Below are 57,671 nucleotides of genomic sequence, written 5' to 3'. Positions count from 1 at the left end.
AGGAAGGCACCACCACAGGTGGCATCTCCGCCGTTGACCTCGGTCTTGGTCCAGTTGTAGGCCAGGCTGAAGTCCGTGACACCGTCGAACAGTTCCGCACCGTAGGTTGCCACTACATCGACACCGGTGGTTTCGGTATCGAAATCATTGGCGAAGTAGTTGATCTGTCCGATCAGCTCCGGGTTGGGCACACCCGCTGCCGCCATGGCCGCGCGCTGGGCGTCGGTAGGTGCGGCGTTGTCGGTCAGTGCAATGCGGTCTTCCACTTCGATGTAATAGGCATCGATGGTCACATCGACATCCCCTGCGGACATGACCAGGCCGGTGGCGAAGTTAACCGACTCTTCCGGCGTCAACTCTGCCTCACCCAGCTTGGGCGCCGGCAGGGTTTGCGCCTGGGTCAACTGGCCACCAACGATGGAAGTCTGGGTATTGACCACAGAAGCCTGCCCCATGGTGGGCGCACGGAAACCGGTGCTGTGGGAGCCGCGCCAGGCGACGTTGTCGGTCAGCTGCCAGTTGAAGGTCAACTTGTAGTTGGCGGTATCACCGAAGGTGTCGAAGTCCTCGTAGCGCAGGGCACCGCCCAGCAACAGGTCGTCGGTCAGCTGGTTCTCTACATCCACATAGAGGGCATAGTTGCTACGCTCTGCAGTGCCTGCAGAATCAATCGAGAATCCGGCAAAACCGTGCGAGCCGATATTGAAGCCCTGGTCGGCCAGCGGCCCCACCTGCCAGGACATGCCTTCGCCAGCGATAATCTGGAAGGACTCGTCACGCCACTCGGTACCCATGGCGAGGCTGAGGGTATCGAACTGCTTTTGCACGTCGAAGTTTAGGGTCTTTTCCAGCTGGATGTAGGCGCCGGTATCGAAATTGCGCTTGCTGTCCGGGCCAAATGACGGGTTGATAGTATTGTTCAGGCCAAATTGCGCCTCATTGCGACCAACAGAGGCGCTGACATCGTAATTCCAGCCCTGCATGAAACCATCGCTAAACTCACCGCGGCGACCTGCAGTAATGGAGTTGTCGGTAATGTCACCGACAAAGCGCGGGGTGTAACCACCGGGAATCATCTTGTTGAAGACGAAGCAGTTATCGTCCGCGGTCAGCCCAGAAGTCACCATGTCGGAACCATCCGCCAGCGGCACGGTGCGGTAGGCATCGCAGCTCGCGGCGTTGCCATCCAAGGCACCAACCAAGCGAACATCCCCAGTCGTGTAAACGCCGTCACGGCCATTCGGGTTGCGGTAATAGAAGCCGCCGTCCACCGTGCGGGTTGAATGATTACCGAACGCATAAATTTCGCTGCCGTCTTGCAGATCGATACCGAAATTCGCAAACAGAGTCAGGTCATCGTCAATCTTGGGTGAACCCCAGATCTGTGCCGGTGCCGCCACGGCGGTGTTGCCGGCATCAATCATTTCCTGGGCGTCAGGCCGCTGAACTGAGCGTGACGTGTCGTCGACATTCTTCATCTGGAAGCTCAGATTCAGGAAGCCGGCATCGGTCATGGGCATACCGTAGTTGCCGGAGATCGTCGTAGCCTGTCCATCGCCCTCAAAAAATTCCCCGCTTTTGACTTCCAGCGAGCCACCCTCGGCATCATCCTTCAGCACGAAGTTCATCACCCCGGCAATGGCATCTGAACCGTACTGGGCCGCGGCGCCGTCACGCAGTACTTCAACCTGCTTGAGCGCAACGCTGGGGATTACGGAAATATCCGGGCCCTGGGCACCGTCGTTCAGGCCGCCGCCCTGGAAGGCAATGACAGAAGCGCGATGGCGGCGCTTGCCATTCACCAGGATCAGGGTTGAATCAGAGGACAGGCCGCGCATGTTCACCGGGCGGATCATTGAGGCCGCGTCACTAATCGGTTGGTCATGCACGTTGAAAGAAGGCACCGAGCCCTTTAGCAAGTCGAGCATATCGCTGCTGCCGGATTTGGCCAGGTCATTCGCATTGAGTACATCCACCGGTACTGGGGATTCCGATACCGACCGGGCTTTAGTTCTGGTACCGACCGTAACCACTTCTTCCAGAATTTCCTGGCTTTCTCCGCTGGTCTGCGCAAATGCTGGCATGCCTAAGCTACCAGCCAATGCAACAAGGGAAAGAGAAGTTACTATTCCTTGCACCGTCATATTGTCTCTCCAGTTAGCACTATGTATTTCTTATATGGCCAAAATTCGCCGTGTGGATTTCTATTGACGAAATTGGCTTGATGAAAGCAAAGGGCTATTTAATTCCTCTACTGACCGGTTGATTGGAAAACATTAACGGGGGGAAGTCCACCACTAAACAGAACATGAATCTCTACGATGCGGAAAGAAAGTCACAAAAAACGCATAATCCACAAATGGCAAAAATTACAGAGAGGGGGCGGGCGCAAATACCCGGTTTTCGGCTCGATCAAGCCGCGGGCGGTGCCGTGGCCACGAACGCAGAATCCTTGCCAGCCATTTCCAGCAAGCGCTGTAAATTGTCGTGCCCGTTAATGGAATAACGCTGGCGAAACTGCCCCCAGGCAGCCGCCACCGCGATGCGATAGTCGGCATCATTAAATTCGCCGAACACGGGCAACGGCGCCGAGTTCAGCTCGCCCAAAATCGATTCAACACGCTTTTGCTGACGGCGCGTGTATACATTTTCGTTCAGGTCCAAACCGGTACGCTCCAGCAGGAATAAATTGATCGCACTGTCCAGCAAGGTATTCGCAAGGCAATAGCGATCGAGATCTTGTATGTCGCCGATGAATTCCTGCCCCGCTTTTTCACGTATGTATTTTACGATACTCGTGGAGTCGGTGAGCCTGAGTGCACCATCTTCCAGGAACGGTACGCGCAGGGTTGGAGTACCGGGATCTTTACTCGCATGAATATCCAGTTCGACCATTTCCCAATCGAGATTAGATTGCATCAGGGCAATACGGCAGTGGCGCACAAAGGGTGAAGTGAAGCTGCCAAAAAGTTTCATAACGCAGATGTTCCTTTTACAAATCCATACCCGGAAGACGTGATCTGCATCATGACGAAAAGAAAGATACGCGGCAAATAAAAAAACGGGCCACCTGGCCCGTTCTTTCGTTGGCACTCAATCACCAATTAGAAATTGAAGCGGGTACCCAGCTCAGCAACAAAGCTGCTCACTTCCATATCGAAGCGGGCATCGAAAAGATCCGCGTTGACGCGAATATCGTCGGTTTCGCGCCAGCGCAGGCCGCCGAATACGGTCAGCTGTTCGGTTGCATCGAAGTTAACGCCGGCCATTACCTGGTAGGCAAATACGCTGTCGTCGTCGTTGACGATCGTTACGCCAGACGGACGATACTCAACATCGATGTCGGCGTTACCAATGCCAGCGCCGATGTAAGGCTTGAAGGGGCTACCCAGATCGAAGTCGTAATACACATTGGCAAATAGATAGCTTGCGTCGAACTCACCGCGGCCGTCGGCGACCAGATCCGCAACGCTCACGCCCAGATTATCTGGCGCGCCAGTCACCAGAACACCGGCGTCTTCACTGCCCAGCGCGATACCCGCGGTGGCAACGTTGCTGTGGGATTCAACGTCGTTCATGGAGCGCGCATACTCCGCTTCAAAACGAACCTGGCCCATGTTGTAACCGAGTGTCAGACTGTACGCGGTACCACTGTCGACATTGGTGTTCCAACCGACATCAGTACCCGCAGGGAGCGCAACGCCCGCCGGCAGGGTAGTGCCAGGACCGGTGACAAATTCACTGCTGAAGCTGCCACTGGTAGCCGTATTGTCCATATTGCTGTAACCGATGTTACCGCCAATATAGAAATCCTCTGCCTGTGCAGAGATAGAAAGTGCGCTCATCGCCAGGGAAAGAATGAGTTTGTTTTTGCTGAACATAAATACACTCCGAAATTTGCGATTCGATTTAGATCGTTTATTTGATCTTTGTCATTGAAGGTTGCGCTTGGAGTACGGGCGCAGCAAATGTGCGGATTGATTGCAGGGGGGGCAAATTTGAAAAATCGTGAAGCAGTTGGAACTTCAGAATATTGGTTCGCGCTGGATTGATCTAAACAAAATTTGCTTGCGTAGATATAGGCTTAATTTATAAAAATTTGGCACCGATTCACACGCTCAGAAATTTCGACACGAACCCAGCGTGCGCCAATTTTTGTTAAACCTAATCCGCCCAATCGTGTCCGTTTTGATTTTCTGGAAAAAAACGCGCATCCACTTTGCGCCAGGTGGCGAGCGCCGCGCGCGAGTGCAGGCTTACGGTCAGCTGCAAAAAGTCGTCCTGGGCGGCGCGCAGGGCGGCTAGCCCCTGGTGGGCAGCAATTTCATGGGGAAAGCGGTTGGTACCGGCGCCGAGCGCTGGAAACAGCAGGCGGCGCAATCCACGCTCTCTGGCGAGCGCCAGCACGCTGTCGTAACACGCGCGCAGTTGCGCCACCACTTGTGCCCCCCACTGGTCACCACTACTCCACTGAGGGGTGACTGTATGGATCAGATGATTCACCAGTAGATTGGGTGCGGCGCTCATCCGGGCCTCGCCCACCGGGCACTCGGGCAGTTGCGAGCATTCACTGACCAACTCGTCACCGGCGCGATCATAGATCTGTGCGGACAGGCCGCGGCCCCGAATCAGGTGCTTGTGGGCGGGACACACCAGTGCATCGGCCTCCAGACTGAGAACATCTTCACAAATCAGTAGCAGCCGCCCCATGACCCTCTCCGCGCCAGTCCCATTCGCCTTTAATATAGCCCGCTGAGCGCCCGGTGTTAGCCGGCGGGAAACACACGGCTAATGGAAGTGGCCGAACAGAGTACTGGCGATACCATGGAAATCACTGCAGCAACCACCAACGAAGTCTTGCACAACGACAGCGCCGATCCGGTCGCACAGGCCCGCGCCCTGGAACTGCGCCGGCGGATTCAGGCCTCGGGCTATATGCTGATCTTCGCCCTCGCGATTACTGGCGCCATGGGCGTGATTGCACTGATGTCCGCGGATGCGGTGCTGTCCACAACGCTGTTTATCGTGGCAGGGATTATTCTGCTGTCCTACGTGGGCGTGAATATCGCCGGTCCCAGCCGCAAGACGCCGATTCTGGTAGGTGCACTGCTGCTGGTATTGTTTTTCTATCTATTGCTGTCCGGTGGCGTGAATAACACCGGCCTGATGTGGGCGGTCATGCTGGTGCCGGGCTTTATCAACCTGTATGGCTACAAGTGGGGCACGGTCACCCTTGGCGGTATCGGTGGCGCCACCGCGCTGATCCTGTTCTACCCGGACTTCCCGGGACTGCTGGCGGAATACGACACCGCCCACCGCGCGCGCTTTATCGCCGTATTCGGCGCCCTCACCGCGCTGACCGCGATCCTCGACAGCAGCCGTCACCAGACCCAACAGATGCTGCACAAGCTCACCGCAGAACTGGAAAGCCACGCCAGCACCGATGCGCTCACCGGGCTGGCCAACCGCCGCGAAGCCTACCGCGCCATCGATGAGATGGAGCGGCGCAACCACGAACTGGCCGGGCGCTACGCGGTGCTGATTGGTGACCTGGACAGCTTCAAGGCGATCAACGACACCTACGGCCACTGCTTCGGTGACCGTATCCTGCAGGACGTCGCGCAGACACTGCAGGACAATACCCGCGCGGACGATGTGGTCGCGCGCTGGGGCGGCGAGGAGTTCTTGATTCTGCTGCCCAATACGGACGTACAGGGCGGCGGCATACTGGCCGAGAAGCTGCGCCACAAGGTCGAGGCGCTGAGCGGCCAGTACGAAGAGGATGTGAAAATTTCTATCAGTTTCGGCGTTGCCGAAGGTGGCAACAACGCAAAGCAGAGCCAGCTACTGGCGGAAGCGGACTCCCGCCTGTACCGGGCCAAGGACAGCGGTCGTAATCAGGTCATCACCACCTGAGAACGATACCCGGCATCTCAGTCACAACGGGCTAAACGAGATGTTCCTGCAGCTCCTGCTTAACGTCTTCCGGAATCGGTGCCTTGGTCTGCTGCGCATAGTCAAAGTGCACCATCACACAGTCCCCCTGCGCCACCAGCTTGCCCTTCTGCCACACTTCCTGATGGATGGTCATTGAGGTATTGCCCACGCTGCTCAGGCTGGTGCGGATTTCCACCGGTGAGTACAGGTAGATCTGCGCGACAAAATCCACATCCATTTTCTTCAGGATCAGATTCCACTTCTGCAGATCGAGCGTCGGATTGAACAGCTCGAAGATCGGTGTGCGCCCCTGCTCAAACCACACCGGCACCACGGTGTTGTTGATATGCCCGAGGGCATCGGATTCGCTGAAGCGGGGTTCGATCTGAAAGCTGAACATGAAAATCCTTGCAAAGTTTTGTGTTGTTTTGCGAGAGCCTACCGCACTTTCTTTTCCAATTGTTCTTTTCAGAAAAATTCCGCTTTTACCTCCCGCTCGGGGTGAGACACAGGCACACAAGCCTGCGTAAAATGCGCCCCAGAATTTCCTGCGCGTCAATGACAAAGGCTGTCGCGCACATGACTGTTTACCACCATTTTGGTCGCCGATTACCTGTTTACTTATTTATGAGCCAGAAAACCAAACGTCCCCTGTATATCCCCCACGCCGGCCCCTCGCTGCTGGAGATGCCGCTGCTGAACAAGGGCAGCGCCTTCACCTTACAGGAGCGTATCGAGTTCAACCTGGTGGGCTTGCTGCCCAACAACGTGGAGTCCATCAGCGAGCAGGCGCGCCGTGCCTACCACCAGTACCAGCAGTGCAGCACGGATCTGGAGCGCCATATCTACCTGCGCGCGATCCAGGATGACAACGAAACCTTGTTCTTCCGCCTGATCGAACAACACATCGAAGAGATGCTGCCGATCATCTATACCCCCACCGTGGGCGCGGCCTGTGAAGAGTTCTCCAATATCTACCGCAACCACCGCGGACTGTTTGTGTCCTACCCGGACCGCAAACACATGGACGATATCCTGCGCAGTGCGACCAAGGAAAACGTAAAAGTCATCGTGGTCACCGACGGCGAGCGCATTCTCGGCCTCGGCGACCAGGGTATTGGCGGTATGGGCATTCCCATCGGCAAGCTGTCCCTGTACACCGCCTGCGGCGGTATCAGCCCGGCCTATACGCTGCCGGTCACCCTGGATGTGGGCACCAACAACCGCACCCTGTTGAACGACCCCATGTATATGGGCTGGCGCAACGAGCGTATTTCCCAGGAGGAGTACGATGAATTCATTGAGGAATTTATTGCCGCGGTAAAACGTCGCTGGCCCAAGGTATTGATTCAGTTCGAAGACTTCGCCCAGAACAACGCCATGCCGCTGCTCAACCGCTATCGCGATGAGGTGTGCTGCTTCAACGACGATATTCAGGGCACCGCTTCGGTGGCACTCGGCACCATGCTCGCCGCGTGCAAGGCCAAGGAAGAGACGCTGTCCAAACAGAAGGTGCTGGTGGTGGGTGCCGGTTCCGCTGGCTGTGGTATTGCCGAGCAGGCGGTCTCCGCCATGGTCGGCGACGGGCTCAGCGAAAAAAAGGCCCGCGAGCGCATCTTTATGTTCGACCGCTACGGCCTGGTCACCAACGAGATGAAGGGCCTGCACGATTTCCAGGAAAAACTGGCGCAGAGCACCGACAAATATCCGCACTCCCCGGAATGGGACCTGCAGACCCTGATCGAACACGTGAAGCCCACCATCCTGATCGGCGTATCGGGCCAGGGCGGATTGTTCACCCAGCCGGTGATTGAAGCGCTGCACAAAGGCTGCAAGCGCCCACTGGTAATGCCGCTGTCCAACCCAACCTCGCGCGCCGAAGCCACGCCGCAGGAAGTGCTGGAGTGGACCCAGGGTGAGGCCATGGTGGCCACCGGCAGTCCGTTTGATCCGGTCGAACTCGATGGTAAGAAATACCCCATCGCCCAGTGCAACAACGTGTACATCTTCCCGGGCGTCGGCCTGGGTGTGATCGCGGCCAATGCCAACCGGGTGACCGAGAACATGCTGATGGCGGCCTCCAACGCGCTGGCAGAAAACGCGCCAGTAGTAAAAGAGGGCAGCGGCGCGCTGTTACCGGCGATGTCGAACATTCGCGAGGTGGGCAAGGCCATTGCCATGGCCGTGGGCCTGCAGGCACAGGAAGACGGCGTAGCCCCGGGTATTACCCAGGAGAAGCTGGAGAGAAATATCGAGAAGAATTTCTGGTCGCCGAACTACCGGCGTTATCGCCGGGTTGCCTTCTAGGGCAGTCCGCCGCCAATTGTGTCTGGCCGCGCCTGCGGCCGGATCATTTATTTCTTACCATTTTTTTTCTTTTTCTCGCCGTTTTTTCCCGAATCCTTATCTTCCTTGTTCACCTCTTTGTTCAACGCGTGGTATTTCTTGCGGATACTGTCGATATCCACGGTGGGCTTGGGGAATTTCATATCCAGTGACTGCAGTGCGCGCAACACGATTTGCGATACAACCAGGTTGCGAAACCACTTCTTATTCGCCGGAATAACGAACCAGGGCGCGTGCTTGGTACTGCACTTTTCCAGCACATCTTCGAATGCCGTCGTATAGTCGTCCCAATACTGTGCCTCGGAGTAATCCGACTCACTGATCTTCCAGTGTCGCGCCGGATCGTCGATACGCTTCTTAAAGCGTTCCAACTGCTCATCGGCATCGATATGCAGGTAAAACTTAAGAACGGTAGTGCCATTGTCGGCGAGTAACTTTTCAAAGTTATTGATGTGTTCATAGCGCCCGGACCAAATTTTTTTTGGCACTATGTTGTGCACTCGCTGAACCAGTACATCCTCATAGTGCGAGCGATTAAAAATCGCCGCATGGCCACGCCGTGGAGTCACCTTGTGACAGCGCCACAGGAAGTCGTGCTCCGATTCTGCCGTTGACGGCTGCTTGAACCCGGTTACTGTACACCCCTGCGGGTTCATAAAACCCAACACATGGTTGATGGTGCCGTCCTTGCCTGCGGCATCGCGCCCCTGCAAGCAGATTAACAGCGAGTGTTTATGTTCGGCGTACATCAGATACTGCAATTCACGCAGCTTGATCTTGTATTCCTGCGTGACCGCAATCGCCGCGTCTTCATCCTTGATATCGCCATGATACGAGGCATCAATTTTGCCCAGATGCACCTTGCTCCCCGGTTTGACACGGAAATCGTCAAAGTAGTCCACTGCTTTTCTCCGGAACTTTTTCTGCACCACCGAGATGCTGGTAGAGCACGCGCTTTACCACGTCGAGCACTAACATCCAGACGAGCATGTAACACCACACCAACCCGATAATCACCCAGGGTATTTTCGGCACCAGCCAGCCAAAGCCGCACATCAATACGGCAAGTACCTGGGTACCGAGAATCGCGATCACCAGCGGGCGCGGTCAGAATGATCGCCGCCGCTGCGCGCGCGGCGTCGGTGGCACCACTCACGGCAATACCGCAATCGGCCTGCTTGAGAGCCGGGGCATCGTTGACCCCATCGCCGGTCATCGCCACCTGGTGATGCTGGCCCTGCAGTGCTTTCACAATCGCGTATTTGTGCTCGGGAAACACCCGTCCGAAACCATCCACTTTCTCTACACATTCGATGCTTTTCTGCGGCAGATGATCGGGATTAAAGTCCTTGGGAAACACATCCGCCGCATTCAGGATATTGGTGCCGATGCCAACCTGTTGTGCGATTTCCTTACCGATGGCCACATCGTCACCGGTAATCATTTTTACCGCGAGCCCATGCTCCCGCGCCCGGGCGATGGTCTCACGAGAATCTTCGCGGGGAGGATCCTCCAGTGACAGGATGCCGAGAAATGACCAGTGATCGCCGTCATTTTCCGACATGGAAACGGCCAGCGCGCGCAAACCATGCGCGGCCAGATCCGCCACACTCTGCTCGACTTTTTTCGCCGCGTCGCCTTCAAGCGCACACAATTTGGCGATGGCCTGGGGCGCACCTTTGGCGAAGCTCAGCGCCTTGCCATCGGCATTGGTCACTTTGGCGAGTGTGTATTTGGTAACCGGGTCAAAGGGGGTAAAGTCACTGCGGATATACTTTTTCAGTGCGGAGGGGTCTTTTATTCCGGCGGCGATTGCGCAATCGATGGGGTCACTGGAACCGGCCTCCGAGGCGAGCGCAGCACCGACGATCAGGGTATCGGCATCCTCTGCATCAAACAGTTTTGGTTCGTGTAAGGTGAGCTGGTTTTTGGTGAGCGTACCGGTTTTGTCGGTACACAGGATATCCACGCCCGCGAGTTCCTCGATCGATTCGAGGCGCGACACAATGGCTTTCTTGCGCGACAGCGCCAGCGCACCGAGTGCATTGGTGACGGTGACCACCGATGGCATGGCGACAGGAATCGACGCAATTAGCAGCACCAGCACCAGACGCAAAATATCGACCGCACTGGACCAGTGCCAGTCTTTCGCCACTACGATATCGTGGTACAGCTCATAGCCCACCAGGACCAGCGCCAGCAACAGGCAGAAAAAAATCAGAAAGTCGCCGATCTGGGTCATGGCGCGCTGTGAATGCGACATGCCTTTGCCGGCACTGGCCACGAGTTTGGCCGTGCGCCCAAAAAAGGTATTGCTACCCGTACCGATGACCACAGCACTCATGGCGCCGCGCTTGGCGATACTGCCGGAGTAACCGATGTCGCCGGCCTTCTTATCCACCGGCAGTGACTCGCCAGTGAGCGCAGCCTGATCGATGCTAATGAAGTCACCATCGATAAAACGCACATCCGCGGGCACTATCTGCCCCAGGCGCACGCGTACGATATCCCCGGGAACTACTTCCGCCGCATCTACTGCCTGATAGTCACCATCGCGCAGCACTTCCGCCTTGGGCGCCATGCCGGCTTTCAGCGCAGCGAGCGCACGGGATGCCTTACGCTCCTGCCAGAAACCGGCTACCGCGTTGTACAGCAGCAGCACGCTGATAATTGCGAAGTCCGCCCAGTGCCCGATGATCGCCGACAGCAAGGCGGCAGCTTCGATCATCCACGGTATCGGGCCCCAGAAATAATGCAGGAAGCGGCGCCATGCACTTTCTTCTTTCTCGGTGATGGCGTTGGAACCATATTCTTGCAGGCGTGACTTGGCATCCGCACCGGTGAGGCCCTTTGCGGACGTACCCAAAGTGGCAAAAACACTCGCCAGATCTACCGTCTCCAGGTTGACCTGATCAGCGGTGGCGGAGTCGCCGGATGCAGCAGTTGTCGGTTTCCCGTCACCGGGAGAAGTCGAAGTAGCCAAGGTTTCCCCAGATCACAATACACGCCAGCGACCGCAAAAACGACGCCATATAGTTAATCTAGCAGCTGGAGATGGTTTTGCCGCCTGAGGGCATAAAGGAAGAAAAAATGCCGCCTTGGGCAAAGGCGGCATAAATGGGGCAACTCGCAGGTGCTCAGGGGGTTGAGCACCTTAGGAGGGAGAGACAAAAGACTGCAAAGGGGGTCTGTGTTTTGTCTCGAAGATTTCTACGGGGCGCGCCGTGGGTCGGATTACTGATTCGGTGATTTTTTTACTGAAGATTTTTTCCTTATAAAAAACCCCGCCAAATGGCAGGGCTTTTCACACAGAGTTTTTCGGCGTGCGCAGACTGTGTTATTCCACGACGGGCTCCAAACGGTAAAGGCCGCCATCGTTGGAATCGTTCAACAGATAGAGATAACCATCCTTCCCCTGACGCACATCACGGATTCTTCCCACCTGCCCTTCGAGCAGGGTTTCAGTGCCCGCCACCTTGTCGCCATCAAGTACAACGCGCACCAATTTTTCACTGCCGAGCCCGCCGGCCAGCAGGTTGCCTTGCCAGGCCGGGAAACGCTCACTCTTTACCAGTGCCAAACCCGATGGCGCAAAGCGCCCATCAAAAATAAACACCGCATCCCGCACGCCCGGTGCCGAGGGTACACCAATGGCGGCCTCGCCACTGTATTCAAAACTTTTGCTCACGGTGGGCCAGCCGTAGTTAACACCGGGCTCTATCAGGTTGAGTTCGTCGCCGGTGCGCGCGCCATGCTCGCTGGCCCAGATACGACCGTCGGCGGTTACCGTCATACCCTGAATATTGCGATTGCCATAACTGTAAATTTCATCATGGCCGCGCTTGTCGCCAGCAAATGGGTTTCCTTTTACCGGCGCACCGGTATCACTCATGCGCAACACGCTGCCGGCATGATCGCTGATATCCTGCGCGCGCTCGCGCACTATACCGCGGTCGCCAATGCTCATCAGCAAGGTACCATCCGGCAACCAAGCCAGTCGTGAGCCGTAGTGCCGACCCGGGGCAGAGTAGCGGTCCTGCTCGAACACCGGCTGCACATCGGCCAGCCCCTGCTCAGTGAGTTTGGCGCGCACCACTGCGGACGCAGATTCCGCGCCATTTGCAGACGGTTTTGAATACGTCAGGTAAATCCAGTTGTTGGTGCCATCACCAAATTTGGGATGCAATACGACATCCAGCAACCCGCCCTGGCCCTTGGCGGAAACTTCTGGCACACCTTCCAGATAAGTGGTCTTGCCATTGTCTATGAGCGCCAGGCGCCCGCGACGCTCGGTCACCAGAAAACGGCCGTCCGGCAACTGCGCGACCGCCCAGGGGTGGTGCAAATTTTCGGCAAGCTGCACGATGCGAAATGCTTGCTGCTCGCTGGCAATGTTCTTCTCGACTACTTTTTCCGCAAGTGCTGGCATTGCCAGACACATTACGATAGCGGCAAGGCCGGTACGCAATAAACTAACCGGATTTAACATAGCGATTTCTCCATAACTCTTGTCCGGGACCGAATAGATTTTTAGTCCCTGAATATACGGCGCGTTTTTAGAGTTTGCTCAGCGCTGGCTTGGCATCGGACCAACACTGGCAAAAAAAAGCCGGGCAAAGCCCGGCTTTTTCGACATACCCTCGCGAGGATTAAGCGTCGGTTTTGGATTGCTGTTGCTCGACAATCCAGTTTTCTACACGTTTTTCCAGCAGCGGCAGAGGCAGGGCACCGCCACCGAGAATGGTATCGTGGAAGCCGCGGATGTCGAACTTGTCACCCAGGATTTCTTCCGCCTTGCTGCGCAGCTCTTCAATTTTGATCATTCCGATCTTGTATGCGGTGGCCTGGCCCGGATAGGTCAGGTAACGGCGTACCTCGGAGCGCACCGCCGTCTCGGGAATGGCAGAGTTCTCCAGGAAGTACTCGACCGCCTGATCCTGGCTCCAGTCCTTGGCATGCATACCGGTATCCACCACCAGGCGGATGGCGCGCCACATTTCGGCGGTCAGACGACCGAAGTCATTGTACGGATCCTGGAACTGACCCATCTCCTTGGACAGCTTCTCCGAGTACAGCGCCCAGCCTTCGATATACGCAGTGGAAAACGCATTGGTGCGGAACTTGGGAATATTCTCCAGCTCCTGCGCGATAGAAATCTGCATATGGTGACCGGGGTTACCTTCGTGGTAGGTCACGGTTTCCATATCCGCGGTAGACAGTGCACTCATGTCCGACATGTGCACGTAATAAGTACCCGGGCGGCTGCCGTCTGGCGTGCCCGGCACATAGTGCTGGGCACCACCGGGGACTTCGCGGAATGGCTCCACGCGCTTCACGATCAACTTGGCTTTGGGCAGGATACCGAAGTACTCCGGCAGCTTTGCTTCGATATCGGCAAGGAAACCTTCCACTTTGTCCAGATACTCCTTGCGACCTTCATCGGTGTCCGGGTAGTAGAACTGGTCGTCGGTACGGATAAAGGTGAAGAACTCTTGCAGGTTGCCGTCGAAGCCGACCTTGTCCTTGATCGCTTCCATTTCCTTGCGGATGCGCGCTACTTCATCCAGACCAATCTGGTGCACCTCTTCCGCAGTCATTGGCTGGGTGGTGTGGTTGGCCAGGCGGTTGTTGTAGTAGCTGTCGCCGTCAGGCAGGTGGGAAACCCCCTTGGGCACCTCATCCGCATTGACCTTGTCTTCGTTCAGCCAGGCAATGTAGGCCTCATAGGAGGGCTTCATTTGGCTGGTGAGCGCGGTTTCTACCTGGGTCAGCAGGTCTTTGGCGGTGGCCTCATCAATGGTGCCGGCGTCTTGCAGTGCGGTAATCTTCTTCTTCGCATCCGCCATCAGCGGCGCATCGTCGCCATCGCTGAACGGCTTACCGGTGGTTACCTTCTGCGCGCGTTCGATGGCGAGGTCATAGGTAAACTGGGGAGGGCGGATTTCCTTGCTTGCGGAAACCTTGGCGCGCTCCAGCAGTTGGCTCAGGGCCGTGCTGATACCACCGATACGAGCGATGTAGTCGCGCATGTCCTGCTCGGTATCCACCTTGTGCTGGTTGATCAGGAAAGTAGGGAACTGCGACTCCGGACCACCCAGCTCACTGGCGAAGTAGCTGTAGTCCCAGAACGGCAGGTTGGCCTTTTCCAGCTCGTACTGCTGGATCCACAGGTCGTAGGACTCTTTGCCTTCGGTGCTCAGCTTGTCGTAGTCAAACTGCTGCTTCATCTCGTCGACGGTGGCTTTTTTCCACGCCAGCTGGCTCTCCGCCGCGGCTTTGGTCATATCGTCGATTTCGCTGTATAGCTCTTTGCGGCCCAGGTAGCTCAGCTGGATAGGGCTGAACTTCAGCTCTTCTTCGTACTTGGCATCGAACCACTCGGTCAGGCGCGCGGTTTCATCTTGCTGACCGTCTTCAGGGGTCAGCGGCAATTGGGTGGCCTGCTCACCGGATTGAGTGGCATTCGCCTGTTCAGCTTGTTTCTTGGGGTCTTCACCCTGCTGGCAGCCGGCGACGGCCGCTGCAATAACCAGACTCAGGAGCGCTTTGCGCATAGTTTCGCCTCTTTGAAAGTACTACTCAGTAAACGGATTGATAGGAAAAGAATAAGAAAAAATTAGCCCGCCAAGATGGCAGTGCATCACAGGTTCGTCGATACCTCTGCGACGAAATTGCCGTCACACGGGATAAACAGCGGCCCTCAGCGCCTTGGCGGATCTCATTTTGGGCCGGCTTTGGGCGCTATCTTTGCGCTGTCCCCCGCGACAACATGCAGCTCCCGCTGTGGGAAAGGGATGGAAAGCCCCTCAGCTTCCAGAGCGGGTTTGAGCTGCTTCATCAGCGCCCAGTACACATCCCAATACTCTGCGGTTTTCACCCACGCGCGCATGTGTAGATTAACCGCACTATCTGCCAGTTCGCGTACCGCATAAGCAGGCTCCGGGTCCGCCAGGATGCGCGACTCGTCAGCCACCAGGTGCCGCAGGACACGCATCCCGGTTTCAATATCATCACGGTAGGCGATACTGGCGATTAATTCGATGCGGCGCTTGGGGTTGCGGCTAAAGTTGGTGAGCGTTTCACCCCACACTTTGTCGTTCGGAGCGGAAATACGTAGGCCATCCGGTGTATCCATTTCCGTAGTGAACAGGCCTATCTTGCGCACGGTACCGATGGTATTACCGAACTGAATGGTTTCACCGACCCGGAACGGGCGCAGGCCCAGCAGTACAAATCCCGCAGCAATACTCTGTAACGTGTCCTTGAGGGCGAGGCCGATTGCCAGACCGGTGGCACCCAACAGAGCTACCAGTGAGGTGGTGTTCGCACCGAAAATATCCAGTACCACCAGGCCACCGACAACATAGGTAGCCCATACCGCAAGCGTCTCAAGTACCGGGACCAAGGTTTCGTCGATACCGCGCTCACTGAGGCGGCCTACCGCGCGCGACACCAGCTTTGCAGCAATCCAGGTCACCACCAATGCCAGCAGGGCCCAGAGAATATTCGCTCCGACGGCCGTGAGAACTGGGCCGAGTTCCTGCAACTGCGCTTGTAAGCTTTCCATGCACTGTTTCCCTTCTACGGTTTAGTCGCTAGCGCGGATCTATTGAGGGGCCGAGAGAAAGAAATGCTGCACCAATTGTAAAACCAACAGTATCGCCACCAGGATAAAGATAATATTTTGACGATTCACCCGTGTTTCCCCTGAAGTTATTTTGTCTATGGAAGCTGCAACAAACCTTCGGCCACCAGCCAGTCGCGGGACTCGGTCAGCATGTCTTCGAGGCTTACGCGGCTCTGGTAGCCCAGTTCTTGTTCCGCGCGGCTGCAATCGGCCAGAGCGCGCCCGGTCAGCATGGTTGCCTTTTGTGGGGTTACCGCAGGCTCGCGCCCACTAAAGCGCGCGGCGATATCGGAAATGCGCGCTAGCGTATGAATTGCCAGCGCGGGCGTCGTGCGCTTGGGCGCAGGTACCCCGACCAGCTTCGCGATGATGCCGAAGAACTCCAGAAAGCTGGCGTCGGTACCGGCGAGAATATAGTTCTCCCCACTGCGCCCGCGATAAAAAGCATTGATGTGCGCGCGCGCCACGGCGCCGGCATGACAGAAAGACCCTGCACCCGGCGGCACGCCCGGCAACTTGTTTTCTGCCAGCATAAAAAATGTCTGCGCCCAGCTGGAGACATCGTATTTGCCGACGATGGCACAGGGGTTGAGGAACACCACATCCAGTCCATTGGCCGCTTCGCGCAACACGGCCTGTTCCGCATGCATTTTTGAGTAGTGGTAATGGAAGCGCGGGTTGGTGGCGAGCTTGGGGCTGGCTTCACTGATCACATCGGAGTGGTAGCCGTAGGCCGAGATTGAACTGGTGACGATCATGCGTCCACGGTGGGCATCCGGCTGTGCCGCGAAATGCTCACGCGCAGCCCTGGTCAGGTTTGCCGAGCCTTCGACATTATCTTGCCACTGCTGTGCGTCGCCACCGCGCCACATACTGGTGTTGCCGGCCAGGTGAAACACCGCATCGAGTTCTTGCGGTAGCGCTGCACGCAGCGATTCGACATCCCCCAGCGACGCCGCCACCGGCGTGGCACCCAACGCGCGCAAGCGCGCCGGGTCCGAGCTTGGCCGGTGCATGGCGGTCACCTGCCAGCCATCGGCCACCAGCTGTTCAATCAGGTTGGCACCGAGAAAGCCGGTACCACCAGTCACAAATGCGCGCATAAATCCCCCCCGGGCCCGGGGCGCAGGACGCGCCCCAAAACACCGAGATTACTTGATCTCGAGTCCCAGTTCATGGGCAAGAAACGCATACTGGTTGGTAAAGTCTTCCACCTGCATCCACACCGGCTTGCCGGCACCGTGGCCCGCGCGGGTCTCAACCGCGAGATAGACGGGGTTATCGCAACCCTGATCCCGCTGCAGCGCGGCGGCAAACTTGTAGCTATGCCAGGGCACCACACGGTCGTCGCGGTCGGCGGTGGTGATCAGGGTGGCGGGGTAGCAGGTGCCTTTTTTGGTGTTATGCACCGGGGAGTAGGCGTAGAGCGCGGCGAACTCATCTTTATTTTCCGACAGGCCGTAATCGCTGGACCACTGGCGTGCGTTGGCCGAGGCGGTATGGTAGCGCAGCATGTCCAGCACGCCGACGATGGGCAGCGCCACCTTGAACAGCTCAGGGCGCTGCACCTCGGTTGCACCGACCAACAGCCCACCATTGGAGCGACCCATAATGCCCAGTTTCTCCGGTGAGGTGATCTTTTCGTCGATCAGCCATTCGGCTGCGCCAATAAAATCATCGAACACATTTTGTTTTTGCAGCTTGGTGCCGGCCTTGTGCCAGGCGCTGCCGTATTCACTGCCGCCGCGCAGGCTCACCATGGCGAGTGTGCCGCCCATATCCAACCAGCCGGCAAAGCGGGTGTAGAAGCGTGGCAGCTGCGCGGCATTGAAGCCACCGTAGCCATACAGCAGGGTTGGATTTTGCCCGTCCTTTTTCATGCCCTTTTTATGCACCAGGAACATCGGCACACGGGTGCCGTCCTTGCTGGTAAAGAAGTGCTGCTCGACTTCGTAATCGGAAAAGTCCGCCGGGTACTTGGGCGCTTTGACTTTTTCACTCTTGCCGGTGGACACATCCAGTTTGTAAATGCTCGGCGGCATCAGGAAATTGCTGAACTCGAAATAGGTTTCGTTGTCATCCGGGTCACCATAAAAACCGGTCACGGTGCCCACGCCGGGCAACTTAAGTTCGTACTGTTGCTTGCCATTCAGGTCGGTTACCACCACCTTGGATTTTGCATCTTCCAGATAGTGCAGTACCAAGCGGCCGCCGACCAGATTGGTGTCTTGCAGGGCGTTGTTCTGTTCCGGTACCAGATTTTTCCAATTCGCTTTTTCTGGCTTATCCAGGTCAATCGCGATCACGCGACCGTTGGGCGCGTCGGAATTGGTTTCGAAATAGAACGTCTTGCCGTTGTTACCGAGGAAGGTATAGAGGGCATCCCAGTCGTCCAGCAGTTTTACCACTTCAGCATCGGGCTTGGTCAGGTCTTTGTAGTAAATGCCGTTGCTGTCGTAGCCATCGAAAATTGGTAGCAACAGATATTTCCCATCATCCGTCACCTGCGCACCGGGATTACGGGTGGGGTGGTCGGTGATTTGGTAAACCCGCTGATCCTTACTTTGCGGCTCACCGATTTTGTGGAAGTAGATCGCCACCTGCTTGCTGTCGTCGGCACTGCCGTCTTTGTTGAACGGATAGCGGCTGTAGTAAAAACCGGATTCATCCTTGGCCCAGGTGGCGCCACTGAATTTAATCCCGGTGAGGTGGTCCGGCAGCATGCGGCGGGTTTTCAGGTCGCGCACGTGGTAATCGGTCCAGTCGGTGCCACCATCGGAAGTACCGTAGGCCAGGTAGCGGCCATTGGGGCTTACGGCATAGCGTTTGGCGGCGATGGTGCCATCGTCGCTCAGCGTGCGCGGATCCAACACCACGCCGCCTTCCTTGTTGATGTCGGCGGTACTGTAGAAAACACTCTGGTCCCAGGTGCCATCGTTGTATTGATAGAAGACCTGCCCGGCCTTCTTGTAGGGCACCCCGTAGCGTTCGTACTGCCACAACTCGGTCAAACGGTGGTTGATCTTCTGCCAGCCGGGCAACGCTTTCAGCGCAGGCAGGGCGAAATCGTTCTGGGCCTTCACCCAGTCTTTTACCGGCTTGGACTCCTGATCTTCCAGCCAGCGATAGGGATCGCTCACCTGGGTACCAAAATACGTATCCTGCTGTTCGACCGTGGCGGTTTCCGGGTATTGTTGGGCGGGCTTATCGCTGTTCGCGCTGTTCACGGTGATGGCTGCCACCGCGGCAATCACGGGAATAGCGGCCCCCGCGATCAGGGTCAGGACAGATTTGTTCATCGGGATTTCCGGTTTTTTATTGAGGATCAGTGCGCTAATCTAGAAAATTCGCCGCCGCGCATCCAGCGGTCATCCGCATTTTAGAAGAGGTTGTCGATGAAGGGCCTGGTTCAACGGGTAAAACACGCGAAAGTGGAAGTCAGTAGTGAATCTGTCGGCGCCATCGATCATGGCATTCTGCTGCTTTTGGGTGTCGAAGCCAGTGATTCCGAGGATACCGCGGACAAGCTCCTGCACAAGGTGCTGCACTATCGCATCTTCGGTGACGAGCAAGGCAAAATGAATCGCAACGTGCAACAGGCCGGCGGCGGGCTACTGGTGGTGAGTCAGTTCACTCTGGTAGCGGATACCGCAAAGGGGCTGCGCCCGAGTTTCAGTCGCGGCGCCAGCCCGCAACAGGCCAACGAACTGTATGAATACTTCCTGCGGCAGGCACGGGCGAAAATGGCCGATGAGCTACCGGTGGCGGGTGGTCAGTTCGCCGCCGACATGCAGGTATCGCTGTGCAATGACGGTCCGGTGACTTTCTTACTCGAGGCCTGAGTCGTATTCGAGCCGAGAATACGCTTGGTCAACGCATCCAGGCGCGCCTTGCGCTCGGGCTTGGGCAGGGCACCCAACTGTTCCACAGCCCGATAAAACGCTTCCCAGTCACTGCCGCTGTCCCGATATAGCTGCACAAAGGCAGGTACCTGCGACTGGTACTCACTGACCAGCGCCAGGGTGGCGTTATTGGTTTTCTCAATCATCTGGGTGAACTTTTCGTCCTGGGTCCAGCCTTCCGATTCCTTGCGGTAGCAATAACGCAGACGCTGCAGGGTTTGCGCCTTGCGCTGGCGCTTCGCCGGCACACTCAAGTCCGACGCGTACAGCGCCTGCAACTGCCGGCGTGCGCTCACCATCAAACCATTTACCCGCCGCGCCTGCTCCACATTAGCCACCTTGGGCGCGGGGATGCCATTGCGGCGCCGCCAGTCCGGCAGCGCAATGCGCGAGACCGCGGTGGCGAAACTCTCATTGAATTGCGTATCACCGCCAATATACAGACGCCGGTGCGCCAGCTCGTGAAACAGTAGACTGGCAAGGCGGTCCGGCTTCCAGTCCACAAAGCTCGACAACACCGGGTCATCAAACCAGCCGAGGGTGCTATAGGCAGGCACCGGGCCCAGATACACGTCGTAACCCTGCGCCTGCAAACGCCGCTCCTGGACCTGGGCATCGCGCTTGTTGAAATAACCACGGTAACTGGCGCAGCCGGCAATGGGGTAACACCAGCGCTTGGGCGACAGGGAGAATTCCGGCGCTGCCACCAGGTTCCACAGCGCGTACTCCTGCTCCAACTGGGTAAATTCGCTGTAGGCGGAGCCGACTGGCAAGTGCAGCTCGCCGGCCGCATAGCCGCGAATCGCTTGCACCCATTCGAGCTGGCGGCGCAGTTTTGGATCGGTTTCTTCATTCCGCAGCAGGCGATCAATGGGCTCGCGTCCGGCGAGGATCTTGAGCTGGCCGGTGGCGGCCTGTGAATAGAAATGCACCGTCTCACAACCGGCCAACAACATTGCCGTTGAGAGTGCCACCAGCAACGACAACAGCCGCGTGAAGCGACGCCAAATACGCGCCCCGCGGAACAAACCGACTAGGTTTATGGTGAGAGAAAAGGTTTTTATCTGGGAGTCGTCCATGCCGCCCGTCGCTGCCGTTTCGCTGGTATTTTCGCTGGTGCTCGGTATTGTGTTATGGATTTATTTGATCCGGCTGAGTTTCGCCCGCTCCAGCGGCATGGGTGTGGTCGCGCTACTATTGCCGCCACTCGCCTTCATTCAGCTGTTAACGGATCCGGAACACCGGGAGCAACTGCTCGTGCTTTTTGTATCCATTCTATTGTTCAGCAGCATAGCTGCTCTCGAGCGCTAACGGCGCGACTTTGCTCGCCAAACTCACGGGATATTTCAACGGTCACTGGCCACAGCCGAAGTACTCCACCTCCTCGCCGATAAATCGCCCTTCCGTAAGGTAACTCACTACCTGATCAATAACCTGCTGACTGCCCGTCAAACCGTTATGGGTTAACGGATAGGTGACGCGCGCACAAGTGCCTTCTACATAGGTACTCGGCACACCGACAATGCCATCGTCATTGCCGTCGATAATTGCAGAGAACAACGGGTTGAACGAGCGCGTACCGGCAATAACCCCCAGGGGGAACCGCACCGGGCCGAGGCGACTGGGCAGGCTGCGCTCGTCGATACCCATCTGATTGCCCGCAGGGCCGTTAACATCCTTGATGATGGGAATACACGAGAGGAAATTCCCCAGGCGACTGCCCTGATTGGGCGGGCCAAGCATGACCGCGCGCTTAACAATACTGGTATCGCGCTGGTCAAAATACTGCCGCAACAGCAGGCTGCCCATGGAGTGGGCAACGAAATACACCGGCGCTGCACCTGCTTTTTCGCACGCCTGCAGGCCGCGGGGGACGGTCATCTCGGCGAGGGTTTCAATGGGGTGTTTTTTTGACGGGTAGTCGAGATTGACGGTGTAAAAGCCAACATCGCGCAGGACGCTTTCGATGCCCGTCATCGACGAGGCATCTTTGGTAATACCGTGCAGGAGAATGGCGCATGGGTACGGAGAGGGTGCCTGCTGCGTTGCCGCAAAAATCGACATTAGCGGCGACAGGGTGAGCGAGACGACCGCGCCGAAAATTACACCTGCACGCCGCACTGCCCGTTTCGTCATGTCACCGTCACCGTTTGCGTAGGTCCCAGCCTGGGCAACTTTGCCTCACATAAGAACATACGACAAAACGGTGAGAGCAGATGGCTGCAGCCAGTTACTGGGCCTCTATTTCTTCGGGTTTGCCGCGTTTTACCCAGCGGCCGAAGAAAATCCCGACTTCAAACAGAATCCACATGGGCACCGCAAGCAGGGTCTGCGAGATGACATCCGGTGGGGTCAGCAGCATGCCCATGGCAAAGCAGGCGACGATGACGTACGGACGCTTGCGCGCCAATTCTTTGGCGGTCACCGCGCCACTCCAGATCAGCAGCAGGGTGGCGATCGGGATTTCGAACGCAAAGCCAAAGGCGAAGAACAGCTTCAGCGCCAGGTCGAGGTAACTGCGGATATCCGGCAACACCTTGATATCCGCATGGGCCGAACTGATAAAGAATTCAAAAATCAGCGGGAACACCACGAAGTAGGCAAACGCCATACCCGCGTAAAACAGGAAAATACTGGAGATCATCAATGGCGCGATCAGGCGCTTTTCATGCTTGTACAGGCCCGGCGCAATAAACGCCCAGAACTGGTACAGCACAACCGGGATCGCCACAAAAAACGCCAGTACAAAGGTCGTTTTGAACGGCGTCAGAAAGGGTGAGGTCACCTCGGTGGCAATCATGCCCGCACCTTCGGTAAGGCGCGCCTGCAGCGGGTCAGCAACAAAGTTATAGATATCGTTGGCGAAGGGCACCATACAGGCAAAAATCGCCACCACCACCAGCAGCGTCTTCAGCAGGCGGTCGCGCATCTCAATCAGGTGCTCGATAAACGGCTGGTCTTTCTCACTCATTGACGTTTGTCTTCCGGCTCGGTGGGACTGTCAGTGTGCGGCTGCGGTGACGCCTGCTCGGCAGACGGCGCGGGCTCGGCCGGATCCAGGCGATCGACTTCTGCCCAGGCCGCGTCTTCCTCGTGCTTGAAATGATCCGGGTGGTGCGGGTTGTGCTCCGGCTCGCCGTGATCATGCAGATGCTCCGGATAATCCGGGTCTTCCAGCTCTTCCTCTTCTTCCGGCAAATGGTCGTCGTCGAGGTTGCTTTCGGCGAGCGCACGCTTGTCTTCCTCCGGCAGGTAGTCCTCCGCCTGTCGCAATTTGTCCGCCTCAGGATCTGGCCCGGATAATTCGCTGGGCGCCTCCTTGGCTTCCACCGCTGCCGGCTCTGCATGCGCGGCGGCGTCTTCTTTCAGTGCCTGCGCCTGCGCTTCTACCGATTTCAGATCTTTTTCGAACTTGCGCTCCGCCTCACTAAAAGTGCGCTCCATCGCCTGCTGGCTCTCGCGCAACTCTTTCAACACTCGCTCGTTGTGCAGTTCGCGCCGAATATCATCGGCGCCCACTTCACGCTCAAGCTCTTCCTTGGCGCTGCCCAGGGTCTGCTTGATCTGGGTCCACCAGCGCACGGTAGTACGCACCGCATCGGGCAGGCGTTCGGGGCCAATGACCACCAAACCCACCGCCGCGATTACCAGCAGTTCAAAAAATCCGATATCAAACACGCGCTACTCGCTCAGTTAACGACGGATGCAAAGCAAAACCGAAAATCGGCCTTACTTATCCTGGGACTGCTTTTCTTCGGTAGAGGTTTTCTGTTGCGGCTTGCTGGCTTCGTCTTTTTCCAGCAATTCCGGTTCCTTTTCTTCCGCGTCCTTTTTGTCTTCTTCCTTCATGGCTTTTTTAAAGCCCTTGATGGCACCACCGAGGTCGCCGCCGAGGTTGCGCAAACGCTTGGTGCCGAAAATCAGCAGGACGATGACCAGCAAGATCAGCAATTGTTGCCAGCTAATACCCATAAGAAATGCTCCTGATTCAATCTTTAATTCGTATGTTCAATCCACGCCGTCAGTCTTGGCTGCGTGACGCTTTTTCTTCGAGGCCGGAAAGGCCGAATCGACGCCCCAGCTCATCCAGTACCGCGCGGGAGTCCACGCCCAAGTGGTTGAGCATCACCAGGGAGTGAAACCACAGATCCGCGGTTTCCGAAATCATCGCCTGGTACTCGTCGCTGCCGGCGCCCTTGCCCTCGGCGTCCTTGGCGGCAAGCACCAGCTCGGTGGACTCTTCACCCACCTTCTCCAAAATCTTGTTCAGCCCCTTGGCGTGCAGGCTGGCGACATAGGAAGAGTCGGCATCCGCTTCCTGCATGCGCATGCGCAGGACCCGGTCCAGTTGTGTCAGCATATTACTCATGACGCGGTCTTCTTCTCCCCTGAATAGATCTCTTTCGGGTCGGTGATGACCGGCTGGCGAACCTGCCACTGGCCGTTTTCCAGTACCTGATAGAAACAACTGGTGCGACCTGTATGGCAGGCGATGCCGCCAAGCTGCTCGACCAGCAGAACAATGGTGTCGCCGTCGCAATCGAGGCGCATCTCGCGCACCAACTGTACATGGCCGGAAGACTCGCCCTTGCGCCACAACTTGCCGCGGGAGCGGGACCAGTAGACCGCGCGCCCTTCCTCGGCGGTTAGACGCAGGGATTCGACATTCATCCACGCCATCATCAGCACGCGGCCGGTTTTAACATCCTGCGCGATGGCAGGCACCAGACCGTCGCTGTTCCAGCTGACTGCTTCTGTGAAATCAGTTTCACTCACCGTTCGCATTCCTTACTGCATTCGATATTGTAGGCTCATGGTCCTCGCCTAAAGGCCGGAGTGTGACCGACCTTTCGAGGTTCTCGACAGGACTCACTAAAAGCCCCGAGCCCAAACCTTCAGGGCCACAGCAGCAGCGCCAGCGCGGCCGCGCCCATCATCCAACTGACCGCCGGTATCTGCGCCAGTAACCCCGGTGATGCCACCAGGGCAGCACCTGCGGCCAGCAAGCCACCGACAATCATTCGCGCGTAACGGGTGCGCCCCCGTTGGCGGCTGCCCGCCAGCTGGTCACTCAGCTGCTGCAGCTGCGGACCCAGTTCGCGCCCCTGTTCCAGAGCGGAAAACGCCATTTGCGGCAATTGCGGCAATTTTTCCAGCCACTCCGGCCCATATCGCTTAATTTCGCCGACAATCGTCTTGGGATGAATACGCTCGCGCATCCATCGCTCGAGAAACGGATGGGCAGTCTTCCACAGATCCAGCTGAGGATAAAGCTGTCGCCCTAATCCTTCTATATTGAGCAAGGTTTTCTGCAAAAGTACCAGCTGAGGCTGGACTTCCATCTCAAAACGCCGCGCAGTCTGGAACAAACTGATTAACACGCGCGCAAAGGAGATTTCCCCCAGAGGCTTTTCAAAGATCGGCTCGCACACCGCGCGAATCGCGGACTCGAAGGCGTTGATCGGCGTATCCCGGCGCACCCAGCCGCTCTGTACATGCAATTCGGCGACCATACGGTAGTCGCGGCGGAACATGGCGAGGATATTCCGTGCCATGTAGTACTGATCTTCGCGCGTCAGGCTGCCGACGATGGCGGTATCGATGGCGATGTACTTGGGGCGATCCGGATGTTCGCGGGACACAAAGATGTTGCCCGGGTGCATATCGGCGTGGAAGAAGTTGTGCTCGAACACCTGCTTGAAGAAGATCTCCACACCGCGTTCGGCCAGCAGTTCCATATTGGTGTTCTGCGCGCGCAGCTGCTCCAGGTCGGTTACCGGAATGCCGTCGATGCGCTCCAGCACCAGCACGTTCTCACGGGTGTAGTCCCAGTAGACTTCCGGCACATACAGCAGCGGTGAATTGGCGAAGTTGCGCTTGAGCTCGGAGCCGTTGGAGGCCTCGCGCACCAGGTCCAGCTCGCCCTCAATGGTGTGGCGGTAGTCTTCCACCACCTCCACCGGGCGCATGCGTGGGCCGTCCGGCAAATAGCGCTCGATCCAGCGGGCGATATAACGCAGTAATTGCAGGTCCTGCTGTATCACCTTATTAATGCCAGGGCGCAGCACCTTCACCACCACCGATTGGCCTGGCTCGCCGTTTTCATCTTTCAGGCGCGCACCGTGTACCTGTGCCACCGACGCGGACGCCAGCGGCTCGCGGTCAAACTCGGCAAACAATTCATCCACCGGTGCACCCAGCGATGTCTCGATGCGGTCGATACACTGGTCGATTGGGAACGGCGGCACATTGTCCTGGAGCTGGTTCAGCTCCAGCACCATGTCCGGCGGCAGCAGGTCCGGGCGCGTGGACAGCAACTGGCCAAACTTCACATAAATAGGCCCGAGGTCTTCCAGTGCGCAGCGCAGGCGCTCGCCGCGGGTCATGTTTTTCGCTTTGCCCGCAGGCAACAGCTTGTAGGGCGCCCACAGCGTGCGCAACCACAGCGGCTGATACTCCGCCGGCACCAGTTCATTCAGTCGGTAGCGCAGGAACACCCGCGCGATGGTGAGGCTTCTCGCTAGTGGCACGTCAACGCTTCTCCTGCCCGGGCTTGCCGCTGGCGGCCTTTACCTGCGCCGCAAACTTGCGCTGCAAAATCGCCAGGCGCGCTTCCAGGCGGTCCACACCGTGGGAAAATTCGGCCACATCCTCTGCAAAGGCTTCGAACTGCGCCTGCGGCGGTGTCATGCGCCACTCTTCACTCACCGCTTCCGCGGTTGCTTTCGGTGCGGTGCCGAGCGCGTCTTTCAGCCAGCTCGCCGCCATGCGCACGCCGGTGCCCAGCTGATGGGCCGGCGAATCGCCAATTAACTTGGAGACGGGTTCTTCCCAGTCGATATCCAGCTCGCGCAGGGTCGACTGCAGCTCTGCCAGCAGTGCACTGGAACCGCGCACCGTCACCCCCAGTTTGGCCGGCGTGGCATCGCGGTTTCTCAGCAACTGGATAAATGCCAGGGCAGAACCGGACAGCTCGGTGGTCACCTCGCCATCCCAGCGGCTGTGCACTTCGATGTAGCCACCTTCACCCTCGTCGTCGATAAACAGGAACAGGGACATGGCCGGCGCCGTGAGGTTCACCCCCAGCACCTTGCCCGCAAGTTTGCCGAGGCGTGCGCGGCTGCCCGGGTCGTAACGCAGGGCGGTGTTGATGGCGGTTTCCAGTGTGGCGTCAAAACCGGCGCGGAAGGTGGGATCGGTCATGATTATTTTTTCAGTGCCCGGAAGCTATACGCGAAGGCGGTGCTTCCGGTGTCTGTTCGCAGGACCTTCACCGCCAGGGATGGCGGTGCAGAGCCCCCATGGATGGGTCTACGGCGTGTCCTGTGAACAGACACCGGAAGTGGCGCCGCCACAAGGCGAAATCCGAGCCCCCAAACTCAAAAATTGTCAGGGTTTGATGCCCTTATGCAAAGCCACGATGCCACCGGTCATATTGTGGAATTCACAATCCACAAAACCGGCATCGCTCATCATGCCTTTGAGGGTTTCCTGGTCCGGGTGCATACGAATGCTCTCGGCCAGATAACGATAGCTATCGGCATCGTCCGCCACCAGCTTGCCCATAAACGGCAGCAGGCGGAAAGAATACTGATCGTAGACCTTTTCCAGCAGTTTCGACTCCGGCTTGGAGAACTCCAGCACCAGCAGACGCCCACCAGGTTTGAGCACACGCAGCATGGAGCGCAGCGCCAGGTCTTTGTCCGTCACGTTGCGCAGACCGAACGCGATGGTGATGCAATCAAACGTGTTGTCGGGGAAGGGCAGGTACTGGGCGTCCGCCTGAACCGTCTCCACATTGCCGGCAATGCCGCGGTCCAGCAAGCGATCGCGGCCGACCTTCAACATGGACGCATTGATATCCGCCAACACCACCTTGCCGGTAGGGCCAACGATGCGGGAAAAGCGCGCGGTCAGGTCACCGGTACCGCCGGCAATATCCAGGATCGTCTGGCCCGGGCGCGCCGCAGAAAGCTCAATGGTGAAGCGTTTCCACAGGCGGTGGACACCACCCGACATCAGGTCGTTCATCACGTCATAGCGGGCCGCTACCGAGTGGAATACATCCGCCACTCGTCCCGCCTTTTCCTCCACCGGTACCTGCTGGTAGCCGAAGTGGGTCGTCTTGCGTTCGCTCATCTTGTGCCTGCTGCGCCAAATTTCAGGGCCACATTGTACATGGGGCGGACCTGATCGGCACCGCCACAGACTAAACTTGAGCAAACTCGAGGCAACGCCGCTCTCTTTCCGTTCTGCTTCTGCCCTGCTTATGTCTTATCAATTGCACAGCAAGCACCCACTAGCCCCGTCGATTCGTGCGGTTGCGCGCGCGCAGGTGCATGCAGCCATCGCCTGCTGCCAGTCGGCGGAAGACGGCCACGCCATCCACAGCGTGCGTAAACACGGCAAAAAATTGCGCGCCCTGTTGCGCCTTATCCGCTACGCCAATACCACCACCGACACCCTGTACCACACCGAAAATGCCCGTTACCGCAGCATTAATGCTGCCCTCAGTACCTGCCGCGAAAATGCATCGCTACATCTCGCCCTGGAGGATCAACTGGAAGCCGAGCGTTTCCCACACACGGCGGCGCACCTGAAGGGCCGACTGGATAACGGGCACACAGAGAAGCTGCTGGCGCAGGCCGAAAAATCGTTGCAACTGGCGCTGATAAAAATTGATGGCTGGCACTTTCAGGGCGCCAGCTGGGACGATATTGAATTGGGCTACTGCAAAAGCTACCGGCGGGCATTCAAGGCCATGAGACACGCCTTTGCAATGAGTACAGACGAGCACTTCCACACGCTGCGTAAACGCGTCAAAGACCAGTGGTACCAGAGTCGCTTACTGGAAGAACACTACCCGGAAACCATCGGCACGCGCACCCGTGGCCTGCAAAAGCTGGCCAGCGCACTGGGCGACTGGCGCGACCTGCGGTTACTTTGCCAGCACCTTGCGCGCTACGGGGATGACACGCCCGAAATGGCCAGCGAGCAGCGCGCATTGTTGGAGCAGGCAAATCAGCGATTACAGCAGCTACGCATCGAAATACAACAACTTTGTGAGAGTCTTTTCCTACAGCCAAGCTGCCCCCTTAGTAAGTGACTGATTAGTAACAACTTTTCGTTTTGCCACATTAGTTATTGAGGGTACTTTCGTCCCATTCGTTACATATATACGGCACAAAATTCTGACTGCCGTTTTAGACCTATAAAATGCTTAGAGGGGAGATAATGAAAACTAATGCACTTTCTATGGCCATCCGCGGGGCCATTCTCGCTGCAGTTGGTGCAGCACCTGCATTTGCGCAGCAAGCCTCCGAACCGGCGGACGCTACCAGCATTGATGACGGAGCTATCGAGCAAGTAACTGTGACCGGCTCGCGTATCGCTCGCCCGAACGCAGTTAGCCCGACGCCTGTCACCTCTTTGACAGCTGAAGACATCAGCCTGAGCGGCGAGACCAACTTGGGTGACTTCCTCAACACCATGCCCGCACTGCGCTCCACGTTCTCCGGCCAAAACTCCGGTCGCTTCATCGGCACCGTAGGCTTGAACCTTTTGGACTTGCGTGGTCTCGGTACCTCTCGCACATTGGTGCTGCAAGATGGGCGCCGCCACATTTCCTCATCCATTGGTACATCCGCAGTGGACGTCAACACTATCCCAGAAGATCTGGTTGAGCGCGTCGACGTGATCACAGGTGGCGCTTCTGCTATCTACGGTGCGGATGCGGTATCTGGCGTAGTAAACTTCATCCTTAAAGACGACTTCGAAGGCGTCAAGGTCAGTGCTTTCGGCAGCGATACCGAACGTGGTGGTGCGGAAACTACTGAACTTTCTGTCACCTTCGGGCAGAACTTTTTAGATGGTCGCGCGAATATCGCTGGTAGCGTTCAGCACACCACTCGTGGTGATGTATACGGTACTGAACGTGACTGGATTACTAAAGGTTACGGCACTTTGGTAAACCCTGCCGATGTAGACCCCGACACCGGTGCAGTCATTCCTGACAATGGTGTGCCCGACAGAATCGTAGTCCAGGACTATCGCATTCCGTTTATCAGCGACAACGGTATCGCCTTCCTTCCTTACGGCGATTACACCTTTAATAATGACGGGACTGCACGTCCGGTGATCCCCGGTGATGTATGTGACATTAACGGCCGCTGCTCCGGTGGTGACGGCTACGCCTTTGTTGGCCAGTACCAAATGTACCCAAGTATGGATACGACTAATGTATTCCTGAAAGGCCACTTCGATATTTCTGACACCATGCAGCTATTCGGTGAAGCGAAATATGTAAATCATGAAGCAGAAAGCTGGGGACAGGCGAGTTTTAGCTACAACGGTTATTCGTCCACCAACCCATTCCTTGACAAAGACCTATCCGACCGCTTGGTAGCCGATGGAGTTCCTGCGTTTGGCATGTACCGTATGCATTCCGACTTGGGCTACCGCGGTGATTTGGCAGAGCGTGAGACCATGCGCTTTGTGACTGGCCTTAAAGGTGAACTGGGCGGTGGCTGGACCTATGAAACCAGCCTGGTATACGGCGAGTACAACGCCGATATTTTCTATGTAAACAACCGCTACAACGAACGTTTTGAACAAGCCATCGATGCTGTCGAACTTGACGGTGAAATTGTTTGTGCGGATGAAGAAGCTCGAGCGGCCGGCTGTCAGCCACTGAATATGTTCGGTTTCGGCCTGAACTCTCAAGAAGCCGTCGACTGGGTAATGCTCGACGACACCGGCTCTGTAGAGAAAATGACCCAAACCGTGGCCTCCGGCTTCGTAACCGGCGATTTGATCGATCTTCCTGCGGGCCCGCTGTCTGTAGTGGGTGGCTTTGAATATCGCGAAGAAACCAGCTTTGTTGATTTCGATGAAATCATCAAAAATGGCGATACATTCATGAATGCGTTAGCGTCCACCGATGGCGAATATGACGTTACAGAAGTTTTCGTCGAAGTATCTGCGCCTCTGCTCGCCGACCTGCCAGGTGTACAGAGCCTAATGTTTGATACCGCCTATCGCGCTGCAGACTACTCCACCGTAGGTAACACTGGTGCTTGGAAAGCGGGCCTTGACTGGACCATCATCGACGACGTGCGCGTTCGAGCCACCACTTCTCAGGCCGTACGTGCACCAAATATCGATGAGCTCTTCGCCCCGCTGGGTGAGAACTTCTATAACGTCAATGACCCCTGTGACTACCGCGAACTGGGTAGCGCACCTGACCCCGAGCTACGTCGTGCGAACTGTGCCGCTCTGGGACTGGCCGCAGATTATGAATCCCCCTGGAATGGCGGCCCGACCCTTGGCGGCTTCAGTGGCGGCAATCCTGATCTGATGGAAGAAACCGCAACCACTTTGACCTACGGCATGGTAATTACTCCACGCTTCGCCGACGGCCTTACCCTGACTGTGGACTACTGGGATATCGAAATCGAAGATGCGATTTCCTATTACAGCGGGCAGACCATTTTGGACAAGTGTGTTGACGGTGCTTCCATCAATAACGCTTTCTGCGGAAATATCGAGCGAGCCGCTAACGGTGACCTGACCTCTCTGACTAGCTCAGCTCTAAACGCCTCCAAGCTCACAGCACGCGGTGTGGACTACGAGCTACGTTACGACCTCGAACTGGCCGACCTGTTCAAGTCTGAATTCGGAAGCCTGAGCCTGGCTATACAGGGAACCCGCCTGCTCGAGCGCGACGATTTCTCGTTCCAGAACGAGCCTGATAGCGTCGATCCTGTAGCTGGCGAACTGGGTGACCCAGAAGATGCCTATAACATGAACGTTACCTACCGCTATGGCGACCTCTCCGTTAATTGGGGTCACCGTTACATTGGTGACCAGGCGCTGTACGACATCGGCCTAGAACGTCCAGAGGCTTCAGCTCCTAGCTACACAGGCGAAGTTCGCTACAACAGTCTGCGTACTAGCTATCTGTATCAGGATAAAGTCGAAGTATACGGCGGCATTAACAACTTGGAAGACAAAGAGCCACCAGCATTCCTGACTGGTACTGGTGGTGGCTCCGGCATGTATGACACCATGGGTCGCAGCTTCTACCTGGGTGCAAACTACACCTTCTAAAATAGACTCTTGATCGCAGCTTTTGACGCTGCAATAGAAAAGGGGCCATATGGCCCCTCTTATAGCCGCACTATACGTGCGGCTTTTTTATTTGTGCTTTTCGTATTGCTTTAAATCCCTTTTAGCAAACCGCCCGCGTGCACCATTACATGAAAAACAACATTCTGCTCTTTGGTACCGGTAAGCAGGTGCGCACCGGGGCCACGCGCCCAGACACCGACGTCCTCACCCCCGTGGGTTTCGCTATCCAATGGCACCAACGACTCCTGGTGGAAGCCGCTTAATTCTGTATCGATAGCGTGGAGATCGTGACGCCCCGCATTGACCGGATCATCGTAGCGATCGTCCGCATTGGCGCTGTCACCGAGATCGGCGAAGCCGAGGCCATTGGCGTAGCTAATGGTGGTGTAGGGCATACCGTCAGCCGCCAGCGATACGTTTTCCTTGGGCTCGCCGGTTTCGTCATTGCCGACCACCTTGCCCAGAATCGGGTTGCCGCGGGTGGGGTAGCCGGCGATGGTCATTACATGGCTGTGGTCGGCGGTAACTATGATCAGGGTGTCTTCGGCACTGGTGTTATCCATGGCCACCTGTACCGCGCGGGCCATTTCCACACCGTCGGTCAGCGCACTGTAGGCGCTGCCCGCATGGTGGCCGTGATCGATGCGGCCGGATTCGATCATGGCAAAATAGCCCTTGTCGTTTTTGCTCAGCAGTTCGATGGCTTTGGCGGTCATCTGTGACAGGGACGGCTCGCCGGCTTTGTCGTTCTTGCGATCCTCTTCGTAGCGCATGTGCGAGCTGGCAAACAGGCCGAGCAGCTTGTCGGTATCGGCTACCTCGAGTTGGTCGAACCCGGACTGGTCTTCGATATACACCGCTTCGGTGGTACCGTCGTTGTAGCGCGCCTTCCAGGCGTCGATCAGGTTGACACCATCCGTGCGCTTGCCGGACTTGCCCTCCAGGTCCTCCACCTCTTGCGGCAGGAAACTGCGACGGCCACCGCCCATGATCACGTCGATACCATCGCCGGCCGCCAGCTCCACCATCTGGGTGGCAATATCTTTGCAGCCTTCGGGAGCAGTGGCCTCCCAGCCGCGCTCCGGTACTTTCGCGTAGGTAGCGGCCGGTGTGGCGTGGGTGATGCGCGCGGTACTTACCACGCCGGTGCTCTTGCCGAGATTTTCCGCCAGCTCGAGCGCAGTGGTGAGTGGGCGCTGCAGGCTCGCCGCGCAATCTCCGCGGGCCACGGTCTCATCCACATTCAACACGCCAGCCTTGGTTTTCACCCCGGCCATCAGTGCGGTGGCAGTGCCAGCAGAGTCCGGTGTTTGCTGGTTGGTGTTGTAGGTTTTGCTCAGGCCGGCAAACGGCATGGTTTCAAAACTCAGCCGGTATTCCTCACCACTCTGGCCTGCCATCTGGCCGGCGAGAATGCGCATGGCGGTAACGGTGGAAATGCCCATGCCATCACCCACAAACAGAATGATGTTTTTGGCCGCACCGCGCTCATTGTTGATTACCACATTCTGGGCGTGCGCGAGTGCAGCCTGGCCATCCCGGTACCAGCTGCTGGTTTGCTGCGACTCGGGAAGCTGCGTCGACTGTGCCGCGGATTTACTGGACGATGGATTCGAGGAAGCACTCGGGGGGGTGTCAGGATCGCTACATGCAGCCACGGTCAGGCCGAAGGCGGTAACAAACGCGAGAGGGAGTCGATGAAATTGCATACTGTGCCCCGGTAAAAATTCGCCTACCGCCAGCCCAAGATAAAGGCTGAACAGTGGCGAGATGCTAAAGACTGGGGCGATAGTGTAGAGGATTTTGCGGACAGATTTGCTACTGACCTAGAGAGTAGATTCAGCCAATCAGTTTCACCGCACTCTCATCGGGGTCCCGGCCCTTGCTCTGGGCTTGCAACTGATTGAGGTAGCTTTGCCATTTTTCCTCTTGGGTATCGCACAGTTCGCGCAGGTAAGCCCAGGTGTATATGCCGCTATCGTGGCCATCGTCAAAAAAGATCTGTAGTGCGTAGCGTCCGGCCGCAGCGACCTTGTCGATGCCCACATGGATTTTCCCATCCACCAATGTACCGTCACTGGCGCCATGGCCGCGCACTTCGGCACTGGGCGAATAGACCCGCAGGTATTCGGCGGGCAGCACAAACTCTTTATCGGCGTATTGCAGGCAAAGGTTTTTTTCGGCCTTGTTCAGGCGAATTTTTTTCGGTGCGGACATGGCAAAACCAAGAGTCAGTCAGAAGCGAGCGGCAAACTACCGTGAGATACAGCGAGGGCCGCGCAATGCGGCCCTCACCGGTGACAAGGCGAATCAGAGAATAAAGCGCGACAGGTCTTCGTCTTTACTCAATTCACCCAGCTGTTTGTCGACATAAGCCGCATCGATGGTGATGGTGCTGTCGCCGTCACCGCCAGCGAAGGATATTTCTTCCAGCAGGCGCTCGAGCACCGTGTGCAGGCGGCGCGCACCGATATTCTCGGTGGTTTCGTTCACCTCGAAGGCAACTTCGGCGATACGCTGAATCCCGTCTTCGGAGAATTCCAGATTGACGCCCTCGGTGCCCAGCAGCGCCTTCTGCTGCTCGGTAAGCGAGGCAGAGGGCTCGGTGAGGATGCGCTGGAAGTCCTTGGAGGTCAGCGAGCTCAATTCCACGCGGATCGGCAGGCGGCCCTGCAGTTCGGGAATCAGGTCCGACGGCTTGGACAGGTGGAAGGCACCGGAGGCAATAAACAGAATGTGGTCTGTTTTGATCATGCCGTATTTGGTGGTGACGGTGCAGCCTTCGATCAGCGGCAGCAGGTCGCGCTGCACACCTTCGCGGGAGACATCGGCACCGCCACTTTCCTGGCGCTTGGCAACCTTGTCGATTTCATCGAGAAACACAATGCCGTTTTGCTCAGCGGAGCGAATGGCTTTGGTTTTGATTTCTTCGTCGTTAATCAGCTTGGCCGCTTCGTCGTCGGTCAGCTGCTTGAGCGCCTGCTTGACGGTGAGTTTGCGCTTCTGGGTTTTGCCTTTGGACATATTGGAGAACATGCCCTGCAGCTGGTTGGTCATTTCTTCCATGCCCGGGGGCGCCATGATTTCGACACCCATGGGGCTGGCGGAAACGTCGATCTCGATCTCCTTGTCGTCGAGCTCGCCTTCACGCAGCTTTTTGCGGAATACCTGGCGGGTGCCGGAGTCTTTTTCCAGCGGGTCGGTATTGCGTGCCGGTGGCAGCAGGGCGTCGAGCACGCGGTCTTCGGCGGCATCCATGGCCCGCTGTTTTACGCCTTCGGTGGCGCGCTCGCGCTCGAGCTTGATGGCCATTTCGACGAGGTCGCGGACGATGGATTCCACATCGCGGCCGACGTAGCCCACTTCGGTAAATTTGGTGGCTTCGACTTTGATAAACGGCGCGCCGGCAAGTTTGGCGAGGCGGCGGGCAATTTCGGTTTTGCCGACACCGGTGGGACCGATCATCAGGATATTTTTCGGGGTGATTTCCGCGCGCAGTTCTTCGCTGACCTGCATGCGGCGCCAGCGGTTGCGCAGGGCGATGGCCACCGCGCGCTTGGCGTCGTCCTGGCCGACGATATGACGGTCGAGTTCGTGAACGATTTCTCTTGGGGTCATGGACATGGTCTTTACTCGGATTCTTTTCGCTTCGTTCCCGCTTCTATGTGCTTTGAAGCTGGTGCGGTGGCGGCCGGGCACCGGGTAAAAGATTTCGAAATCGCTATAAATACATCCCTGTACGCTCCGGCGGCGACGTCCTGTCGCCGACGGTTTCGAAATCTTTTACCCGGTACCCGACCTTCAATTCATAGCTGAATACTTCGTTGCCAGTTTGGCGATCAGTAACTCAGCTCTTCAATCGTGTTGTTGTGGTTGGTGTACACACAAATGTCGCCGGCAATTTTTAAACCCTGCTCGACGATAGTGCGCGCATCCAGCTCGGTGTTATCCAGCAGCGCGCGCGCAGCGGACTGGGCGAAGGGGCCGCCGGAGCCGATGGCGATCAGGTCGTCTTCCGGCTGGATGACGTCGCCGTTACCAGTAACGATCAGGCTCGCGGTTTCGTCGGCCACGGCGAGCAGCGCTTCGAGGCGGCGCAGGGCACGGTCGGTACGCCAGTCTTTGGCGAGTTCGACGGCGGCGCGGGTGAGCTGGCCGTTGTGGGCCTGGAGCTTGGCTTCGAAGCGCTCGAACAGGGTGAAGGCGTCGGCGGTGCCGCCGGCAAATCCGGCGATGACCTTGTCGTTGTAGAGGCGGCGCACCTTGCGGGCGTTACCTTTCATGATGGTGTTGCCCATGGAGACTTGCCCGTCACCACCGATAACGACTTTGCCGTTGCGGCGGCAGGAGAGGATGGTTGTACCGCGATATTGTTCCACTGGTGCCTCTGCGTTTTGGATTCAGAAGCACTAAGTGTGGTCGGGAAGGGGGGATTTCAATGTTGCCCGGTAAAAACCGGGCAGTCGGAAAGGATTGGTTTATCCCTGCGCCGGGCGCTTGAGCACCAGCGGCATCAGGCGGTGCTCGGCGAGGACACTGCGGGCTTTGGCGACCTTGGAGCGGTTGGTGTATGGGCCGACGAGGACCCGATGCCAGGTGCCGCGGTTGTCGGTGGCGGATTCCACTTTGACGTCGAGGTTGGCGAGCATCAGCTGGGCACGCAGGCGCTCGGCTTCGGTTTTGTCGCGGAAACTGGCGGCCTGCAGGATATACACCAGGTCGGACTTGGGCTCGCTCTGCACCGGCGAATCTTCCGCGGGTTTTTCGCCGTCGCGCACCCGCACCTGCGGGTTTTTCGGCTCGGGGACTTTGACCTCGCTTTCTTCCAGCAGCTTGTAGAAGTCGAAACGCGGCTTGGATTCACCCGGGGCGGGCTTGTCAGCGGCGGGCTTTTCCGCGCGCTTGGCCACCTGCATCTGCCCGGTCTTGATGTCGTTCAGCAAAAACACAAACACCGCGAAGCCGCCGACAAAGTTGCCGAGTACAAACCAGACCCAGGCGGGCTTGCCGGAGGGTTGTGAGCGGCGGGTGTTGCGGCGGGCCATCGTGTTCTCTCAGTCTTTTATCTATTTGTGCAAGGCGGCAAATTGTAACGCCTGAACCCCGCGCTGTGTGCGGAATTTAGGACAGCTCCTGGGCATCCATGTCGATCGCCCAGCGCAACCGGCGGTTGCGATTGCCTTCCGCCCACTGGCTGAACTGCGCCAGTAGCTTTTGCAGCAGGCCGCGCTTTTCGGCGGTGATCTGCAGGTAGAAACGGAAGCGGCCGGACTTGCGCTCGAGCAGTGCCGGCACCGGCCCCAGGTACTGCAGCTCCGGCGACGGTGGTGCCAGGGCTTGCAGGTAGTCGCGGGCGTTTGCGAGAAATTCTTCCGCCCAGCGCGGCTCTTCGCACTCGGCGCGCACCAGCGCCATGGCGCGCAGGGGCGGCAGTTGGGCGATCTTGCGCTCGTCCATCAGCTGGCGAGCAAAGGCACCGTAGCCCTTATTCAGCAAAAGTTGCAGCAGTGGGTGTTCCGGGTAGCGGCTCTGCACCAGCACGTGCCCGGGCAGGTCGCCGCGCCCGGCGCGGCCGGCAACCTGCTCCAGCAGCTGGCCCATGCGCTCGGGGGCGCGGAAGTCGGCACTGAACAGGCCGCCGTCGGCGTCCTGAATCACCACCAGGGTAACTTTGGGCAGATGGTGGCCCTTGGCCAGCATCTGCGTACCCAACAATAAACAGGGTTCGCCGTTGCGCGCAGGCTCCAGTAGCTTGTCCAGCGCCTGCTTACTGGCGGTGGAATCGCGATCGACGCGAATCACCGGGAAATCCCGGAAACTGTGGGTAAGGAAGTCTTCACTGCGCTCGGTGCCGGCACCCAATGCGTTCAGGTTGCGGCTGTGGCACTGCGGGCAGCTGTGCACTTCGCGCATGCGGTAGTCACAGTGGTGACAGCGCAGATGGCGCTGGCGCCGGTGCAGGGTGAGCTTGGCGGAACAGTGCGGACAGTCGGCGAGCCAGCCGCAGTCGTCGCAGGTCAGCGCCGGCGAATAGCCACGGCGGTTGATAAACACCAGCGCCTGTTCACCGCGACGCAGGGTCTCACCGATATGCCGCAGCACCTGTGGCGCAAAGCCCTCCTGCAATTGCTGGTGCAGGATCGGCACCACACTGATTTGTGGAGGCTTGGCGTTGCCCGCGCGGTGGCGCAGGCGCAGGTGCTGATAGCGCCCGCTCAGCGCATTGTGCAGGCTCTCCAGTGAGGGGGTGGCGGAGCCCAGCAGCACCGGTACGTCGGCACTTTTCGCCAGCACCAGCGACAGGTCGCGGGCGGAGTAGCGCACCCCGTCCTGCTGCTTGAAGGAGCCATCGTGCTCCTCGTCGATCAGAATGATGCCGAGACGCGGCAGTGGGGTAAAAATTGCCGAGCGAGTGCCGATCACAATATCCGCCACGCCGCTGGCAGCAGACAGCCAGGCGCGCGCGCGTTCGCCATCGGCAAGCCCCGAGTGCAGGGCGGCAATACGAAAATCCGGGAAGCGCGCGGCGATGCGGCGCAGGGTTTGCGGGGTCAGCCCGATCTCCGGCACCAGCAGCAGGGCCTGCTTGCCGTCGTGCAGGGCGCGCTCCATCAGGCGCAGGTAGACCTCGGTCTTGCCGCTGCCGGTGGTGCCCTCCAGCAGCGAGGCACTGAATCCGGTGGCGGGCACCGAATCGATCACCTGGCGCTGCTCGTCATTCAATTCCGGGGCGGGGCGGGGCGCGACCTCTTCCAGCGGCGGTGGGGCCGTGGGCCCAGCCACCCAGTGCGCCAGGTTGCGCTCGATCAATGCCTTGCACACGCTGCTGTTGAGGCCGCGGGCGTTCAGCGCGGTGCGGCTCTGGCGACCCGAGCTGAGCAGCAATTGCAGCAGGGCCTGCTGTTTCTTGGCGCGCGCGAGTGCGGTCTCCGGCAGGCCCTTGCCCTCGGTGGTCAACTCCAGCCACTGCTCCGCCCAGTGGTCTGCGGGCTTGCCCCTGCGCAGGGCGACCGGCAGTGCCGCAGCATAGAGCTCGCCAATGGGCGCCTGGTAGTAGTCGGCCGCCCACTGCAGGAATTGGCGGCTGCGCGCATCGAAGATCGGCGCGGGGTCAATACAGGCGGTGGCCGGCTTGAGTTCGGTGTGGGAGGATTCCGCGGCTACCTCGACCAGCACGGCCACCAGATCCCGCTTGCCAAACGGCACCTGAAAGCGCTGCCCGGGCTGCAGATGCGCCGGATTCGCGCCCGCTGGCGGCAGGTAATCGAACACGCGGCGCAGGGGCACCGGCACTGCCAGGCGCAAAATGACCGATGGTTCTCTAGATTGGCTTTGCTCTGCCGCGACTAACCCCAACGCACGTATCTCCACTGCTCACTACTGCTGGTGCACTGATTGCACAAAGACGCGATGATAACGCAGAAGGTTCCGCTTGAATCGTCAGGCTAATCTGATAGTATGCGCCGACTTTTTAAACAGCCCGGGGATTTATCCCCTACACCAATGCCGATTCCGTGCTCAGCGACAAATGACTGGGTGGCGGTGTCGAAAAGAGGCAATCATGAAGACCGATATCCATCCGAACTACGCCGAAATTACCGCAACCTGCTCCTGTGGCAACACCTTCAAAATGGGTTCCACTCTGGGCAAAGACATCCAGCTCGACGTTTGCTCCAACTGCCACCCGTTCTACACCGGCAAGCAGAAGCAGGCGAGCACTGGCGGCCGCGTAGATCGCTTCAAGAAGCGTTTCGGCAGCCGCATCTCCAAGTAAGAGAAAGCGCTACCGAAATGTGCACCGGGAAGATTCGCTCTATCCCGGTTGCGACAAAAAAGACGCCCAGGACATTCCTCGGCGTCTTTTTTTGTGCCTGGCTGTTGGCGATCGCAACCCTGCAGGCGAATGCGGCCCGTGCTGACTGTGTACTAGGCGGCGCCGATGAGGTGGTGGGGCTCAAGCAGGTGATCGATGGCGATACCCTGCGCCTCGAAGACGGCCGCCGGGTGCGGCTGATCGGCGTCAATACGCCGGAGCTGGCCCACCGCAAACGCCCGGCTCAGCCCCTGGCCGAGGAGGCCAAGGATTTCACCGAACGCTTTCTCGCCGGCGGCGATCTGGAACTGGTCTACGACCGCGACCGCCGCGACAACCATGGCCGCGTCCTGGCCTACGTCTACAACCACCGCGGCGACAGCCTGGAATCTGCACTGCTGTCCGCCGGTCTCGCCTTCCATATTGCGGTGGCCCCCAACCTCGCACTTAGCGAATGCCTAGCCAGCCGCGAGCGCGAGGCGCGCCAGTACCAGCGCGGGGTCTGGTCACCGGGCGTATGGCCGGTAGTGACGGCTTCCCAGGTGCGCCCCGGCGATGGCGGTTTTGTGCTGCTTACCGGGCAAGTAACTAAGGCGCACCACAACCGATATATCTGGCTGGATCTGGATGGACCCGTGGCACTGCGGGTTGACCCCAGGAGTGCGCCATCCCTGAAACGGCAGAAGAACTGGCGCAATCGACAGCTGATGACGCGCGGTTGGCTGGTGGATCGCGGCGCAAAATACGCGGCCAAAAATCCCGGGCACAAACGCTGGTTTATCGCGGTGGACGCCGCAGAAACACTGGAATTTCTTCGCTAACTTTACCCACCGCCGCATTTACTTCACCCCCGTCGATTAGCGACCTTTTGGCGACCGCCAACCCCGTGACTCATTCATTCAATAAATACACATAAATCACGAAAACTATTTCATCTGTAACCAATTTTGGGGGTAGTATTAGTAAACCTATTTTGGAATGTCCGGTTTTGACCACCGTGGACGGATAGTCATCCCAATATTTCCACTATAGGCGCGCAAACTGCCCCACAATAAAATCAATACAGCTGCGGTAACCCGCGCCCGCTTGCAGAACACCGGGCGCTTTCAAGTACAAGAAGATGACACCCTGATGACCGACTCTCTACGCCAGGCAGCGCTCGACTACCATGCCTTGCCGACACCGGGCAAATTATCGGTGGAACTCACCACACCTGCAGAAACCCAGGAAGACCTCTCCCTCGCCTACAGCCCGGGAGTAGCGGAGCCGGTGCGCGAAATCGCCAAAGACCCGGAAGCCGCCTACCGCTATACCGGCAAGGGCAACCTGGTGGCGGTCATCTCCAACGGCAGCGCCATCCTCGGCCTCGGTAACCTGGGCCCGCTGGCATCCAAGCCGGTAATGGAGGGCAAGTCGCTATTATTTAAACGCTTTGCGAATATCAATTCCGTGGACATTGAAGTGGAAGCACCCAGCCCGGAGCGTTTTATCGAGACCGTCGCGGCCATCGCCAACACCTTCGGCGGCATCAACCTCGAAGACATCAAGGCGCCGGAGTGCTTCCACATTGAAGAGGCGCTGATCCAGCGCTGCTCGGTACCTATTTTCCACGACGATCAGCACGGCACCGCGATTGTGACCGTTGCCGGCATGTTGAACGCACTGGAAATCCAGGGAAAGAACATCGAAGACGCGCGTATCGTGTGCCTGGGCGCCGGTGCCGCCGCTACCGCCTGCTGCAAGTTATTGCTGTGCGCAGGCGCCAAGAAAGAACAGATCACCATGCTCGATAGCCGCGGTGTCATCCACTCCGGGCGCAGCGATATCAACGCCTACAAGGGCGAGTGGGCGCGGGATACCGAAATGCGCACCCTGGATGACGCCATCGAGGGTGCCGATGTGTTCCTCGGCGTGTCCGGGCCGGATCTGCTGTCTGCGGAACAGCTGGCACATATGGCCGACAAGCCGGTGGTGTTTGCCTGCTCCAACCCCAACCCGGAAATTGCCCCGGAGCTGGCGCACGCAACCCGCGACGACCTGATCATGGCCACCGGCCGTTCGGACTACCCGAACCAGGTAAACAACGTACTGTGCTTTCCGTTTATCTTCCGCGGTGCACTGGATGTGCGCGCCACCAGCATCAATGAGCACATGAAGCTTGCGGCCATTGAGGCGATCCGCAAGCTGGCGCGGGAAGAAGTGCCAGAAGAAGTGCGCGCGGGCTACGGTGGCGTGGAAATGGCATTTGGCCCTTCTTATATTCTGCCGAAGCCCACCGACCCCCGTCTGCTGCCAGAGGTGGCTGCAGCGGTGGCCCAGGCGGCGGTAGATAGCGGCGCCGCACGCCTGCCCTACCCAGAGCACTACCCGCTTAAGCCGGTGTAAATCCTGTCGATTCGGTCTATATCGGCCCGATCTTTAACCTATCCCGGTAGCGGTGGCGCTACCGGGTACGGATCCACTCCTCCAGTCCTTGAGCCTCCCCCCGAGCACCGCTACACTGGCTCCAATGTCTGAGCAGAGTTATCCCACCGCATGAGTCATGTCTATGTGCTGACCAATCAGCACCAGCAGTTTTTAAGTAAAGGCAACGATTGGATTGACGGCCGCGAGCACACCAAGCTGTTCCGCACCGAACACAAGGACGTCGCCATCAATCAGATGTTCGAGGCCAACACCCGCGACGTTTCCCTGCGCATCGAGCTGCTGGAATGCAAGCTGGACACCAAACGCCAGCCGCTGGTGCCCGAGGACGCGCTCAGCGAAGCGCCGCTCGAGGCCGACGTCGATCCCGAACCAGCACCGGCAACCGACGAACCTACAGAAGCTGCGGAACCCGCAGCGGATGCGGCGGCCAAGCTGGAGAGCAGCGAGCCGCCCTCTGAACCCGTTGCCCCACAGGCCTGAGCCAACGACCTGAAATTCCCCAACCAGGCGAGACCCGAGGACAATGCCTCGGGTTTGCCGCTTGAGATCACCGGGGATGCCCCCATTTAAGCCGGACGCCGTTTGGCGGATTCATCAGCGCGCCACAGTTAGCGCACTTGGTATGCAGCCGGCAGCCCACAGGAGATACCCTTGCCCACGTTCAACCTGGCCGAACTGGCCAAGCCAGAAGGCTTAGACCTGCTCAAGGGCATTCGCCGTGGTATTGAAAAGGAAGGCCTGCGGGTCACCCCGGAAGGCGAACTGGCACAGACAGACCATCCGCACGGGCTCGGCTCCGCACTCAGCCACGAGTGCATCACCACCGATTTCTCTGAAGCGCTGCTGGAATTTATTACCCCGCCGGTGGCCACGCCCGAACAGGCCCTGGAAAAACTCGACCAGATCCACCGCTTTACCTACAGCCAGATCGGCGACGAGCGCCTGTGGGTCAACAGCATGCCCGGCCGCATCGGCCGCGATGAAGATATCCCGGTCGCGCGCTATGGCAGCTCCCACAGCGGCACCATGAAGACTATTTACCGCCTTGGTCTGGGCCTGCGCTACGGCCGCGCCATGCAGACCATTGCCGGTATCCATTACAACTTTTCCCTGCCGGATACCTTCTGGCAGTGGCTGCAGGCCAAAGAAAACAGCAGTGAGTCGCTGCAGGACTTTAAGACCCGCCGCTACTTCGACCTGATCCGCAATTTCCGCCGCCAGTACTGGCTGCTGATCCACCTGTTTGGCGCGGCGCCGGCGGTGTGCGGCACCTTCGTGCAGGATCGCGAGCACAAGCTGCAGCCCTTCAACGGTGACGGCCGCAGCCTGTTCGCACCCAACTCAACTTCCCTGCGCATGGGCGACCTGGGTTACACCAGCGATGCACAGAAGTCCCTGATCGTCTGTTACAACGATCTGCCGAGCTACCTGTCCACCCTGTGTGCCGCCATCTCCAAACCCTATCCGGCCTACCACGAGCTGGGGGTCAAGGATGCCGAGGGCCACTACCAGCAGCTGTCCACCGGCCTGCTGCAGATCGAAAATGAGTTCTACTCACCGATCCGCCCGAAAAACCCTGCCGGGATGGGCGAGACCGCACTCTCGGCACTGGATGCCCGCGGGGTGGAATACATTGAAGTGCGCTGCCTGGACCTGAACCCGTTTGTGCCGCTGGGCATCGAAGCACCGCAAATGCGCTTCCTCGATGCGTTCCTGCTGCACTGCCTGCTCAGCGACAGCCCGCAGACCGACGAAGCCGACTACCGCGCGGTGCAGGAAAACCTGTCGCGTATCGTCTACCAGGGTCGCGACCCGCAAATGCAACTTATCCACAACGGCGGCGAGCGCAAACTGACCGACTGGGCCAACGAGCTGCTCGACCAGATTACGCCGCTGGCGGAACTGCTGGACAGCGCCTGGCAGAGCGAAGATTACGCGCGCGCTGTGGACGTCCAGCGCGACAAGATTAGCGGCAAGACCCTCACCCCGGCGGCGCACATGCTGGCGGAGATGCACGAACACGGGCAGACCTTCTTCCAGTGGGCCAAAGACAAGGCCGAACAACACCGCGAGTATTTCATCGACCGTCCATTGAACGATGAAGAGCAGGCCGAGTTCGAGCGCCTGGCAGAAGAGTCGCGACAGAAACAAAAAGCGGTGGAAGACGCGGACACCGGGACCTTCGAAGACTTCCTTGGCAAGTACTACGCCCAGTATGTGTTCTGCCACAAAGACCTCTGAGCACCGATGAATTACCTCGCCCACCTGCTGCTCTCCGGCCCGGATCCGGACTGGCAACTGGGCGGTTTGCTCGGGGACTTTGTCAAAGGCCCGCTTACCGGCGCCCGCCCCCAATCCATTGAAGACGGCATGCGCCTGCACCGGCGCATCGACCTGCTGAGTGACCAGCACCCTGCCTTTCTAAGCGCGCTCACGCGTCTCGGCCCCGGGTGGCGACGCCTGGGCGGCATTGCGCTGGATATCTGGTTCGACCACCTGCTCGCCAACAGCTGGGAGCAGTGGCATCCCCACCCCCTGGAAACCTTTTCCCAACAGTGCTGGTCCAACTTCCGCGAGCGCCAACAGTGGATCCCAGAAAACGCACAAACGTTTATTCAACGCGCCGAGCAATTTAAACTGCTCCCCGGCTACCGCGAGGTCGATGTGATCCAACGCACCCTCGAACGGGTCGGTCAGCGTCTGCGACGCCCGCAACCCCTGGTCGACATGCTGCCCCTGCTGGAACGCGACCGCCGCGCACTGGAGCAGGAATTTCAGCAGCTGTTTGCCGACCTGAGCCAACAGGCCGAACGTTTCCGCCAACAAGTTAACGAATAAATACCGGAAGACACCATGACCCTGCCAAGCCCGCGCACCACGTTTTTACTGATGTTCCTCGCCGTTATATTCGTACTCGGTGTGGCGTTCTATATGGAATACGCGATGGGCCTCGAACCCTGTCCACTGTGTATCACCCAGCGGGTCATGTTCCTCGGTGTCGGCATCACCTCGCTGATAGCTTTCCTGCACAACCCTGCCAGTATCGGCCGCCGCATCTACGGATTTGTCGTCTCCCTGTGGGCACTGGGTGGCCTCTACTTCTCCGGCCGCCAACTGTGGCTGCAGAGCTTGCCGGAAGACGAAGTACCGGCGTGTGGCCCCGGTATCAGCTACATGGTCGAAGTGTTCCCCATGGCCGAAGTGATCAAAACCCTGCTGACCGGCGACGGCAACTGCGCCGAGGTGCACTGGACCTTTCTGGGGCTGTCCATTCCCGGATGGGCCGCGGTGGGCTTTGTGGGCCTGATCCTGTTTGGCCTGTGGCAGGCGTTCCGCAAGGGCTGACCGAACCTTCACCATGCCCTCCGAATCGAAATCGTGGCCCGGCAAAGCACTGCACTGGTTGCTGGGCGCGGGACTACTGCTGACGTTTGACTTCGCCGGTCGCGCGCTGGCCGCGAGTTTGTCGCTGTCGGTACCCGGTCCGGTACTGGGAATGCTGCTATTGCTGCTTGTACTGATGCTCTACGGGCGCGTGCCCTATGGCTTGGGCATGGTGGCTGAGCAGATACTGCGTCTGCTGGTACTGATTTTGCTGCCCGCCACTGTGGGCATCTATTTTCTACGGGACCTCTCTGGCGGCGACTGGTTTGCGCTGATTGCGGCGATGGTGATCGGCACTCTGATCAGCCTGACGCTCACCGCACTGCTGTTAAACCACCTGATTCAGCGACGCGCCCGCCGCCGAGGTGATCATGGGCAGTGAAATGCGCAACCTGTGGTTACAGTGGCTGTCCCAGCTGGAGCAGGTTGCGAGTGGTTTTCTGCAACCGCTATCCGCTGCCCACCCACTGGTGATACTGCCGTTGAACATCGCGGGCTTCTGGCTGGCACTGAAAATCTACCGACGCACCGGTACGCCAATCCTGCACCCGGTGGTGGGCGGCAGCCTGCTGGTGTTTGCGGGGCTATTGCTGCTCGGCGTCGACTTTGCCGGCTATCAGCAGGGCAGCGGCTTACTGTATCTGTTACTGGGCCCCGCGGTGGTCGCCCTCGCCATTCCCCTCAAACAAAATCTGGTCATGGTACGGCGCGCGGGCTGGCCGCTGATGCTTGGGCTGCTAGTGGGCGCCGTGCTGGCGCCACTGGTCGCGGTGGTCATCGCACTACTGCTCGGTGGCAGTCACATGGTACTGGTTGCGCTGGCCACCAAGTCCGTGACTACGCCCGTAGCCCTCGCACTCACCGAACAGATGAACGGTATTCACAGCCTCGCCGCGGGCGTGGTGGCCTTTACCGGGATTGTCGGCGCGGTGTTTGGTCCCTCCCTTATGCGGTTGCTGGGTGTCCACGACGAACGGGTTACCGGTTTCACCCTCGGCATCAACGCCCACGCCATCGGCACCGTACGCGCCCTGGAGGTCAGCGCCCTGTGCGGCGCCTTTTCCGCACTGGCCATGGGTTTGTGCGGCGCGCTGACCGCATTGCTGTTACCGGTTCTCACCTCGGCCTAGCAAAAACCAGACGTCCGTCCCGTTCCAGTTTTTTTCCGGCGCCCGCCTTGCCCACGGCGGGAGAAGCTTCTACATTCGTATGAGCAGTTGTAAAAGACACAAAAGGAAACTTGGAGATGTTGGAGAACTGTAAGAATGCGCAAGAGCGCTGGGGCGGCGTCAGCCAGATTATTGACCGCTGGCTGCAATCCCGTCAGGCGCTGCTGGTAAGCTTTTGCCAGCTGTCGGACCACAAGGAGTTTTCCGATGGCGACAAGGCCGCGGAGACCAGTGTCCGCACCCTGTGCCAGCAGCTGGTGGACTATGTCTCGGCCGGCCACTTTGAGGTCTACGATCAGTTGATACAGGAAGGCCAGGCCTTTGGTGACACCGAAGGGTTACAGCAGGCCAAAGCGCTGTACCGGGAGATTGATGGCACCACCGATGTCGCTGTCGACTTCAACGACAAGTACCAGGAAACCGATGACCTCAGTGCGCTGGTACAGGATCTGTCAGAGCTGGGCGTCGCGCTGGAAACCCGTTTTGCCGCGGAAGACCGCATGATCGATACCCTGCACACCGCGCACAAAAACCAGCTGGCCTGATCACACTATCTCGTGTGTACCAGCACGTGAAATAACTCTACGCACCAAAATGCGTCAGTAATAAAAAAGGGGCCCGCAGGCCCCTTTTTTGATCAGCGCGCAACCGCGCAACTTGGTAACCGATGTGCGATTACTCGGTTCCCTGATCTTCCTCAACCGCCTCTTTCTCTGCAGCAGCTTCGTCACTATTGGCGTCGGCCTTATGCAGCTCCACTTCAAAAATCAGGGTCGCGTTCGGGCCGATCAGACCACCGGCACCGCCCGGACCATAGGCCAGCTCAGAAGGAATGTAGAGCTCCCATTTCGCGCCCTGCTTCATCAGCTGCAGTGCTTCGGTCCAACCCTTGATCACGCCATTCACCGGGAACTGAACCGGCTTGCCGTTCTTGTAGGAGCTGTCGAACTCGGTGCCATCAATCAGCGTGCCCTTGTAGTCCACTTCAACAACGCTGGTTTCGCTGGGGCTCGGTCCGGTACCTTCGGTAATCACCTTGTACTGCAGGCCGGAATCGGTGGTCTGTACGCCGTCTTTCTTGGCGTTTTCTTCCAGGAACTTCTTACCTTCTTCCAGGTTCTTATCCGCCGACGCTTTGAAGTCAGATTCCTGCTTCTCCATCAGCTCTTTTTGCTTGGCCTGCATGTTTTCCTGGAATACCTGGATCACTTTTTGCTTTTCTTCCTGGCTCAGGCGGGACTCGCGACCGCTAGCGACATCTTGCAGCGCCATGGCAACAATTGACGGGTCCAGGGCGACTTCCTGGCTCTTGAGGCGGTTAGCCATATCTTCAGCGATGATATAGCTGACCTTCTGCTCCTGGGTTTCCAGTTTGACGTCTGCAGAACCGGCAGACTCCTGCTTGTTACAACCGACCAGTGCAATACCCAACGCAATCGCAGCAGCCAAAGAAGTTTTATTCATGAGAGTTGTCTCTTTATTTCCGTGAAACATTGTAAATAGCGATGGCGAGCACCGGTATTAATCGAGCAGGTCCTGTATTCCCTGCCTATGCCGCTGTTGTACACCCTGACACCCAGGTGCATTGTGCGGCAGATCACAGTATCGCAAGCCGGACCGCAGCGAACGGCAAGTCTAACCCATGCGCGAACGACCTGCACACCACCATACTCTTATCGCATTCGCTGCATCGGACAGCGATTCTTCGCGGTTGTTTCATTTTGCTGACAGGCGCAATTCGGGCTGAGGGTATGCTGGAAATTTGAAAGCCTTATGCCGCAGTTATTAAAAAGTTAAAAAATCCTGTGTGCTGCAGGGATGCACGAAGCAAATAACAGCGCTATTATCAGCGTTAGACCTCGACTTTTTTCTCCGGCAGAGAGGTGGTTCTGTCACACCGAGATATCTTGGGGGATGTCTTGGGGAGAGTCATCGGGGCCCCCTTTTAATAACGATTTTCACAACCCGTTCCAACCGCAGGATATTGAATCATGGCCGCCAAACGCAAAGCCGCTGTTTCCATTGACGCTCTTGAAAAACAGATCGCCAAGATCGCCACCCAAATTGAAAAAGCACGAGCCAAGGAAGTGGCCGATGCCGATAAGGCCCTGAAGAAAGCCACGAAAGATGCCGACAAGGCCAAGACTCAGGTAGCCAAGGCCAAAGCCAAAGTCGCGACTGCCCGCGCTGCCGGCGCCAAGGCAAAGACCCCGGCCGCCAAGGCCTCTGCCAAGAAGAAAGCCGACGCAGCCAAGTCTGCGCTGGCCAAGGTAGAAAAGCTTGCCAAGGAAGCCATGGTAGCGCTGAGCGGAAGCAAGGCCGCTGCCGCAGCCGCCAAGCTGTCCGACAAGACTGCAAAAGCCGTGAAGAAAGCCGGTGATGCGGCGGCCAAAAAAGTGCAGGCCGCGAGCAAGCCGAAAAAGAAAAAAGCGGCAGCCAAGAAAGCGACTGCTAGCAAGCCGGCCGCCGAGAAGAAAGCTGTAGCCAAAAAGGCCACAGTGAAGAAGGCGGCAACCAAGAAAGCCCCAGCCAAGAAAGCGACAGCGAAAAAAGCAGCCCCTAAAAAAGCTGCACCGAAGAAAGCCGCAACCAAGAAGGTCGCCGCAAAACCTGCAGCTAAGCCAGCCGCCAAAAAGGCCGCACCGAAGAAGCCGTCAAAAAAGCCTGCAGTAGACAAATCTAACGGCGCCGCCGCGAAACCGGCCGCTCAGCCAGCGCCAGCCGCCGCGCCCGCAGCCGCGCCCGCAGCCGCTCCAGTAAGCGCATCTCCGGCACCGGTAATGAGCAAAACATCAGAGCCGAAGCCCGAACCGAAACCAATGGTACCCGAGTCCAGCGCTGCGGCCGCGACCCCGGTAACCCCAAGCATCACCCCAAGCACGCCGGCCAAGAGCCTGTTTTCCACTGAGGAAAATCCGCACTACGGCCCTGAGGAGCACAAGCACAAGAGCTAACTTGTGCGATCACCGGCTCCTTCATTGCCCAAGCCTGAGCCTGCTGCACGCGTGCTAGCGTTATAGGCATCTTGAGAGCTATAGGCATCGATCAGGCCCGCCCAGCGGGCCTGATCTTTTTGCATCAGACCATATTGTTCTCCGGCCAACGCCAGCGGTGAGCGCGTCTCCGGCCAGGTTTCTCCATTCAGCTTCCACAACGCGGCCAACTGGCGCTGCTCCATGCGAATCTCATTGCGCTTGCACCATTCGTATAGCCGGCTCTGCTTGTTAATACGCCCTACAAAGCGGCGCAGGTTGCGCACGGTATTGATCATGCGACGCCGCGGCGCCAACCCCCGATCCGCCACTCGCCAGCTTTCGTGACTCAGTTGGCGACCACAGGCGCAGGTGTAACTGGCCCACAACATCAGACATACGTCCGCCCCTTTGCTGTCCTGACACTCCAGCAGGAAGTCGGCCACCGACGGCTGGCGATAAAACTCGAGACTGAAATCCCACAGGGGGTTCTGCAAAGGCGAATTTGACGGAGAGTGCGGCGGTGATGGAGGTGCGGTTTCTGTCACGATAGAATCCCGGCGAAATTGTTATGCGACGACATTGTTATGGGGATAGCCTAGTCAATATCGCGCGAAATCAAAGAGGTTTCCATTGATCAATCTGCAAGGGGTGTCGCTGCAAGTGGGCGGGCGCGACCTGCTCAACGACGCCAGCTGCCGCATCTTCCCCGGCCACAAGGTCGGCATCATCGGTGCCAACGGCTGCGGCAAATCCACCCTGTTCAAGATGTTGCTGAAGCAGCAGGAGAGCGACGCGGGCAGTGTCGAAGTCCCGGCGGGCTGGGAAATTGCGCATATGGCCCAGGAGGTGTCGGCCAGTGACCGCAGCGCCCTGGACTACGCGCTGGACGGTGACCACCGCCTGCGCGAGCTACAGCAGGCGCTGGAAGCCGCAGAGGCCGATGGCAGCGACGGCAAGCGCATTGGCGAACTGCACGAGCGCATGGCCGCAATCGACGGCTATTCGGGCCCGGCGCGCGCCGCGCAGCTGTTGGATGGCCTGGGCTTCTCCCATGCCGATCAGCAGCGTCCGGTGCAGAGCTTCTCCGGTGGCTGGCGTATTCGTTTAAACCTGGCGCGCGCACTGATGTGCCCGGCTGACCTGTTGCTGCTCGACGAACCCACCAACCACCTGGATCTGGATGCCACCCTGTGGCTGGAGCAGTGGCTGCAACGCTTCCCCGGTACCCTGCTAATCATCTCGCACGACCGGGATTTCCTGGACGCGGTGGTGGACGGCATTATCAGCTTCGAACAGCAGGATCTGGTACTCTACAGCGGCAACTACACCGCGTTTGAGCGGGCCCGTGCCGAGCGCCTGGCACAGCAGCAAATTCAATACGAGAAGCAGCAGGCCCAGCGCGCACATATGGAAGATTTCGTGCGTCGCTTCCGCGCAAAGGCGACCAAGGCCAAGCAGGCCCAGAGCCGCCTGAAGGCGCTCGACCGCATGGCCGAGATCGCCCCGGCGCATGTAGACTCACCATTCCGTTTCCGCCTGCCGGCTTCCGAGAAAGTTTCCAACCCACTGGTGGATCTGCGCGAGGCGGAAATCGGTTACCCCGACAAAACCATTCTGCCGCGCGTGGAAATGGGCATTCAGCCCGGTCGACGCATCGGCCTGCTGGGCCCCAACGGCGCCGGTAAATCCTCACTGATCAAAACCCTCGCCGGCGAGCTGCCGCTGCTCAGTGGCGAGCGCCAGTGCGGCGAGCACCTGAAGATCGGTTACTTTGCCCAGCACCAGCTGGAAGCGCTGGATTCCAAGGCCTCACCCATACTGCACGTACAGCGGCTGTCGCCGGATGCCAGCGAACAGGAACTGCGCGACTTTTTGGGTGGCTACGGCTTTATCGGCGACCGGGTATTCGAACCGGTGGGCGGTTTTTCCGGCGGTGAAAAAGCCCGCGTGGCGCTGGCACTGCTGGCGTGGCAGAAACCCAACCTGTTGCTGCTGGACGAACCGACCAACCACCTGGACCTGGAAATGCGCCATGCACTGACGCTGGCGCTGGCGGAGTTCCCGGGGGCGGTCATTCTGGTATCGCACGATCGCCACCTGCTGGCGAACACCACTGACGAGTTTATTCTGGTGGCAGACGGCCGCGCCGAACCCTTCGACGGCGACCTGGATGATTACAAACAGTGGTTGCTGGCGTTCAAGCGTGAAGAAAAACGTCAGTCCGGAAATGACGCGCCGAGTACCGACGACAAGCCCGCCGAAGACAAGAAGGCCCAGCGGCGCGCGGCCGCAGCCCTGCGCGAGCAACTCAAGCCGTTGACCAACAAGCTCAAAAGTATCGAGCAGAAGATGGCCAAGGCGGAAAAGGAAGTACAGCGGCTGGAAGAGAAACTCGCGGATGAAGATCTCTACAGCGGTGGCCGCCAGGATGAAATTACCCAATTGACCAAAGCGCAGGGCGAGGCGCGGGAAAGCCTGGAAGAACTGGAAATGGCGTGGCTGGAAGTCTCCGAGGCACTGGAGGCAGCGCGCTCGGGTAGTTAACACGCTGACCCGATACGACCCCTGCGCGGCTATTTCGACATTTCGTAGGGGTCGTAGCCTTCGCGCGGGCAGCCATCTTCATTGACCGCCATGCCCATGGGCGTATTCGGGCAGAGGTCGAGATAGTCCGGTATGCCATCGCCATCGGTGTCGATGGGACAGCCGCGAACATCCACATCGATACCTGGCGGTGTCTGCGGGCATTCGTCGGCGTCGTCATAGACGCCGTCACCATCGCGATCGTAAATTGCCACCGGGTCCTCGCCCCATTGGTAGCCGATCGACATACTCACATAGGCGTCGAGCCCACTTTCTTCCACACCCTGGAACCCCCGTGCATCGCCGCGCACTTGCCAGCGCGGGTGGAGACGGTACTTCACGCCCATGCCAAAGTTGACCATGGTCTGGCGGCGGTACCAGTCAAACGGGTAGCCGAAAGTGTCCTCGTCGATACGCAACTCGCCAATCCCCGCCACCACATAGGGCTGCCAGTCGTAGTTACCGCAAAAGCGTCCGGCAAATTGATACAGCAGGTCGAGATGGTAATTCTGCACCTCGACATCCTCAAACGTATCCTGCACGTCGACGCTGAAGTAGTTGTAAACCCCTTCAAGAGCCCAGCGATCGGTAACGTTGTAACCAAAGCCGATACCGCCACCGGCGCGATCGTCCAGCTCAAATCCGAAGTAGGGGGTGCCATCGAGGCGCTGGTCGTCAAACCAGTAATAGCCGCCATTGAGATACAGGTTGAGGGTGCCTTCCGCATCGGACACGGCCTGGCCACTGGACAGGAGCAGGGCGCCGCCAAGCAGCAGCGTGCGCAGGAATTTGCGGGCGGTGGTGGGGCTTGTTGTCATTGTTGCTCCGGAGCATCCATTTACCGGTAGACACAAGATAGCACAGCGAACCGCGGCCCATTTCCCCCGCGGCTCGCTATATTGTCGGCTTATTTTCTTTTGTACAGCAGGTCCCACACACCGTGGCCAAGACGCTCACCGCGGCGCTCGAATTTGGTCTGCGGACGGAATTCCGGGCGCGGGGCGTATTGCCCTTTACCGGCGGCATTCTCCAGCATGTCCTCGGCTTCGAGCACTTCGAGCATTTGCTCGGCGTAGTTTTCCCAGTCGGTGGCCATGTGCATCAGCGCGCCGGGTTTGAGCTTGCTACACAGCAGTTTCACGAACTCGGGCTGCACGATACGGCGCTTGTTGTGCTTTTTCTTGTGCCACGGATCGGGGAAGTACAGCTGGAAACGATCCAGGCTGGCGTCGGGAATACAGTCGTTCAGCACGTCGATGGCGTCGGCCATATACACGCGCAGGTTTTTGACCTCTTCCTTGCCGGCATTGTTAATCAGACGGCCGACACCCGGTGGATGCACTTCGATGCCAATAAAGTGTTTATCCTGCTCGGCCTTGGTCATTTCCAGCAGGGAATCGCCCATGCCGAATCCAATTTCCAATACCACAGGGGCCTCGGCACCGAAAACCTCTGCCGGGTTGATCGCGCCGTCGTAAAGAGACAGGCCAAACGTGCCCCAGTAGTTATCAAACGCGTTGCGCTGACCTTCGGTCATACGCCCGCCGCGGATCACGTAGCTACGGATGGATTTCTTTTTGAACTCGGTGCGGTAGGGAAATTCTTCTTCCTCACCCACTTGTTCGTTGTTTGGCTCTTCTTGCATCTTTACCTCTGGGCTACGTAGCTTTTTTCGAGTGCGTCGTAGCAAGTTCTAGGGCGGTCAAGCACCGGGTATACGTTTTCAGAACCAGGCTAGGCGCCCCCCTGTGAACCCATCCATGGGCGTTGCGGCGGCGACGTCCTGTCGCCGACGCTTCTGAAAACTTATACCCGGCACTTGGCCTTCAATTCATGTTTCTGTGTTCTTACCACCTTGGGTTGGTGGTTATTTTGAATAATTTAAGGCGGCGACAAACAGGGCTATCCAGCCTCCGATCATCAATGTGCCACCAAGTGGTGTGATTGGTCCGAGGATTCTCGGTCCACCAAAGGTCAGGCCGTAAAGGCTGCCTGAGAAAAATAAAATGCCAACCGCAAAAAGCGCGCCGCTCACAATCAGTGAGGTTTTTGCACCAATTTGCTGGATCAAAATAGCCACGGCAATCAGTGCGAGCGCGTGTATCATCTGATAGTGCACGCCGGTTTTGTAGGCTTCCAATAGATTTTCCGCGACCTTGTCACGCAGCCCATGAGCGCCAAAGGCGCCGAGGATAACGCCGGTGCCACCAAAAAATGCGGCCAGCAATAAATACAATTTAGCCATCAGGGTTTTCCTTTCCAATCGGCAATCGAATTACAGGGGTCGCTGCGAAGGGGAGGTGCCGGGTGCTGCTTTTTGAAAGCGTCGGCGACAGGGACGTCGCCGCCGCAGCGCCCATGGATGGGTTCACAGCGGTTTCAAAAAGCAGCACCCGGTGCCTCCCCGCCACCAAGCTCGCTTTTAAACTGAATACCACTAAACCGAGCAACCCACATACGAAAAAACCGCGCCAGTAGCGCGGTTCTTCAATCCGGTCAGTGAGAAGGCTATCAGGCCTCCATCGCCACCCGGACTTTCTTCATGGCGTTCTTTTCAAGCTGGCGAATACGCTCAGCAGAAACGCCGTATTTGTCGGCCAGCTCGTGCAAGGTCGCTTTGGACTCACTCAACCAACGCGCTTCGATGATGTCGCGGCTACGGTCGTCCAGCTGATCCATCGCAGCAGTCAGGTTGTTTACGCTGGTTTCCTGCCAGTTATCGTGCTCCAGCATGGTGGCCGGATCGTAACGGCGGTCTTCCAGGTAGTGCGCCGGAGCTTGCCACGCGGAATCTTCGTCGTCATCCACACCGGCATCAAACGCCGCATCGTGCGCCGCCAAACGGCCTTCCATATCGTGTACATGCTGCACATCGACATTCAGCTCCTGCGCCACACGCTTGGCTTCGTCGTTGGTCAGCCACGCCAGCTTCTTCTTCTGGCCACGCAGGTTGAAGAACAGCTTGCGCTGCGCCTTGGTGGTCGCAATCTTAACGATGCGCCAGTTGCGCAGAATGAACTCGTGAATCTCCGCCTTGATCCAGTGCACCGCAAAGGACACCAGACGCACACCCTTTTCCGGGTTGAAACGCTTCACCGCCTTCATCAGGCCCACGTTACCTTCCTGAATCAGGTCGCCCTGGTTCAGGCCGTAACCGGAGTAGGATTTGGCGATGTGCACAACAAAGCGCAGGTGAGACATAACCAACTGACGGGCTGCCTCGAGATTTTCGTGGTAGTAGAGGTCTTCCGCGAGCTTCTTTTCTTCCTCGGCAGAGAGTACCTCAAAGCCGCTCACTGTCTGGATGTAGGCGTTTAGATTGGCGCCCGGTGACAGTGTGTGAATCGGCTGTAAACTGGTTCCCATTCAGGATTCTCCTCGTATCGCTTATTGCCCCGCTTGGCACTTGCTGCCCGGACTGTTTCTTACCGGGACCAGTAGTTTGCGGCGGCTGCTCCATTCGGCCCTGGACTGATCAGTCTTTAAGCGGCACCGAGAGAGCAAAGTCGGCCACAGTGTAGCACTCGCAACGGGAAATGGAACCCCGTATGGAGGTGGCCGGGATCGCGTGCCAGCCCTTGAAATACGGGAGATTAGAGCGGTTATCCACAGCAGAAGTTCCGGGGCGCGCCTGCGCTTTACCAATCTTTGCAGACTGCCCGGTCAAGCGACACAAAGGGCCGATGAGACGAGATAAATGGCGGTCAGATCGGGCGTTAGCGCGGCTGAATCGCAGAAATATGTCGCGCCACCGCCAACCAGGCCCCGGTAAGCCCGAGCAGCGCGGCGCCGCCGGCCAGCCCAATCAGATAGGTAAACCCGGGGCCATCGAGGCGGAAACCACTGCCGTAGAGGTTTGCCAGCCCGCTAATCGGCCCCGCCAGCAGCCATACACCACCGCTTACCAGCAACCAGGCAATCAGACCGCCGACCAGGCCATACACCAGGCCCGTGTACAGGAACGGACGGCGCACAAATGCATCCGTGGCGCCCACCAGCTTCACCACCAGGATTTCATCCCGACGACTTTCGATATGCAGGCGAATGCTGTTTACCACCACCAGCAACACCCCCAGCGCCAGCAACAGTGCCAACCCCATGCTCATGCGCTGCCCCAGCTCGGTGAGCTGCGCCAGGCGCTGCACCCAGGCCATATCCAGCACCACGGAATCTGTCATCGCGCTGTCGCGCAAGCGGGTGGCCAGCGTCTCAAGTGAGGCTGTATCGGAGCCGCGCGGGCGCACCAGCAGTACCGCTGGCAACGGATTGCTGTCCATACCAAGCAGCGCATCCCCAAGGCCGGAGGACTGTTGGAATTCTGCCAGCGCCTGCTCCGGCGAGATATACGTCACCCCCGCTACCAGCGGGTCCCCGCGCAAGTCATCGGCGAACGACTGCACCGCGTTCTCGCGGGCGCGCTTGTGCAGGAATACGGAAATCTGTGGCTGCCCATCCCAGCCAGCCACGGCCTTCTGGAAGTTAGTAAGTCCCAACTGCAGTGCCGCGGGCAAGGCCAGGGCAATGGCAATCACCAGCGCGGTCATGCCGCTGGACATGGGTGAGGCAAAGAAACGCGCCCAGGATTCGCGCCACATTTCCCGGTGGTGGTTGGTCCAGCTGCTGAAGCGGTCGCCAACGCCGGTGCGCGCGGTCACCGCACCCGCGGCGCGGCTGCGTTCGGGTGGGTTGGCGGCGGGCTTAGTACGCTGGTTCACGGCTTGGGTATCCGTCATAGATCAACTGGCCTTGCTGCAACGTCAGCACTCGCTGGCGCATGCGCGCAATCAATTCGAGGTCGTGGCTGGCAATTAGCACGGTAGTGCCCACCGCATTGAACTGCCGGAACAGTCCCATGATTTCCTCGGACAGTTTCGGGTCCAGGTTACCGGTGGGCTCATCCGCCACCAGCAGAGCGGGCTTGTTCACCACCGCGCGGGCAATACCCACGCGCTGTTGTTCACCGCCGGAGAGCACGATGGGATTCTGTTTCTCTTTGTGCAGCAGGCCGACCTTGTCCAGCGCGGCGCGCGCGCGGCGGCCCACTTCGCGGCGGCTGCAGCCGGAGACCGACAGCGGCAGGGCGACATTGTCGAACACGCTGCGATCGAACAGCAACTGGTGGTTCTGGAACACAATGCCGAGGTTGCGGCGGTAGTAGGGAATCTGGCTATTGCGTAGGCGGTTGAGGTTCTGGCCGCCGACGATGATGCTGCCGCGGGTGGGGCGCTCGATGGCGGTGAGGAGTTTGAGCAGGGTGCTTTTGCCGGCGCCGGAGTGGCCGGTCAGGAACACCATCTCGGCGCGATCAATTTCCAGACTGACACGCCCCAGCGCATCCTGGCCGGACTCGTAGCGTTTGTTGACGTTATCAAACTGGAT

54 protein-coding genes (2 of these 54 cut by a window edge) are annotated in these 57,671 nt (G+C 58.3%); 18 read left to right on the top strand and 36 right to left on the bottom strand.

Features of this window, described 5'->3' with window-relative positions:
* The 4 genes from ACP15R_RS17010 to ACP15R_RS16995 form a co-directional block, all read right to left on the bottom strand.
* Positions 1-2,144 carry the 5' portion of a TonB-dependent receptor plug domain-containing protein gene (locus ACP15R_RS17010; RefSeq protein ID WP_424987572.1) on the bottom strand. 388 nt of this gene lie to the left of the window's left edge, so the window shows 2,144 of its 2,532 coding nt (coding positions 1-2,144); the start codon lies at positions 2,142-2,144; the stop codon falls past the left edge of the window.
* A gap of 268 nt (positions 2,145-2,412) precedes the next feature.
* Positions 2,413-2,976 (bottom strand): glutathione S-transferase family protein, encoded by a 564-nt coding sequence (locus ACP15R_RS17005; protein WP_224867945.1) that lies wholly within the window; start codon positions 2,974-2,976, stop codon positions 2,413-2,415.
* Positions 2,977-3,104: 128 nt separating this feature from the next.
* Positions 3,105-3,881: an outer membrane beta-barrel protein gene (locus ACP15R_RS17000; protein WP_224867947.1), complete on the bottom strand. Its 777-nt coding sequence runs from the start codon at positions 3,879-3,881 to the stop codon at positions 3,105-3,107.
* A 283-nt stretch (positions 3,882-4,164) separates the two neighbouring features.
* Positions 4,165-4,710, bottom strand: a complete 546-nt coding sequence (locus ACP15R_RS16995; protein ID WP_224867948.1) for a macro domain-containing protein — start codon at positions 4,708-4,710, stop codon at positions 4,165-4,167.
* Positions 4,711-4,791: 81 nt separating this feature from the next.
* Here ACP15R_RS16995 and ACP15R_RS16990 point away from each other — a divergent pair, with 81 nt between their 5' ends.
* Positions 4,792-5,916 (top strand): GGDEF domain-containing protein, encoded by a 1,125-nt coding sequence (locus ACP15R_RS16990; RefSeq protein WP_224867950.1) that lies wholly within the window; start codon positions 4,792-4,794, stop codon positions 5,914-5,916.
* 31 nt (positions 5,917-5,947) lie between these two features.
* On the opposite strand, the gene ACP15R_RS16985 is transcribed toward ACP15R_RS16990, so the two are convergent.
* Positions 5,948-6,337: an acyl-CoA thioesterase gene (locus tag ACP15R_RS16985; RefSeq protein ID WP_224867952.1), complete on the bottom strand. Its 390-nt coding sequence runs from the start codon at positions 6,335-6,337 to the stop codon at positions 5,948-5,950.
* 227 nt (positions 6,338-6,564) lie between these two features.
* On the opposite strand from ACP15R_RS16985, the gene ACP15R_RS16980 reads away from it, so the two are divergent.
* Entirely contained in the window at positions 6,565-8,244 is a 1,680-nt protein-coding gene (locus ACP15R_RS16980; protein ID WP_224867954.1) for an NAD-dependent malic enzyme, read from the top strand.
* A gap of 47 nt (positions 8,245-8,291) precedes the next feature.
* Here ACP15R_RS16980 and ACP15R_RS16975 read toward each other — a convergent pair whose 3' ends face one another.
* From ACP15R_RS16975 to ACP15R_RS16945, 7 genes are all read right to left on the bottom strand, one after another.
* The gene (locus ACP15R_RS16975; RefSeq protein ID WP_224867956.1) at positions 8,292-9,143 is read right to left on the bottom strand and encodes a polyphosphate kinase 2 family protein; all 852 of its coding nucleotides are present in this window, start codon (positions 9,141-9,143) and stop codon (positions 8,292-8,294) included.
* A complete protein-coding gene (locus tag ACP15R_RS16970; RefSeq protein WP_224867958.1) occupies positions 9,032-11,266 on the bottom strand; it encodes a plasma-membrane proton-efflux P-type ATPase in 2,235 nt (744 codons plus the stop codon). Before ACP15R_RS16970 ends, ACP15R_RS16975 begins: the two co-directional genes overlap by 112 nt.
* Before the next feature lie 354 nt (positions 11,267-11,620).
* Positions 11,621-12,772, bottom strand: a complete 1,152-nt coding sequence (locus tag ACP15R_RS16965; RefSeq protein WP_224867960.1) for a PQQ-dependent sugar dehydrogenase — start codon at positions 12,770-12,772, stop codon at positions 11,621-11,623.
* Between the two features lie 160 nt (positions 12,773-12,932).
* Entirely contained in the window at positions 12,933-14,837 is a 1,905-nt protein-coding gene (locus ACP15R_RS16960; RefSeq protein ID WP_224867962.1) for a DUF885 domain-containing protein, read from the bottom strand.
* A gap of 164 nt (positions 14,838-15,001) precedes the next feature.
* Positions 15,002-15,850, bottom strand: coding sequence for a mechanosensitive ion channel family protein (locus ACP15R_RS16955; protein ID WP_224867964.1), 849 nt, complete (start codon positions 15,848-15,850; stop codon positions 15,002-15,004).
* A gap of 155 nt (positions 15,851-16,005) precedes the next feature.
* Positions 16,006-17,013 carry an NAD-dependent epimerase/dehydratase family protein gene (locus tag ACP15R_RS16950; RefSeq protein WP_224867965.1) on the bottom strand — a complete coding sequence of 336 codons (1,008 nt, stop codon included), beginning with the start codon at positions 17,011-17,013 and terminating at the stop codon, positions 16,006-16,008.
* Between the two features lie 48 nt (positions 17,014-17,061).
* Positions 17,062-19,209 (bottom strand): prolyl oligopeptidase family serine peptidase, encoded by a 2,148-nt coding sequence (locus ACP15R_RS16945; protein WP_224867966.1) that lies wholly within the window; start codon positions 19,207-19,209, stop codon positions 17,062-17,064.
* Positions 19,210-19,305: 96 nt separating this feature from the next.
* Here ACP15R_RS16945 and dtd point away from each other — a divergent pair, with 96 nt between their 5' ends.
* Positions 19,306-19,752 (top strand): D-aminoacyl-tRNA deacylase, encoded by a 447-nt coding sequence (dtd, locus tag ACP15R_RS16940; RefSeq protein WP_224867967.1) that lies wholly within the window; start codon positions 19,306-19,308, stop codon positions 19,750-19,752.
* Here dtd and ACP15R_RS16935 read toward each other — a convergent pair.
* Positions 19,683-20,891: an aminopeptidase gene (locus tag ACP15R_RS16935; RefSeq protein ID WP_224867968.1), complete on the bottom strand. Its 1,209-nt coding sequence runs from the start codon at positions 20,889-20,891 to the stop codon at positions 19,683-19,685. The genes dtd and ACP15R_RS16935 overlap by 70 nt on opposite strands.
* On the opposite strand from ACP15R_RS16935, the gene ACP15R_RS16930 reads away from it, so the two are divergent.
* Positions 20,890-21,123, top strand: coding sequence for a hypothetical protein (locus ACP15R_RS16930; RefSeq protein WP_224867969.1), 234 nt, complete (start codon positions 20,890-20,892; stop codon positions 21,121-21,123). The genes ACP15R_RS16935 and ACP15R_RS16930 overlap by 2 nt on opposite strands.
* A 42-nt stretch (positions 21,124-21,165) precedes the next feature.
* On the opposite strand, the gene ACP15R_RS16925 is transcribed toward ACP15R_RS16930, so the two are convergent.
* From ACP15R_RS16925 to ubiE, 9 genes are all read right to left on the bottom strand, one after another.
* Positions 21,166-21,948 carry an esterase/lipase family protein gene (locus tag ACP15R_RS16925; RefSeq protein ID WP_224867970.1) on the bottom strand — a complete coding sequence of 261 codons (783 nt, stop codon included), beginning with the start codon at positions 21,946-21,948 and terminating at the stop codon, positions 21,166-21,168.
* 94 nt (positions 21,949-22,042) lie between these two features.
* Positions 22,043-22,783 carry a twin-arginine translocase subunit TatC gene (gene tatC, locus ACP15R_RS16920; protein WP_224867972.1) on the bottom strand — a complete coding sequence of 247 codons (741 nt, stop codon included), beginning with the start codon at positions 22,781-22,783 and terminating at the stop codon, positions 22,043-22,045.
* A complete protein-coding gene (tatB, locus tag ACP15R_RS16915; protein WP_224867974.1) occupies positions 22,780-23,490 on the bottom strand; it encodes a Sec-independent protein translocase protein TatB in 711 nt (236 codons plus the stop codon). The genes tatC and tatB overlap by 4 nt, the downstream gene beginning before the upstream one ends.
* 51 nt (positions 23,491-23,541) lie before the next feature.
* Positions 23,542-23,784: a twin-arginine translocase TatA/TatE family subunit gene (gene tatA, locus ACP15R_RS16910; protein ID WP_224867975.1), complete on the bottom strand. Its 243-nt coding sequence runs from the start codon at positions 23,782-23,784 to the stop codon at positions 23,542-23,544.
* Between the two features lie 49 nt (positions 23,785-23,833).
* The gene (locus tag ACP15R_RS16905; protein WP_224867977.1) at positions 23,834-24,181 is read right to left on the bottom strand and encodes a phosphoribosyl-ATP diphosphatase; all 348 of its coding nucleotides are present in this window, start codon (positions 24,179-24,181) and stop codon (positions 23,834-23,836) included.
* Positions 24,178-24,597: a phosphoribosyl-AMP cyclohydrolase gene (gene hisI / locus ACP15R_RS16900; RefSeq protein WP_224867979.1), complete on the bottom strand. Its 420-nt coding sequence runs from the start codon at positions 24,595-24,597 to the stop codon at positions 24,178-24,180. Before hisI ends, ACP15R_RS16905 begins: the two co-directional genes overlap by 4 nt.
* Positions 24,598-24,707: 110 nt before the next feature.
* Positions 24,708-26,342 (bottom strand): ubiquinone biosynthesis regulatory protein kinase UbiB, encoded by a 1,635-nt coding sequence (gene ubiB, locus ACP15R_RS16895; protein WP_224867981.1) that lies wholly within the window; start codon positions 26,340-26,342, stop codon positions 24,708-24,710.
* 1 nt (position 26,343) lies between these two features.
* Complete coding sequence (locus tag ACP15R_RS16890) at positions 26,344-27,015, bottom strand: ubiquinone biosynthesis accessory factor UbiJ (protein WP_222231153.1); 672 nt, start codon at positions 27,013-27,015, stop codon at positions 26,344-26,346.
* A gap of 186 nt (positions 27,016-27,201) precedes the next feature.
* Positions 27,202-27,951, bottom strand: coding sequence for a bifunctional demethylmenaquinone methyltransferase/2-methoxy-6-polyprenyl-1,4-benzoquinol methylase UbiE (gene ubiE / locus ACP15R_RS16885; RefSeq protein WP_224867983.1), 750 nt, complete (start codon positions 27,949-27,951; stop codon positions 27,202-27,204).
* Positions 27,952-28,027: 76 nt separating this feature from the next.
* On the opposite strand from ubiE, the gene ACP15R_RS16880 reads away from it, so the two are divergent.
* The gene (locus ACP15R_RS16880; RefSeq protein WP_224867985.1) at positions 28,028-28,918 is read left to right on the top strand and encodes a CHAD domain-containing protein; all 891 of its coding nucleotides are present in this window, start codon (positions 28,028-28,030) and stop codon (positions 28,916-28,918) included.
* Positions 28,919-29,046: 128 nt separating this feature from the next.
* The gene (locus tag ACP15R_RS16875; RefSeq protein ID WP_224867987.1) at positions 29,047-31,920 is read left to right on the top strand and encodes a TonB-dependent receptor plug domain-containing protein; all 2,874 of its coding nucleotides are present in this window, start codon (positions 29,047-29,049) and stop codon (positions 31,918-31,920) included.
* Positions 31,921-32,030: 110 nt separating this feature from the next.
* On the opposite strand, the gene ACP15R_RS16870 is transcribed toward ACP15R_RS16875, so the two are convergent.
* The 6 genes from ACP15R_RS16870 to ACP15R_RS16845 all read right to left on the bottom strand — a co-directional run bounded on the left by ACP15R_RS16870 (position 32,031) and on the right by ACP15R_RS16845 (position 39,297).
* Entirely contained in the window at positions 32,031-33,650 is a 1,620-nt protein-coding gene (locus tag ACP15R_RS16870; RefSeq protein ID WP_224867988.1) for an alkaline phosphatase, read from the bottom strand.
* A 130-nt stretch (positions 33,651-33,780) separates the two neighbouring features.
* Positions 33,781-34,158 (bottom strand): gamma-butyrobetaine hydroxylase-like domain-containing protein, encoded by a 378-nt coding sequence (locus ACP15R_RS16865; RefSeq protein ID WP_224867989.1) that lies wholly within the window; start codon positions 34,156-34,158, stop codon positions 33,781-33,783.
* 93 nt (positions 34,159-34,251) lie between these two features.
* A complete protein-coding gene (gene hslU, locus ACP15R_RS16860; protein WP_224867990.1) occupies positions 34,252-35,565 on the bottom strand; it encodes an ATP-dependent protease ATPase subunit HslU in 1,314 nt (437 codons plus the stop codon).
* A 215-nt stretch (positions 35,566-35,780) separates the two neighbouring features.
* Complete coding sequence (gene hslV / locus ACP15R_RS16855; protein WP_010132036.1) at positions 35,781-36,320, bottom strand: ATP-dependent protease subunit HslV; 540 nt, start codon at positions 36,318-36,320, stop codon at positions 35,781-35,783.
* 99 nt (positions 36,321-36,419) lie between these two features.
* Complete coding sequence (locus ACP15R_RS16850; protein WP_224867991.1) at positions 36,420-36,986, bottom strand: SPOR domain-containing protein; 567 nt, start codon at positions 36,984-36,986, stop codon at positions 36,420-36,422.
* Positions 36,987-37,062: 76 nt separating this feature from the next.
* A complete protein-coding gene (locus ACP15R_RS16845) occupies positions 37,063-39,297 on the bottom strand; it encodes a primosomal protein N' (protein ID WP_263600987.1) in 2,235 nt (744 codons plus the stop codon).
* A 205-nt stretch (positions 39,298-39,502) separates the two neighbouring features.
* Here ACP15R_RS16845 and rpmE point away from each other — a divergent pair, with 205 nt between their 5' ends.
* The 10 genes from rpmE to ACP15R_RS16795 all read left to right on the top strand — a co-directional run bounded on the left by rpmE (position 39,503) and on the right by ACP15R_RS16795 (position 47,279).
* A complete protein-coding gene (gene rpmE / locus ACP15R_RS16840) occupies positions 39,503-39,715 on the top strand; it encodes a 50S ribosomal protein L31 (RefSeq protein WP_010132044.1) in 213 nt (70 codons plus the stop codon).
* 17 nt (positions 39,716-39,732) lie between these two features.
* On the top strand, positions 39,733-40,575 hold the full coding sequence (locus tag ACP15R_RS16835) for a thermonuclease family protein (protein ID WP_224867993.1): 843 nt from the start codon (positions 39,733-39,735) through the stop codon (positions 40,573-40,575).
* A 310-nt stretch (positions 40,576-40,885) separates the two neighbouring features.
* Positions 40,886-42,139, top strand: coding sequence for a malic enzyme-like NAD(P)-binding protein (locus ACP15R_RS16830; protein WP_224867994.1), 1,254 nt, complete (start codon positions 40,886-40,888; stop codon positions 42,137-42,139).
* A 150-nt stretch (positions 42,140-42,289) separates the two neighbouring features.
* Positions 42,290-42,661, top strand: a complete 372-nt coding sequence (locus ACP15R_RS16825) for a hypothetical protein (RefSeq protein WP_224867995.1) — start codon at positions 42,290-42,292, stop codon at positions 42,659-42,661.
* A gap of 171 nt (positions 42,662-42,832) precedes the next feature.
* The gene (gshA, locus tag ACP15R_RS16820) at positions 42,833-44,422 is read left to right on the top strand and encodes a glutamate--cysteine ligase (protein ID WP_224867997.1); all 1,590 of its coding nucleotides are present in this window, start codon (positions 42,833-42,835) and stop codon (positions 44,420-44,422) included.
* Positions 44,423-44,428: 6 nt separating this feature from the next.
* Positions 44,429-45,019, top strand: coding sequence for an ACP phosphodiesterase (locus ACP15R_RS16815; RefSeq protein ID WP_224867999.1), 591 nt, complete (start codon positions 44,429-44,431; stop codon positions 45,017-45,019).
* A gap of 15 nt (positions 45,020-45,034) precedes the next feature.
* Entirely contained in the window at positions 45,035-45,526 is a 492-nt protein-coding gene (locus ACP15R_RS16810; RefSeq protein ID WP_224868001.1) for a disulfide bond formation protein B, read from the top strand.
* Between the two features lie 13 nt (positions 45,527-45,539).
* Positions 45,540-45,947, top strand: coding sequence for a CidA/LrgA family protein (locus ACP15R_RS16805; RefSeq protein WP_224868003.1), 408 nt, complete (start codon positions 45,540-45,542; stop codon positions 45,945-45,947).
* Entirely contained in the window at positions 45,937-46,695 is a 759-nt protein-coding gene (locus tag ACP15R_RS16800; RefSeq protein WP_224868005.1) for an LrgB family protein, read from the top strand. Before ACP15R_RS16805 ends, ACP15R_RS16800 begins: the two co-directional genes overlap by 11 nt.
* Before the next feature lie 116 nt (positions 46,696-46,811).
* Positions 46,812-47,279 carry an Rsd/AlgQ family anti-sigma factor gene (locus ACP15R_RS16795; protein ID WP_077407709.1) on the top strand — a complete coding sequence of 156 codons (468 nt, stop codon included), beginning with the start codon at positions 46,812-46,814 and terminating at the stop codon, positions 47,277-47,279.
* A 130-nt stretch (positions 47,280-47,409) separates the two neighbouring features.
* Here ACP15R_RS16795 and ACP15R_RS16790 read toward each other — a convergent pair whose 3' ends face one another.
* Positions 47,410-48,198 (bottom strand): FKBP-type peptidyl-prolyl cis-trans isomerase, encoded by a 789-nt coding sequence (locus ACP15R_RS16790; protein WP_224868006.1) that lies wholly within the window; start codon positions 48,196-48,198, stop codon positions 47,410-47,412.
* A gap of 527 nt (positions 48,199-48,725) precedes the next feature.
* Between ACP15R_RS16790 and ACP15R_RS16785 the strand changes: the two genes are divergently transcribed.
* The gene (locus ACP15R_RS16785) at positions 48,726-49,688 is read left to right on the top strand and encodes a histidine kinase (protein ID WP_224868008.1); all 963 of its coding nucleotides are present in this window, start codon (positions 48,726-48,728) and stop codon (positions 49,686-49,688) included.
* Here ACP15R_RS16785 and ACP15R_RS16780 read toward each other — a convergent pair.
* The gene (locus ACP15R_RS16780) at positions 49,685-50,254 is read right to left on the bottom strand and encodes a TIGR02444 family protein (RefSeq protein ID WP_224868010.1); all 570 of its coding nucleotides are present in this window, start codon (positions 50,252-50,254) and stop codon (positions 49,685-49,687) included. The genes ACP15R_RS16785 and ACP15R_RS16780 overlap by 4 nt on opposite strands.
* Before the next feature lie 85 nt (positions 50,255-50,339).
* On the opposite strand from ACP15R_RS16780, the gene ACP15R_RS16775 reads away from it, so the two are divergent.
* Entirely contained in the window at positions 50,340-52,253 is a 1,914-nt protein-coding gene (locus ACP15R_RS16775) for an ATP-binding cassette domain-containing protein (RefSeq protein ID WP_224868012.1), read from the top strand.
* A 29-nt stretch (positions 52,254-52,282) separates the two neighbouring features.
* Here ACP15R_RS16775 and ACP15R_RS16770 read toward each other — a convergent pair whose 3' ends face one another.
* From ACP15R_RS16770 to ftsE, 6 genes are all read right to left on the bottom strand, one after another.
* A complete protein-coding gene (locus ACP15R_RS16770; RefSeq protein WP_224868014.1) occupies positions 52,283-53,110 on the bottom strand; it encodes an outer membrane beta-barrel protein in 828 nt (275 codons plus the stop codon).
* Positions 53,111-53,199: 89 nt separating this feature from the next.
* Positions 53,200-53,937: a tRNA (guanosine(46)-N7)-methyltransferase TrmB gene (gene trmB, locus ACP15R_RS16765; RefSeq protein WP_224868016.1), complete on the bottom strand. Its 738-nt coding sequence runs from the start codon at positions 53,935-53,937 to the stop codon at positions 53,200-53,202.
* Positions 53,938-54,159: 222 nt separating this feature from the next.
* Positions 54,160-54,537, bottom strand: coding sequence for a DUF423 domain-containing protein (locus tag ACP15R_RS16760; RefSeq protein WP_224868018.1), 378 nt, complete (start codon positions 54,535-54,537; stop codon positions 54,160-54,162).
* Positions 54,538-54,803: 266 nt separating this feature from the next.
* Positions 54,804-55,658 (bottom strand): RNA polymerase sigma factor RpoH, encoded by an 855-nt coding sequence (gene rpoH, locus ACP15R_RS16755; protein ID WP_010132063.1) that lies wholly within the window; start codon positions 55,656-55,658, stop codon positions 54,804-54,806.
* 350 nt (positions 55,659-56,008) lie between these two features.
* Positions 56,009-57,007 carry a permease-like cell division protein FtsX gene (gene ftsX / locus ACP15R_RS16750; RefSeq protein ID WP_224868020.1) on the bottom strand — a complete coding sequence of 333 codons (999 nt, stop codon included), beginning with the start codon at positions 57,005-57,007 and terminating at the stop codon, positions 56,009-56,011.
* Positions 56,991-57,671 carry the 3' portion of a cell division ATP-binding protein FtsE gene (gene ftsE, locus ACP15R_RS16745; RefSeq protein WP_010132065.1) on the bottom strand. 3 nt of this gene lie beyond the right edge of the window, so the window shows 681 of its 684 coding nt (coding positions 4-684); the start codon falls outside the window, past its right edge; the stop codon is at positions 56,991-56,993. Before ftsE ends, ftsX begins: the two co-directional genes overlap by 17 nt.

This window comes from Microbulbifer sp. S227A (assembly GCF_049800935.1).
Note: the sequence above shows the minus strand (reverse complement) of the source record. Positions and strands in the feature narration are given on the sequence as shown.

Excerpts from the sequence above, each read along its gene's own strand:
- ACP15R_RS17005 (WP_224867945.1), bottom strand. The coding sequence starts at position 2,976 with ATGAAACTTTTTGGCAGCTTCACTTCACCCTTTGTGCGCCACTGCCGT.
- ACP15R_RS17000 (WP_224867947.1), bottom strand. The coding sequence starts at position 3,881 with ATGTTCAGCAAAAACAAACTCATTCTTTCCCTGGCGATGAGCGCACTT.
- ACP15R_RS16995 (WP_224867948.1), bottom strand. The coding sequence starts at position 4,710 with ATGGGGCGGCTGCTACTGATTTGTGAAGATGTTCTCAGTCTGGAGGCC.
- ACP15R_RS16990 (WP_224867950.1), top strand. The coding sequence starts at position 4,792 with ATGGAAGTGGCCGAACAGAGTACTGGCGATACCATGGAAATCACTGCA.
- ACP15R_RS16985 (WP_224867952.1), bottom strand. The coding sequence starts at position 6,337 with ATGTTCAGCTTTCAGATCGAACCCCGCTTCAGCGAATCCGATGCCCTC.
- ACP15R_RS16980 (WP_224867954.1), top strand. The coding sequence starts at position 6,565 with ATGAGCCAGAAAACCAAACGTCCCCTGTATATCCCCCACGCCGGCCCC.
- ACP15R_RS16965 (WP_224867960.1), bottom strand. The coding sequence starts at position 12,772 with ATGTTAAATCCGGTTAGTTTATTGCGTACCGGCCTTGCCGCTATCGTA.
- ACP15R_RS16960 (WP_224867962.1), bottom strand. The coding sequence starts at position 14,837 with ATGCGCAAAGCGCTCCTGAGTCTGGTTATTGCAGCGGCCGTCGCCGGC.
- ACP15R_RS16955 (WP_224867964.1), bottom strand. The coding sequence starts at position 15,850 with ATGGAAAGCTTACAAGCGCAGTTGCAGGAACTCGGCCCAGTTCTCACG.
- ACP15R_RS16950 (WP_224867965.1), bottom strand. The coding sequence starts at position 17,013 with ATGCGCGCATTTGTGACTGGTGGTACCGGCTTTCTCGGTGCCAACCTG.
- ACP15R_RS16945 (WP_224867966.1), bottom strand. The coding sequence starts at position 19,209 with ATGAACAAATCTGTCCTGACCCTGATCGCGGGGGCCGCTATTCCCGTG.
- dtd (WP_224867967.1), top strand. The coding sequence starts at position 19,306 with ATGAAGGGCCTGGTTCAACGGGTAAAACACGCGAAAGTGGAAGTCAGT.
- ACP15R_RS16930 (WP_224867969.1), top strand. The coding sequence starts at position 20,890 with ATGCCGCCCGTCGCTGCCGTTTCGCTGGTATTTTCGCTGGTGCTCGGT.
- ACP15R_RS16935 (WP_224867968.1), bottom strand. The coding sequence starts at position 20,891 with ATGGACGACTCCCAGATAAAAACCTTTTCTCTCACCATAAACCTAGTC.
- ACP15R_RS16925 (WP_224867970.1), bottom strand. The coding sequence starts at position 21,948 with ATGACGAAACGGGCAGTGCGGCGTGCAGGTGTAATTTTCGGCGCGGTC.
- tatC (WP_224867972.1), bottom strand. The coding sequence starts at position 22,783 with ATGAGTGAGAAAGACCAGCCGTTTATCGAGCACCTGATTGAGATGCGC.
- tatA (WP_224867975.1), bottom strand. The coding sequence starts at position 23,784 with ATGGGTATTAGCTGGCAACAATTGCTGATCTTGCTGGTCATCGTCCTG.
- ACP15R_RS16905 (WP_224867977.1), bottom strand. The coding sequence starts at position 24,181 with ATGAGTAATATGCTGACACAACTGGACCGGGTCCTGCGCATGCGCATG.
- hisI (WP_224867979.1), bottom strand. The coding sequence starts at position 24,597 with ATGCGAACGGTGAGTGAAACTGATTTCACAGAAGCAGTCAGCTGGAAC.
- ACP15R_RS16890 (WP_222231153.1), bottom strand. The coding sequence starts at position 27,015 with ATGACCGATCCCACCTTCCGCGCCGGTTTTGACGCCACACTGGAAACC.
- ubiE (WP_224867983.1), bottom strand. The coding sequence starts at position 27,951 with ATGAGCGAACGCAAGACGACCCACTTCGGCTACCAGCAGGTACCGGTG.
- ACP15R_RS16875 (WP_224867987.1), top strand. The coding sequence starts at position 29,047 with ATGAAAACTAATGCACTTTCTATGGCCATCCGCGGGGCCATTCTCGCT.
- ACP15R_RS16870 (WP_224867988.1), bottom strand. The coding sequence starts at position 33,650 with ATGCAATTTCATCGACTCCCTCTCGCGTTTGTTACCGCCTTCGGCCTG.
- ACP15R_RS16865 (WP_224867989.1), bottom strand. The coding sequence starts at position 34,158 with ATGTCCGCACCGAAAAAAATTCGCCTGAACAAGGCCGAAAAAAACCTT.
- hslU (WP_224867990.1), bottom strand. The coding sequence starts at position 35,565 with ATGTCCATGACCCCAAGAGAAATCGTTCACGAACTCGACCGTCATATC.
- ACP15R_RS16850 (WP_224867991.1), bottom strand. The coding sequence starts at position 36,986 with ATGGCCCGCCGCAACACCCGCCGCTCACAACCCTCCGGCAAGCCCGCC.
- rpmE (WP_010132044.1), top strand. The coding sequence starts at position 39,503 with ATGAAGACCGATATCCATCCGAACTACGCCGAAATTACCGCAACCTGC.
- ACP15R_RS16835 (WP_224867993.1), top strand. The coding sequence starts at position 39,733 with ATGTGCACCGGGAAGATTCGCTCTATCCCGGTTGCGACAAAAAAGACG.
- ACP15R_RS16830 (WP_224867994.1), top strand. The coding sequence starts at position 40,886 with ATGACCGACTCTCTACGCCAGGCAGCGCTCGACTACCATGCCTTGCCG.
- ACP15R_RS16825 (WP_224867995.1), top strand. The coding sequence starts at position 42,290 with ATGAGTCATGTCTATGTGCTGACCAATCAGCACCAGCAGTTTTTAAGT.
- ACP15R_RS16815 (WP_224867999.1), top strand. The coding sequence starts at position 44,429 with ATGAATTACCTCGCCCACCTGCTGCTCTCCGGCCCGGATCCGGACTGG.
- ACP15R_RS16810 (WP_224868001.1), top strand. The coding sequence starts at position 45,035 with ATGACCCTGCCAAGCCCGCGCACCACGTTTTTACTGATGTTCCTCGCC.
- ACP15R_RS16805 (WP_224868003.1), top strand. The coding sequence starts at position 45,540 with ATGCCCTCCGAATCGAAATCGTGGCCCGGCAAAGCACTGCACTGGTTG.
- ACP15R_RS16800 (WP_224868005.1), top strand. The coding sequence starts at position 45,937 with ATGGGCAGTGAAATGCGCAACCTGTGGTTACAGTGGCTGTCCCAGCTG.
- ACP15R_RS16795 (WP_077407709.1), top strand. The coding sequence starts at position 46,812 with ATGTTGGAGAACTGTAAGAATGCGCAAGAGCGCTGGGGCGGCGTCAGC.
- ACP15R_RS16790 (WP_224868006.1), bottom strand. The coding sequence starts at position 48,198 with ATGAATAAAACTTCTTTGGCTGCTGCGATTGCGTTGGGTATTGCACTG.
- ACP15R_RS16785 (WP_224868008.1), top strand. The coding sequence starts at position 48,726 with ATGGCCGCCAAACGCAAAGCCGCTGTTTCCATTGACGCTCTTGAAAAA.
- ACP15R_RS16770 (WP_224868014.1), bottom strand. The coding sequence starts at position 53,110 with ATGACAACAAGCCCCACCACCGCCCGCAAATTCCTGCGCACGCTGCTG.
- trmB (WP_224868016.1), bottom strand. The coding sequence starts at position 53,937 with ATGCAAGAAGAGCCAAACAACGAACAAGTGGGTGAGGAAGAAGAATTT.
- ACP15R_RS16760 (WP_224868018.1), bottom strand. The coding sequence starts at position 54,537 with ATGGCTAAATTGTATTTATTGCTGGCCGCATTTTTTGGTGGCACCGGC.
- rpoH (WP_010132063.1), bottom strand. The coding sequence starts at position 55,658 with ATGGGAACCAGTTTACAGCCGATTCACACACTGTCACCGGGCGCCAAT.